We start from the raw sequence: 57671 nt of genomic DNA, 5'->3' as shown, positions 1-57671 counted from the left end.
AAGCGCAGTGTCGAACGTGCAGCGCCGGCCCTGCCGGACGTGCCCGTCGACGGTGACCCGGACGAGCTGCTGGGTGCATCGCAGGCGGCGGCTCTGCTGGGATTCAAGAGCGTGAACTCCTTCAGCAGCAGTCTGGGCCAGGGCAACCTGCCCCTGCTGAAGACCGTGGACGCCACGTCCGAGAAGGGCGGGCGCCGCCGGTGGACCCGCCGGCGCATCCTCGAGCAAGCCGCGCAGCGCACAGCCAGGTAATACAACCGGCCGGTGGCCGTCTCGGCCCACCGCCCCCTATAGACGCGGCATCCGGTTATGGGTTGTTGGTCCCTTGCGGACCGGGTGTCGCACGATGGCCGGCATGGCGTGGCTCGCCACCACACCCCGCAGCAGCTTCGGCTGCTGCGGACCGGCCATCGCCGAACTTCCGCTGCTGCTACCGCCCTCCGCGTGTACCCGTCGAACGAGGTGCTCTGCGCTGGCAACAGCGTTCGACGCATCGGCCCGATGCTCCAGTTGCTCTGCGATCCTGGAGCCAGGAGACGAAAGGGGCCGCGTTCATGCAGTGGAAAACCCATGGCGAACGGCAGATCTATACGAACCACTGGGTGAACCTGTGTCTGGTCGACGTCCAGCAGCCGGACGGACGCCGTTGGGAGCACCATGTGGTACGTCTGCGGCATCTGGCTGTAGCAGCCGTGGTCAACGATCGCCGTGAGGTGCTGATGATGTGGCGGCACCGCTTCATCACGGATGCGTGGGCGTGGGAGCTGCCGATGGGGCTGATCGAGGACGGGGAGAGCCCTGAACAGGCCGCGGCTCGGGAGGTTCTCGAGGAGACGGGTTGGCGTCCGGGGCCGCTCAAGCCGTTGATCTATGCCGAGCCGGCCAACGGGATCACGGACTCGCAGCATCACCTCTTCCGCGCCGACGGTGCGACGTACGTCGGTGAGCCGACGGAGAAGAACGAGTCGGATCGGGTCGAGTGGATCCCGCTGGCTGACGTGCGGGGCATGATCGACCGCCGAGAGATCGTGAGCAGTGGGTCGCTCGTCGGGTTGTTGTATGTGCTCATGGACGAGGCGATCCGCTGAGGTGCCGTTCGCCTCACAAGGTGAGCAGTTCTCGCAGGCGCGCTTCGAATACGGCAGCTGCGGGTTCTCTTCTGTGCGGCTCCAACTGGTCGTAGAACTCCCGGAGGTGGCCCGTCACTCGCTGGGATGCGACTGCTGAAGCCTTGTCCAGGGCTTGTGTGGCGGTGCGGCAGGCCTGGTCCAGCTTTCCTTGCTGAAGCTGGGTGCGTGCCAGCCAGAACGCGTGGAATGCGTGGCCTCGCTGGTTGGCGCTGTTTTCCCTGCGGAGGGCGTCGGCGATCAGCGGCTCGGCTGTGGCTGCCTCGCCGAGGCGGCCGTGTGCGATGCCTGTGTCCACGATCAGTTTGGGCTCGTCGAAGTAGGCCACCCAGGGCGGATCGGCGTCGCCCGGCTGGATGCGCTCGAATTGGTGGTGTGCCTCGGTGATCGCGGCATGCGTGGCGGTCCGGTTGCCGAGCGCGGCTTGGGCGAACGCTTCCCTCATGGCCAGCATCGACCGTACGCGTGGGGTGGTCCCTGGAGTTGTATGGGTCTCGTCCTGGGCGGCGCTGACGTAGGCGAGGGCGTCTGCGGGTTTGTCCTGGTAGGTGGCCTGCAGGCTCATGCACGCCAGCACGTTGGCCATGAACTGCCGGTCGTTGATCTGTTTGGCCAACTGCAGGGCCTCACCGAAGTACGAGCGGGCCTGGCTGTACTGGCGGGCGTCGAAGTGCGTCCAGCCCGTGAGGCGTGCCAACTCGGCCGCCACCGCGTACAGCTCCTTCTGGACAGGCTCCGAGCGGGTCTCTTTCAGGAGGTCGATGACGTAGCGGAGTTGGCCGACCACCGCAGGCCGTAACGCTTCGCCGCCATGCTGGTCGTCTCGACGCCAGTAATCCTCGATCGAAGCGCGCAGCGCCTGGAGAGTGGAGGGGCTTGGGCTGGTGCGGGTGGCCTGCGCGAGAAAGCTCTCCACCTCCGCCCCCGGGAGGACGGCTGGAGGTTCGGCCTCGAGTACCGGCTCTTGCGCAGCGGACGGTTGGCGCTCAGCCGTGGCCAGAGCCACGGGTGTCTCCCAGGAACGTCGTGCCAGTCCGAGCATGTGGCCGGGGATCCGCAGTCCGTCGGCCACTCGCTCGATGACATCGATGTGCACCAACTGACGTCTGCCTGCCATCACTTCGCCGACCCGGCTGGGCGTCAGGTCGCACCGGCGGGCGATCACCGAGGGGTAGATCCCCGCGTGGATCTTGATCAGGCGGAATACGCGCGCGAAATCACGGACACGGCATGCGTCGAGCATCTCCGGGTCGGTGAGCAACCTGGTCGGGAGCTCCGGCGGTCGGGACGGCTCGGTCATGGCGATGCTCCCATGGCTGAAGGCTACCCAACGTCGCTTACTGTCACTTACGGGTGAGGTTACCCACGTTGGGTACCCAGTCGGACCTTTCTGCCGGGATCCCGCGATCGCAATGCTCTGAGCATGGCGAACGAACAGATGACTGCTGCTGCCGACGAGGTGTCGCCCGGCGGTTCGGGACCGGTGCGCGCTCACCGTGAAGGGATGCAGGCCCCGGCCTACACGGTCGAGCGGCCCAGCGCGGTCCTCCCGGCCGTGCACACCGACGCTCTGGAGCCCAACGCCGAGAGCAGCGCGCAACACGATCGCCTCCACCCCCGCTGGGGACGAGAGGCGACGGCCGTCACCACCGAACACTCTCACGCCCAGCACACCGGGGACACCTGCGAGCCGGTGGACATCGCCAAGGTGATCGGCGCAGCACATCGGGCGGAACAACTCGCCACCACAGACCCCACATCCAGTCCGGCCCGGGCCGTTGCCGCCGAGCTGAACGGCTACCTGCCGGCCCTGCTCGCAGCGGCGGAATACCGGCTGAGCCGCATGAGGAGCGGCACCCCGGCCGCCTCGCGGGCGCGTGACGTCCTAGCCGACACCGTCAGGCACGCCAGATCGGTGTACCTGGCCGAAGAAGGCGGCGAACTGACCAACCCCACTGCACGACTCCACCTCCTGGCCGGGGCGTGCCGGCTACTGCACCACAACCTCGAAACCAGCTGGTAGCCCATCGACGCTCCTCCCCGCCTGTCTCCCCCTCGCCGTTCAGCGTGTCCGGGGGCTCAAACGGGGCGGCCCCGCACCCGACCGCGCATCCTCACCGCGGCCTCCCAAGGGCGCGGGGCCGCCCTCCCCCTACCACCCCCACATCCAAGGACACCCCTTGTGGCGAAAGCACCGAAAGCGACACGGCTCACCCGATTCGAGCGATGGCGAGCCCGCCGGCCCAACCGCTCCCGCGTCATCGAGACCGCCGTCATCCCCCTGCTGATCGGTGGCGTCGTGATCGCGTTCGCCGCCTTGCTCTGGCAGCTCGCCACCGGAAACTAGGAATGTACGAGGCCCTGACCGGCGTGGAAATGTGCCTGGCCTGCGACCAGCCGGTCCGAGACCGTGAGGACTCGACGCCCTATGGGCACGTCAGTGCCTCCGGTGGAGCCGCCTGCGCGGGCCGCGTCCACACCCGGTGCGCCCACGTGCTGCGCCACCGATCACGAAAACCCGCGCCCCGGGGAACACAGGCCAGAACCTCCGGGCGCGCTGCGGGGGCAAGGCCCTGCCCACACCCGCCCTCCTCAGGCCTCCACGCCCCGGGCAGATCGAGCCCGGGGTGGCACCTCGCCGCACCCTTCACACACCCTCACGTCGATAGGAACCGTCCGATGAGCGCCAGCACAGCCAGCGCAGCCAACCCGGCCACGAGCCGGCTCGTGCCCTACATCACCAGCCGCGCCGGCGAACGCCCCGACCTGCTGCTGTCCCTGCGCATCCAGCACGGCCCCGACGGGCACCTGCAGCTGGGCTACTGGAACGAGCTGAAGGCGGACCGTGACCTGCGGGGGGTGCTGTGGGGCCGCTGCTCCCAGACGATCGGCGCTGACGGCCTGCCCACCGGGCGGCCGAGATGGCGGATGGTCCATCCCTCCCGCCAACGCGAGTGCATGCAGCAGCTGCGGTGCCAGGTGTGCGCCCACAGTGCCCGTCCCCGCCACGGCGTGATCTTCCTCGCCGGACCAGGCGAGGTGCGGCCGCAGGAGGCGGTGGTGCGTACCGCGCAACCCCCCGTATGCCCCCAACACGCCCGTACAGCGGCGGAGCACTGCCCCCACCTCGACGGCCGGCCGACCGTGTTCCTCGCACAGAGCGCACCGCTGTACGGAGTGATCGGCACCCCCTACCAGTACAGCGACGACGGGCTGCAGGCGTTATCCGCCACCGACGAGGCGCTCCCCTACGGGCATCCCGACCTGCGCTGGTTCCTCGCCTCACAGATGGTGCGCAGGCTCCGTGCCTACACCGTCATCACCCTCGACGACCTCTGACTGCCCTGAGCCGCGCGGCTCCCCGAGTCCCCGTCCCCTGCCTCAACGCTCCCCCGCCGTAAGGCAGGGGGCGGGCCCCCACCCTGGTGCCGGGCCGCCATCCCCTCCCCCATCCGGCCGGCACCAGGACCCCGCCACAGCCACCATCGGTGCGTCAGACACCGACACCCGGCCTGGCGCCCGTTCCCGGACGGGTGGCTTGGCCGCGCGCCGGTTCCCGGCGGTGTCACAGGCGTGGATGCTGGGAACGCCTTGGTCCTGTGAACGTGCTGCCTGCGCATATGGTCCCGCCCTGGTTCCCTTCGGGCGCACCTTCAAGGGATATCTCCGCACCAGTCGAACAGACGCCCATCCGCCTGCCTGGACGCATACAGGGCCCGACCGCCCGGACCGTACCGCCCTATCTCCGTGCGCAAGGCGACAACTTCAGCCAGATCATGCGCAGACCAGCCCGTGACATCCAAGAGCAGACCGTCCAGCGGGCCCGCCACCAACTCCCCGTATACACGCCCGTGCCGTGGCCCGGCGTACTCGTGATCGGCCCCGTAAACCCGACCCCGCATGAACTCCAGCTCATCCATGCTCACCAGGGTTGCAGCCGCCACCGACAGCCCCCTGCCGTTACTCAAGCCGTTGTACACGACATCGCGCATCACAATCCGTCCCCCACGGAACGCGACGCGATAGAGGTCCGAAGCCCGCCCGGCTTCGGGCCTCTGCTTATACCCGAGACGCACGTCCTGCCCTGGCGACCGCGCGGCATCCGGCTCACTCGGCGAGTGCCATGCCGCTCATGGATACCTGCCTGCCAGCGCAATCGTGTGCCTGGCATAGGAAGGCTGGGTAAGGCGTCGACGATCAATGAAAGGCTGGACCTTCGCAATGATCAACGGCACGCTGGGGAACAGGTCCACCACATCGTCGCACTGGACCAAACCTCGCCTGACCAGGAGTGCAACTAGCTCTAGCTTCTGCAGCAGATCCTCGAGAGCCTCTTCGTCATCGCCAGTCAAGGCTGTCGCATCCATGATCCCACCATCCCGGATCCGTCGCCGCATCCGCCGTAAGTCTGGCGCCTGATACTCCTGGTGAAGGACGACGAGTGACTGTATAGCGCGAGCGTGCCTGGCCTCTCGCACCTGTGCCGCAGCATAGCCGCAGGCAACGGTTACGATCACCGCGCTGAAAGCGCTGCTCACCGCAGCTGTCGCATCCCAGGCAGACATATCCCTCCCCGAATCGGCCGTCAGAACCATGAGTTACCCAGACCCTTCGCCTTACTGAGCTGACGGCGTGGTCGTCAGGTTCTCCGCCGCGGGTCTTTTCCAGGTCAAGAGTGTTTAGCTGGGCTTTACTACAGGGCACCGGAAGCTGCTGCGTGATCGCGCAGGGTTCGCAGGCTGATGCGTACCCCCGCCTCGTCTTCGATGTGCCATTCGTTCATGCCTTGGCAGCTCTTGGTACCGCGGGCGACAGCGCCGGCTTCGTCCACCCGGCCGTAGGGGGTGCCTCCGGTTGCGGTGAGGATGATGCCGCCGTCTTCGTCGATGGTGGCCCAGTGATCGGTGGATCGGTAAGTGAGCACGATGCGTGTTCCGGGCGTGAGAATGTGGGCTGCGACCATCCTGGCGACATCCGTGCGGCGACGCCCTGGAGCTGGCCTGCGCGGCGCAGCTACTGGACATGCCTGGGCAGCTGGCTCGTCGGAGCCGTTGTGCTCACTGGGCAAGACGACGGGCATGCCGAGACGCTCGGGGTTCCAGATGTGTTCGAACAGGCGCAGATACAGCTCCTGGCGGGTCTGGACTACGGAGGTCATCGTCTCCCGAGGTCCGAACGACCTGAGGACTTTGTCGATCTTGTGGGTCTTAATGAAGTCGCGCAGCAGCGGGTTTCGTTGGTCATACCCGGGGGCGATGATGCCCAGCAGGACATTGCTGCGGGCGTAGTAGACGGCCTTGTCGTTGAGGGGGAGGTCGTTGATGCTGGAGTTTTCACGCCCCATCAGCAGGCCGAGGCCGCCCAGTTGGTTGCGGCGGCTGCGGAAGACGACAGCGTCGGGTATCTCCTTGTCCACGCGGTGGTGGTGGTTCGCCCACAGGTGTTCGATGTGGAACCGGTCCCGGTCGAAGTAGGCGAGCACGTCGTGCGGCCGCTGGCAGGCTTCTTCGACGTAGGCGGTGGCCCGGGCCAGCAAGTACCGGATCTGATGGGCGTTGTTGCCCCGCAGCCCCAGAGTGACCGCGTCGCGTATCGCGCCTCCGTCTTGTGTGACGAGGTTGCTCAGCACAGAGGCGACGTCGGCCACGGTGTCGCACCTACGCAGGAGTGGGACGAGCGTGTGGTGGACCAGGTCGTCGGCGTCGGCCGACTGAACGGGCAGGTCCTGCAGGACCCTGAGGGCGTACCAGCGGTCCATGTAGGCGGCAACGAGGCGTCCTTTGTCTTTGGCGTCGGAGGGTCGGTCGTCGGGATCGATGGCAGCGAGGATGGCGACCGTCTGGCAGGTGAGTCCGTTGCGTTCGTTGAAGAGCACCGTCTCCAGGCGGTCGCCGTCCTTCTTGAGTTCGCGGCCCGCTGCCAGGAAGGGCCGGAACAGCCTGGCCGACTTCAGCAGGTCCTGGACGAAGCGCAAGAAGTTGTCGGGACGCTTGGGTACCAGCCCCAGGTGTGCGGCGTTTTGGCGGACCCACACATTGAGGTTGCTGTCGATCTGCCGGCGGTCGTCGTCCTGGCCCGCGCGTGCGCAGCGGGCCAGGAGGAAGGCTTTGATGTAGCGGGAGGCGGCCGTGGTGTCCTCGCGGTCGGTGGCCAGTTCCCGGAGCATCTCCTGCCATTGGGTGTTCAGCTGGTCTTCATTTTCTCCGACGTGGGACAGCAGGTGACTCTTGAGGAGGTCCACGGCGGTGAGGCGGGCCCCGCGGTCGTTCATCGTCTCGAACATGCGGTAGCCGTGATCGGAGTTGGCCGCCCGGATCCCTACCAGGACCACCCGGTCCAGCAGCCACTCGGTGAACTGGTGAAAGTTCTCCGCGTCGAGATCTTCCACGAGCTGGGATTCGATCTGCTGGCTGCGTGCCCACAGATTGCGGCGGGATAGCGAGTCACCGGCACCCGTTTCGTACTTACGGGACTCGGCGACAGCCCGCAGGACGGGTTCGTGATCGGTGATGCCGACCGAGAAGTGCTCTCCGTCGGTCGTGATCACCCGGTTGAGCCGGTCGACCGCCCTGAAGTCCCCTCGTTCCTGTGCCGATAGCCGCAGTTGCAGGAAGAGCAGATGCAGCGTGACGAACCGTTGCTGTCCGTCGACGAGGTAGCGCCGGTTCTTCGATGGCTCGTAGTAGACGAACGGTCCCATGAAGTACTGCGGAGCGGTGTGCGGCCGGCGCAGGTACGCCGGATTCGTTGACCAGTGCTTGAACGATCCGCACAGGTCCCTCAGCAGAGTGCGGACTTCCTCTTCCCCCCAGGTGTAATCACGCTGGTAGTAGTCGATCTCATAGGCCACCTCACGGAACAGCTCCTTCAGGCTGAAGCCTTGGGACCTGATCTCGTCCGAACCCATGACACCACTCCCCACCTGCCCGGCGTATCCCCTTATGCTCGCAACTCCCCCCAGCGCCGTACAGACTGCGTGCGTGCAGGCACTGCTGGGTCGCCCGCCGGAAGAGCCGACGAGAGAGGGTCAGCGCATGGACAAGTTCGCCTGCCTGGTGCGCTCCGGGCGAGCTGCGGGGCCGCTAAGGGCCCGTAAGGAATCAACACGTTGCTTCGCGGTCTCCTTGTCGTTGGTGTGGTATGCGCATACCGAGCGAAGTTCGTGACCAACTTGCCCTGAGGTTCGGGGCGTTGTTCCCTCATCTCAATGAGCGGCAGCAGCGGCTGGCACTGGCCGCCGAGGCCCGGCTGCTGGGGCATGGTGGGGTTCGGGCCGTCGCGCGTGCCGCAGGGGTGAGCGAGACGACGGTGCGGAAGGGCGTCTTCGAGCTGGAGGGCGGTGAGGACCCGCTGCCCGATGGCCGGGTTCGCCGGGACGGCGGCGGTCGCAAGAGCGCCGAGGAGCTTGACCCGCTGCTCGTTCCAGCTCTGTTGGCGCTGGTCGAGCCGGATGAGCGGGGCGATCCTATGTCGCCGCTGCGCTGGACCACTAAATCGCTGCGGTCTCTGGCCGGGGAGCTGGCCCGGCAGGGCCATGCCGCCTCGGCGCCGACCGTGGGCAGGTTGTTGCGGGAGAACGGTTTCAGTCTGCAGGCCAACGCCAAGACCCTCGAGGGTGCTCAGCACCCTGACCGGGACGCGCAGTTCCGGTACATCAACGACCAGGCCAAGGACCATCAGGCGGACGGTCAGCCGGTGGTCAGCGTGGACACGAAAAAGAAGGAAGTCGTCGGGGAGTTCAAGAATGCCGGACGTGAATGGCGGCCGGCCGGTGATCCAGTGCGGGTTGACGTCCATGACTTCCCCGGTGATGCCTTGGGCAAGGCCCTGCCCTATGGCATCTACGACCTGGCGGCTGACACCGGCTGGGTGAACGTCGGCACGGATCACGACACCGCGGCCTTCGCAGTCGAGTCGATCCGCCGCTGGTGGAACGGGCAAGGACGCCTCGACTACCCCCATGCCAGACGTCTGCTGATCACGGCCGATGCCGGTGGCTCCAACGGCTACCGCACCCGCGCCTGGAAGACCGAACTCGCGGCTTTCGCCGCCGAGACCGGTCTGTCCGCCACCGTCTGTCACATGCCTCCGGGCACATCGAAATGGAACCGGATCGAGCACCGGCTGTTCTCCGCGATCACGATGAACTGGCGCGGCCGCCCGCTGACCAGCCACGACGTCATCGTGAAATGCATCGCCGCGACCACCACCCGCACCGGTCTCACCGTCCACGCCGAACTGGACCCCGGCAGCTACCCCACCGGTGTGAAGGTCAGCGACGCCGAGCTGAACGCAGTGCCGGTTACCGGACATGCCTTCCATGGCGAATGGAACTACACCGTGCACCCCCACCCCGCCAGCCCGGCCACCCCCACCGGACCAACGCCCGAGCCGGCGGCGGTCTTCGACCGTGGTGCTCTGGCACACCCCGCACTGACCGGCATGACCCGCACCGCACTGACCGAGCTGACCAAGACGCTGACCCCCGACTGGCAGAAGCTGCAGAAACAGGACGCCACCACACGACGCGACGGCGGTGAACGACGCCGGGCCCCGGGCGGCGGCCGCAAAGCCAAACTCGACCTGGCCGACCGGGTCCTGGTCACCGTGCTGCAACAAAACCTCGCCCTGCCACCCACTGTGCTGGCAGACCTCTTCTCCGTCAGCAAGGACACCATCCGCCACACCACCAGCGAGATCCGGCGCCTGATGGACCAGCACGCACACACACCCCGGCCCCCAGCAGCACACCTCAACACCCTGGCAGGGCTCCTCGTCCATGCCACCGCACACGGCGCGACCCTCACGACGAAGACCAAACCAACGCGTTGATTCTTTACGGGCCCTAAGGGCGTGCAGAAGAACAACACGCTGATGTCCGATTCGCGTGCGCCGTCATGTGGTACGCGGCTCGCTGAGCTGCAGGATCTGCCTGACCGCCGTCATGGACGCCATTCTCTACAGTGACGGCTGGCGCCGCATCCTTCCTAGTCGCGGATGCCTACCACAACGATCGGCCCCAGAACCGGAATCAGCGTGTTCTTCTGCACGCCCTAAGCCGGAATCGCCGCCGTCCTGATCTGCTACCGCAGACTTGCGAAGGTCATCAACTCGACGTGATCCGTAAAGTACGGCCCTATATGACGCGGCCCACCGCGATGGACCGCGCCGCGCACACACCGTCGAGGAACTCATGACTGACTATCTGGCTGCCGCGATGGCGATGCTCGGCCCGGCCCAGAACCGCTATGCGGACCCAGCTGCCTGGGACCGTCTCCACGCAGAGCTCGGCATACAACTGCCTCCCGACTACAGGGTCCTTGTGGACGCGTTCGCCCCCCTTCAGATCAACGGACACCTGTACCTCTCCCACCCTGCGACAGAGCGGTGGAACCTGGGCCGAGACATCCGGAGCAAGATCAAGGCGTGGTCCGAGGTGCCGTGGGACGACCTCGATCTCGACGCAGATGAGGACCCCCGCCAGCTCTTCGGACTCGACGAGCTGAGCTTTGGCACCCGCAACGGGCTGTGGCCGATCGCGAGCACCGACCGAGGAGAGACCATCTTCCTGCTCGCTGCCACCGATGCCCCAAGGCTCCTGGTGAACTATGACGAAACCTGGGCAGAGCACCACATGAGCTTCGCGGAATGGCTCTACCGCTACCTCATCGGCGAAGACATGACCGGACCCAACAGCTCAGCCTTTTACCCCGGCCCCGTGCAGTTGCAGCGCCTCCCTATGCCTGCCGACGAACACCCCGAACCTTGGTACGGCCCAGACCGCGGCATGTGAGAAACCAGCGCTCTCTAGTCACAGCGACAGCCCTAATGAAATCACCTCTTCGCTCGCGCCTTTACGGATCTGGTGCGGCATCGCCGTGGCACGATGCTCGGTCTCTGGATCCGGGAGGCAGAGCAATCCAGCCTCGGACGGATCAGATCGTTCGTCAGCTTCATGCGGCAGGACTTCGAAGCGGTGGCGGCCGGTCTGACCCTGCCATACAGCTCAGGAGTCGTTGAAGGTCATGGCTGCCGCGTGAAGCTGCTCAAAAGGAGCATGTACGGACGCGCCTCGTTCGCATTGCTACGTGCATGCGTTCTCGCAAGGCCATGATCCATAACTCAAGCTCAGGTGGGATCTACTACCTTGCCGGCCCGGCGGATCGACGGCCCAAGAACTTTATCGACCTCCGTTGATACGGAGTTGAGGAGTACCTCACCGAACAGGCAGAGGGACTCTTCCCAAGGATGCCCGAAGCTGCCCATGCGGAAGTCTTCCGAAAGGTAGATGTAGTAGTCACCGTCGGGGTACGGGCTCAGTGGCCAAGCCGGTTGCCCAGGGCCGCCAACCTCCTGCGGGGTAAAGCGGTACGACGTGTGCTGCCAGTCGAGCGCGAACAGCGTGCCCTGCGGGCCGATGCAGGAGGCCAGGCCCTGCTGGACCACCTCGACCAGGCGGTCCAGACGCTCGTAGTCAGGTTTGTCGGGAAGTGTAGCCAGGCTCCAGGTGACCGACGCGGCGGGCTCCTTGATGGCCGGCCATTTGAGCGAACTCACACTCGGCTGGAAGCTGAACTCCTCGTAGAAGCGGTCCCAGACGCGTCGGTACTCAGCCTCTGGCAGGGCGGCCACGGATTCTTCCATCATCGGTCGATCCTATCGACTCGCCTGGAGTGAGCTCACTGCTGGAACGGTCACGAAAGCGCGGACAGAACCGACTTCAGAGATTCCCGTCATCAGCGCTCCGCACCTCCGTCGAATGGGCCGGAAGGGCTTGCAGAAGAACACGCTGATTCCGGTTCTGGGGCAAGACACCCGACGGTGTCCGCCAGCAGATCTGGGCACACCTCCTGGTCCACCACGCACTGCGCGAACTCATGCTGAGAACGGCTGCCACCCGTGGCCTGGACCCTGATCGGGTCTCTTTCACCGAGACCCTGCGCTCTGCCCGGCGCAGCGTGACCGTCACGCCGGGCAGATTTCCCCCTGACCTCCTGGTCAGAGCACTGGTGATGCTCGAGCAGGACCTCCTGGAACGACTCCTGCCTGTCAGGCTCCGCAGCCAGCCCCGCGTCGTGAAACGCAAGATGTCCAACTACCACCTCAGACGAGCCGAGCATCGTGCCTGGCCGCAGCCGACCCGCACCGGCATGCAAGCCGTCCTCGTCATAAGACCCCAACCGACGAACCCGTAAATGCAACGGCATTGCCCTTAGCCCAGGACTGCGGTGGGGCCTTTTCATTGGAGGCTGCGGCCCGCCTCAGGCTGCTGACGGCAGAGCCGTCCGGTCAACGGTCAAGCGCGGGCAGTTCGACCGGGTGCGCCTGGTCGACGAACCGACCACCCAGCGCTTTGACAGCCAATGAGCACAGAACGGCCGCCACCGATTCCTGCTGACGCCTGGCTGCTGTGACCGACGCACTCGGCAGTCGACCGACAATCACCGTGCTGACCGATGAGCAGGTCGTGTCGGGAAGCCGGCCGATGGTGTACGAGTACCGGCCGTCCGCGCCTGAGTGATCAGTGGGGCATGGGATGGTCGTCGCGGAAACTTCCCGTGCCGAGCCTTACAGCGACGGCTACCACCGTCCTTGCCATGAGGAGGGACTGTCAGACAGCAGTGCCGGGGGAATTCTCCGGGTGGCTGGCAGTCGTCAGCTATAGCGGCGCCTTATCAGCTATCTCGCGCAGAAGATCTTTATATTCCGAGTGGCCACTCACATAGCGGCAATTCCCGCTCGTCGAGTTGACGACAACTCCGGGGCTTCCGCCAAATTTCGGTCTTCCATCCGGAGCCGATGGATTCACGGTTATTTGGAACAGATAGAGACCAGAGTTTGAGATTCCTCGAAAGTGAAACCCCCAGCTCGATCCATCAAGCTCAGGAAAAGTGCGAGATCCGAATTCTTGCGCAGCAAGTAGGGCGGCTTCCAATGTGACCACTGTGCACCACCTCTGTGTCTATGAATTCCAGGGATCGATCCTGCTCGGGAATCCTCTTGAGCCCGCTCAGGTACGGCTCTCCAGGGGAGGCCGCCGGTGAGGATTCACAAGGTCCCGATTCTCCTAAGCTCGACCAGGTGACGGTCAACAGCTGCAACCTCTTCTCGAGAGAGCACAGGAGCAACCCACTGACCGGAATCACCGTGAGAAATGAATTCTTCTGGCAGCTCTATCCCGTAGTGCTCCACATAGTCAGCCGTGTCGAGCCTCCAGAAGAACCGACCATCACTCATGATGGCGGTGCCGCCGGACCGGGAGAACTTGTTACCCAGAACGTCCTCAGAGAACCCCATCAGTGCAATGATGGGCGTGCCGGAGCGAAGGTATTGTGCGATCTTTCTCCGTTCCTTTTTCAGGATCACATCCACCTTCTGCCGGAGCTCGTCAGCATGTTCCAAAAAGGCGGACTGACTCGCGATCCTGCCGAATATCCCCAAGGGAGCAACGTTCGTCATGCGAAATTTCCAGACAGTAGGCACGACTCCTTCGGTGGAGAGGAAGGCACCTTCCTCTCCACCGAAGGATAGAGTGACATCACGACATTTCTGATTGCATCTTACCGGCTACTGCATCCCCCAGGGTACCGGGGCGCCGTGAGGTCCGTCCGGCCACTCCCTAACGGTACCCAAGGCGGGGTCCAGGTCCACCTGATGCTTGCTCGCACCGGTTATTTTCACACCCATGACTTCCTCGAGCTCCGCGGCGGAACCGCAGGCGGAATGGCAAGTGACGATCTGAATGGGACCTCCGTTGTAATGTGGATTCTCACGGACTAGCTGGGCTATCTGCTCGGGATGGGTGATGTAGTCGTCCACCCGAAAATTACCCATCTCATCCCCGTGAACAATCACGTCGTGGCCCCTGGCGCCGGTCGATCTCAGAAAATTCTGGCCCCACCCATTCGCATTCCGGAATCGCGCCTTCCCAGTCGTCGACGCAGCGGTCGGCCCAGGTGTATTCGCTGCCGCGGTCACTGTGGACCACGCAGCCGGGCTCCAGATTCCCTCGGCCGTAGGCCATGTCGAGGGCGTCCACAACGAGTTCCGCGCGGTGGTGATCGGCCATGGCATAGCCGACGACCTCGCGGGTGGCCAAGTCCAGCCAGCAGGCGTGGTAGAGCCAGCCCTCGGCGGTGGGCAGGTAGGTGATGTCGCCGACCAGCTTGATCCCGGGCCGCTCGGCGTGGAAGTCGCGGCCGATCAGGTCAGGGGCCGGCTTCGCCTTCTTGTCGGGCCGGGTCAACGAGCGGTGCTTGCGCCGGGTGACGCCTCGGATGTCGCGCTCGCGCATCACGCGGGCGATGCGCTTGCGGTTCACCCGCCGCCCCAGACGCCGCAGTTCGGCGTGGATGCGTGGGACACCGTAAGTGCAGCGGGAGGCGACGTGCAGCACCGTGATCTCGTGCGCGAGCGCGTCGTCGGCGACCTGCCGGGCATGGCGGGCGGCCTCGCCATCGCGCCACGCGTAGTAGGAGGAGCGGGCGACGTCCAGCACCCGGCACAGCAAAACGATCGGGTAGTTCGCCTTCTCCGCGTGGATGAACCGGCACAACTCGCTCACCGGTCGTTCTCCTTCACGAAGAAGGCGGTCGCTTTTTTAAGGATCTCAATCGTCTGCTGCTGCTCGCGGTTCTCCCGCCGCAGCCGGTGGAGCTCCTCGCGCTCGGCACTGCTCAATCCGCCGGGAGTGCCCTCGCCCCGGTCCGCCTTCGCCTTGCGGTACCAGCCACGCAGAGACTCGGAGCTGATGCCGAGTTCCCGGGCGACCGCCGTGACCGTCTTGCCCGAGGAGTCGACGAGCGCGATCGCGTCCCGCTTGAACTCTTCGGTGTACCGCTTCGTGTACTTGCTTCCCACCTGGTGCTACTTCCTCTGGAACCTCAGGTCCCAGTCTCCAGGTGTCCACGATCAAGGGGAAGGTTCACTGTGTCTGATCGGCGACTCGGGGACCGGCAAGTCGCACCTGCTGATCGCGCTGGGCACCGAGGCCGCGATGGCCGGCTTCCGGGTCAAGTACGTCCGCGCGACCAAACTCGTCAACGAGCTCGTCGAGGCCGCCGACGAAAAGCTGCTGACCAAAACGATCGCCCGCTACGGACGCGTGGATCTTCTCTGTATTGACGAGCTGGGCTACATGGAGCTGGACCGGCGTGGCGCCGAGCTGCTGTTCCAGGTTCTGACCGAGCGCGAGGAAAAGAACAGTATGGCCATCGCCTCCAACGAGTCCTTCTCTGCGTGGACCAAGACGTTCACCGACCCGAGGCTCTGCGCGGCCATAGTGGACCGCCTCACCTTCGGCGGCAACATCATCGAGACCGGAACCGAGTCCTACCGCCTCGCCCACACCAAAGCCCGCGCCGAACAAGCTCAGTAGCAGCGGGGAACGGCACGGTGGGCCCCACTCCGTGTCCGTTCCCCGCCCGGCCTCACGCAAGGCGGGTCGTGACTACTCTCCGGTGGCTCCGTCGATCCGCTCGCGGAGCAGGTCAGCGTGACCGATATGCCGCGCGTATTCCTCGATCATGTGGGTGAGGACATAACGGAGGGTGAACACCTCGTCGCGCCACTGCACGGTGGCGTCCAGGGACTCGGCCGTTTTCCACGATCGCGCAGGATCGCGCGCACGCCGCCTGCCAGACCTTGAACGCCTCGTCGGGCTCGGCCGAGTCAATGTCGAACTCGGCGAACGTGCCATTCACCGTCCCCGGCCAGTAAGCCCGGACATCTTCGCCGTTCCACACCACCTGGAACCAGCTCCGCTCGACCTCGGCCACATGCCGGACCAGCCCGAGCAGAGACAGACCCGACGGCGGAACCGCCCTTTCCTTCAGCTGCATGGCGGTCAGCCCTGCGCACTTCATCATCAGGGTCTCGCGCTGATGCTGCAGGAAGCCGGTCAGCGAGGCACGCTCACCGGCTGTCCGCGAAGGTTCGGTCCGCTGGTGATCACTCATCCGGGCATCCTGCCAGGGGCCCAGCTGCCGAAGCTCGCCCTTTTCGCGCGATAGGGCCAATCGGCTCCTTCACGACGAACCCCCCGCCGGACGATCTACACCCCAGACTGCCGCCTGCCACCAGCACGAGCACCCCGAAACGGGGCCACACCACCCCGCTGACCAGCCACTTCAAGATGGCGCAGCCTCAGGGAACCTCTCCCCTACCGATCAGCTGATGTTGCTACCCGTCAGGGCGTCCAGTAGGGCGATGGCCTCACGGCGGCTCAACAGGTCATGGAAGCGTTCGTTGCGGAAGGTTCGCAGGCACGCGTAGCAGCTGCTCTCGGGGCCGCATTCGCAGGCTTCCACCCGAGTAAGCGCCGCGTCGAGGACCGGTTCGAGTCAGACCAGCCAGCAAGTATGCGGTGCAACGCCTTAGCGTTGCGCAGAACGGACTTCTGCGCGTCCGTTGGGCGGGCGGACGTTCCTGGTCGTCGTCGGCACACCGGACTTGGACAGCGCGCATCGCATCTTCAGCGTCATGAACTCGCGCGGCCTGGACCTCTCGCCCACGGACATCTTCAAGTCGCTCATTATTGGCGACCTGGACGAACGGACCGCTCAGGAGTGCGCCCGCAAGTGGGAGGACGCGGAGGAGGCCCTGGGCCGGGACGACTTCGCCGACCTCTTCCTTCACATCCGGATGGTGTTCGCCACGCGGCGAGGGGAGCGCGAGTTGCTGAAAGAGTTCCCCGAGCAGGTGCTCAGCCACTATCTGCCCGGTAGGGCCAAGTCGTTCGTCAACGATGTCGTCGTGCCATACGCAGATGCTTACGTACAGATCCGCGACGCCAGTTACTCCGCAGCGTCGGGAGCCGAGCAGGTGAACGCCTGGTTCAAGCGCCTGCAGCAGATCGACAACAACGACTGGCGGCCCGCTGCCCTATGGGCCCTGCGCACCCACGGAAAGGACCCCGCCTGGCTCGACGCCTTCTTCAACGCCCTAGAGCGGCTTGCGGCCAGTATGTTCATCCGCCGCGTCTACACCACTCCCCGCGTGACCCGGTACGCCGACCTGCTGCGCGAACTCAACGCCGGCAGAGAGCTGGATGCACCGTCGTTCATCCTGACCGACACTGAGAAGACCGAGACGCTCGATCGCCTGGACGCAGACCTGTACCTCGTTGCAAGGACCCGCAAATACGTACTGCTGCGGTTGGACGAGATGCTTGCCAGTAAGCCCGGAGTCTCCTACGACCACCCGCTGATCACCGTCGAGCACATACTGCCGCAAAACCCCAAGCGCGGCTCGGACTGGCTGCGGCACTTCACCGACGACCAGCGCCAGCAGTGGACGCACCGCCGGCCGAAAAGAAGGCCAAGTACTTCACCGGCAAGCATGGCGTCTCCACCTTCGCGCTGACCAGCCAGGTACTGCAGCATCAGCAGTGGACCCCGGAACTGCTACACAAGCGACAGCAACGGCTCCTGGGCCTGCTAGCCGACGAATGGGATTTGTAAGGCGGCCGGCTGAGCCGTCGCCGGCCAGGCAGGGCTTCGGCGTAGTCAGCCCTGGTCCGGTTTGTGACGGTTCGCTGACCGGTGGGCGTCCCCGAGGCAGGACAGGCACGGATTTCCAAGATCATGGAGTTCTCTACGCCCCGTGACCTGCCTGGAAGACCGTGCCTGCCGACGCATCATTGCCGATTCCGCCTGCCCTTAACCAACTCCGCGAGCAGCCCGGCGTCGGGCCCGGGGAGGTGGCGGGCCTGCTGGAACGGCTGGCCGAGGTGCCGGACCCACGGAACCCTCGCGGTGTGCGGCACGCGTTCGCCGTTGTCCTCGCCCTGGCCGCGTGCGCAGTGCTGGCGGGGGCGACTTCGCTGCTGGCGGTCGGCGAGTGGATCGCGGACGCGCCGCCCCAGGTGCTGAAACGGTTCGGTGTGCGCCCCGATCCGGTGCTGCCCAGGCGGCTGGTGCCAGCCGAGACGACGGTGCGCCGCCTGCTCGCGCGCGTCGACGGCGACGCCCTGGACCGGGCGGTGGGCGGCTGGCTCGCCGACCGCTGCCCCGCTGGCTCCGGGTTGCGCGGACTGTCCGTGGACGGCAAGTCCCTGCGCGGCGCGGCCAGGGCGAGGGGACGGAAGATCCACCTTCTTGCGGCGGTGGAGCACAACACCGGCCTGGTCCTGGCCCAGCTCGATGTCGGCGAGAAAACCGGCGAGATCACCTGCTTCCAGCCGCTGCTGGACACCGTCGCCGACCTGGCCGGGACGGTCGTCACCAGCGACGCACTGCATACCCAGCGCGAGCACGCCTGCTACCTTCTGGGCCGCCGGGCCCACTACATCGCGATCGTCAAGGGCAATCAGAAGAAAATGCGCAAGCAGCTGAAGTCCCTTCCCTGGAAGGGCGTCCCGCTCCAGGGCCGCACGCGCGGTAGCGGCCACGGCCGCGCGGAGATCCGCCGAATCAAGGTCGCCACCGTGAACAACCTGCTCTTTCCCGGCGCTTGCCAGGCCGTCCAGATCAAGCGCCGCCGCACCGACCGCAAGACCGGTAAGACCACCATCACCACCGTCTACGCGGTGACCAGCCTGACCGCCGAGCAGGCCGCCCCCGCCCGGCTCGCACAGCTGGTCCGGGACCACTGGAAGATTGAGGCCCTGCACCACGTCCGCGACACCACCTTCGCCGAGGACGCGTCCCAACTGCGGACAGGCAATGCACCCCGGGCGATGGCGACCTGGCGCAATCTCGCCATCGGCGCCATGCGCCTGGACGGCGTCAAGAACATGGCCGCCAGCCTCCGCCGCAACGCACGCAACGCCTGCCGACCCCTCGCGTTCCTCGGCCTCGCATGATCACAAACCGGACGTCATCCAGTCTTTGCCGAAGCCTTGGGTCCGACGGTTGAGGTTCATCTACTCTGTCGTCATGGCGTGCAGGGTATGTGGACTCGGTGGGCACAACAATCGCACATGTCCGGGTGAACACCCCACGTGTCCGAACTGTGGTAAACCGACAGCCAACATGAGCGACTACTCCGAGCGACACGACAGCGATTACTGCTCTCCGTTTACCTCCTCCGATTGCTGGGGTGACGCGCGGTGACAGGGCTTGTCTGTACAGGGTGTGACGATCCCGTCGAGAACGCGACTGACTGGGACGACGAGTCTCAGATGTGCAGCGCTTGTTATGAAGTCAGCGGCGGCCCCACGTACTGCTGCGGCGTTATGTACGACGATGGCGAAGACACCTGTAGGAGTTGCGGCGACCCGCTTTAAGACCGTTGTGCTCCAACGTTGCGTCGCGGGCCTGCGCCAAACCGGACGCAACGCGACTACGCCGAGGCCCTGCCTCGGGGGTGGGTTCCTGATGTCCGTCGAAGGCGTCCAGGAGGGCTGCGTTGCCCCGCGTGCTCCCCGGCGGTCCGCTCAGGCCGGCCTTATGGTCGCCGAAGTAGCGGACGTGGCCGTTGTCGAGATCGAAGACGTCGTGCCAGGGTGTCTGCTCGGTGCCCGCCTTCCACGGGCTGGAGCGGATCAGCACGGCGGGACGGCGTTCACCGTCCGCGGTCTTCACGTGGGCCATCGCGTTGATACCGGCCTCGAGCAGGGCGCGTCTGTGTCCCGGAGTGTGCGTTGCGAAGTAGAAGTTCGGGTAGCCGTCGAGGGTTTGTACCGTCGGGTCCTTGTCGACGGGATAACGCAGAATCTCCCCCACCCGTATCGTCCCACCCATACGGCCCCCTCCGTCTCCCCGCGCCCGACCTGTGCCGCAACCCTACGGTTACGCACTCACAGCGGATCACCGTGAGGGCCCCACCCATCGCACCGGACCTCGTCTCGGAGCCGATGGTCCGCTTCGGGCACCGGGACTGGCTCGAAGTCCGGCTCGGCATCGGGCAGAACGCGACGGTGCACGTTTTGGCACCGATGGACACCACCTGGCGACCCTGTCGCCACCACGCCCGACACGCCCCCTCGGCGGGCACTTGATCCTCCCCCTCGCTCATGTCCGTTCGTTCCGTGAGGCCGGGGATCTGGGCGGGACCGACGAGCCGGCGCTCACGCGAACATCCGGATACGTCTCAACGGACTTGTCCGCCCGCTCATTAGGGACGGCACGCCCGGCGGTACTCGTGTATGGCTTTGCCGATGGCCGCACCAAGGCCGACAAGGACGGCGTTACCGATCTGTCGGGCGATCTGGATCTTCGTCCCGTGCCACTTGAAGGTCCCGGGGAAGCGTCTCTGATTGGCTTAGGGAAACCGTGTGATGCTCAGTGTCTTGGGCCAATCGCTCTCGTGCCCCGGTGCCGTACGACCGAAGTCGCCAGCCCGCATGACACGTCTCTCCGGACGCTGATCGGCAAGACCGTGAGGCCACACCGAGGAGGGTGCCCGACGTCGCCTGGGCGCCGGGGCGTGACCGTCACACTCTGCCACAGGATCACTACGATTAGTTAATCCAACTGGTAAGCCTGCGTGATCATCGCTCGGGATCCTCGGAGATGGTTGGATTCTGAATCAGAGGTGCCCTTGCTCCAGGAGGTCACGGATGGCGTCCTCCGCACGACGGAGTACCAGGCGTCCATCACCGTCGGAGAAGGCAAGAACCCGACTGCCCGGGTCCAGTCCAGCCTCGGCCAAGAGGCCGAGAGGGAGCTGCACACCTCCCGTCTCGTCCACGACGATCTCTGCAGGTTCGCGAATCATGACGCCAGTCTGACATTCGCGGGCGCCTCTTACCTCGCCAGGTTGCCGGAGGTGACGGCTCTGGAGTGGTGTGGCCGCTGTGAGCCGTTGGGCCAGCGGTTACCGACCGAGGCGTGATTCGACGCAACGGATTGCGACTGCTCCGTACCTGTGAGGAACAGTGCAGGATGGGGGTGTGGAACCCTTGAAGACAACGGAGCAGGTGCGGAAGCGAATGAGTCTGCAGCGCAGCCGCAACACACAGGTCGAGGTTGTGCTGCGTCGCAGACTCCACGCGTCCGGTCTTCGGTTCCGTATTCATCGGCGGCCCGTCAAAGGTCTCAAGCGCGAGGCCGACATTGTCTTCGGGCCTGTGAGAGTGGCCGTGTTCGTCGACGGCTGTTTTTGGCACGGTTGTCCGGAGCATGCGACGTGGCCGAAGAACAACCCGGACTTCTGGCGCAACAAGATCGAGGGCAACCGGGCCAGGGACGCCGACACCGATGCTCGGCTTGCTGCGGAGGGGTGGTTGGCCGTTCGCGTGTGGGAGCACGAGGATCCCGTGACGGCGGCCGAGCGGATCCGGGCAGTGGTGCTGGATCGACGAACAGGAGGGAAAACGTCAGGTCAGCCGGTGCATGCCGCTGGGTCGATCTGATCGGCGCAAAAAGCGATCCTTCTTTTGTTCACCGTCCGGCACGATGCTGCGGGCAGACGGCCCAGCTCTTGCTCACCATGCGTCGGCAGCCGGTCTGTCTGAGGAAGCCCTGCGCTCACGCAGCGGGGCGTGGTCACGGAACTCCTCGAACAACCTGACCAGCGTGTCGACGGAGTCGCGTGGGGTGCACCCGTCATCGGGGCCGTCGGGAAGGCGGTCCCAGGGAACGGCGGGTGCCGAGTCGGCTGCCGCGATCCAGGCGAGCAGCCCCTCCTGGTCGGGCAGATCGTCGGGGGCGATCACGTCGTACAGGAGCGTGCTGCCTGCGGCGTTGACCGCGGTGGACAGGGCGTTCGTGCGATCTCCCAGGCGGGAGACGCCCGCATCCCTCAGTTCTTTGATGATCCGGGCCAGCGCCAATGCGGTGGGGCGGTGCGTGATGACGTCCAGGCGCATCATCCCGTGGAGTACGTCCTGTACCTCGCAGACGATCTCGGCGGGGCGGTAGTCCTCACCGTCGCGGAAGAGTTCGGCTGCCCACCACAGGCGAGCGAAAGCGTGGAGGTCCTTGCGTCCGACGAAGCGGGTGGGCTGAGCTGCGCCGTCCCCTCGCCGGCCGGTGGAGCGGTGCCGCCAGATCACGTAGTCGGGCGCAACCACCATGGCGAGGAACGCCCACAGGCGTGGGTCTGCGGCCTCGGATCGCGTCATGCGCACGGTGGCGTGCAGACGGGGCGCCAGCCAGGCGTCGGCCTGTGGGGGGTGCGTGTCAAAACGTCGCATCGCCTCGTCGAGGATCTCGCGCACCGGTGCGGTGTCCCAGCGGCAGGAGGCGTCCGGCAGTGCGGCGCAGCCCCGTGTCAGCGCCACACGTGCGGGTTGCTCGCGACCGGTGAGCACTCCCAGGGTCAGATGGGCCGTGGCCAGCGTGGTCGGCAGCAGTGCGAGTCGTTGCGGGAGCTGCACGTTGGTGCTCATCGGCTGTCCTCCTCGGCCTGGGTGCGCGCCAGGGCGCGGATGGTCATGGTGAGGCTCTTGGGCAACTGGGCGCGACGCCCGGCCGCGTAGTGGATCCGGGACTGCAGTTCGGCCCAGCCCGCCGCGTCCTGCCGGCGGCGGTGCACCTCGAACAGGGCGTCGGTCGCAGGCAGGCCGGGCATCACGTCAGGGAGCATGGCGCGCAGCAGGGACTCCCGCCAGCCACCCGGTATCTGGGGGGTGCCGTCCTCGTCCGTGTCCAGGTCGGTCACGGCCGCGTGAAACATCGCGGTCCATGTCTCCTGTGCGATTTGGGCCGAGACCAGGCGAGCGGCGGCGCGCTCCGTTTCACTGCCCGAGTCCCGCAGGATCGCGGCGATGCCCTCGAACGACTCGTTGAGGTAGACGGTGGGCGGTTCTCCGGTGGCGGTGACCAGCCAGGGTGAGTCCTTGAAGGGACGCAGCCACTCCTCGGGGCCGTCCCGGAAGTCGACCGGGACGATCTCGATCTCCCGTTGGCGAACCGGCTCACGGGAGGTGAGGTCGATGACCCAAAAGTCGTCGCTCTGGCCGATCACGCGGCCTGCCACTTTGTCGACGGTGGCGACGAGGTGGGCCCGCAGGATCGCGCGTTCGTGGTGGAGCGTGCGCAGGACGGGGACGGTTCCCTGCCAGCATTGGGAGCCTTGGTCCCAGGTCAGGCGACGCACGATGCGAGCGTCGGTGGCGGCCTCGGTGAGTACTGCCACGCAGGTGACATCTTTCCAGGGCCCCCCGGCAAGTTCCCGATCGGGTGCGAAGACGCGTACCTCCAGGCTGCCCTCGCTCCAGTCACCGTGACCTATCTCGTGCAGAGCGACGGCTCGCTGGCTCGCCGAGAGCAACGAGGCGTTGACCGGCCGTCCGTCCAGGCGTATCCGCGTGACGTCGAGACTGATCGAACCGAAAAGCGTCGGGTAGGGGTAGAGCGTGGCACTCATGCGGGTGCGGCCCCTCTGCTGGTGGTCTGCAGGTCGATCATGATGCCGGCCAGCATGGAGGACACGGGGTGGCTGTCGGGCGCGGTGGTGCCGGTGAAGGCGGCGTGGCGTACACCGGCGTCGATCAGGACGACGTCGTCGACGATGCGGCAGTTCTCCGAGGCCGTCAGTGCGGCCCATGCCAACACCGGTCTGCTGCCGGAGCGGACGTCGAACTTGGCGACGGGGGTTATCGACCACGGGTCGTCACGTTGCGGAAGGCGCAGTCTGATGCGCAGATTCCACGCTCCGCTCTCGTCGACCTCGCCCTCCAGGGCGGCTACGGTCGGGTGGCTTTCGGCGCGTCGTGCCCGCCCTGTTGCCGGCGCATCCAGTCTCAGCAGGCCGCGCAGGAGTTCGGGGCCTTCGTTCTTGGGGGCGGCGGGACCGTGTCCGATGAGCTCGCGAAGCCGCGCGTCCGTCGCGACGCGGAAGTCCTTCAGGCGGGTCAGGGAACCGCGCGCGTAGGTACTGGCGAGTTCTTCGGTCTTGCCCCAGCGGTCATGCTCGGGTGGCTCGGCTGCGCGCAGGAATGCCTCCGCGCGCGCTGCTTCTTCGCTCTCCTCTCCGGTCGCCAGACCTGCGAGCAGAACCGCTTGGAAGGGCTCGGCTCCCATGCCGATGTCCTGTGGGCGTCGCGTGGTGATGGTCATCCTGCTTCCCCGCATGCACACGATCCTGCTGTGCTGCTGATCGGCGCCGTCGGCGGGGGTGACGAGCAGTACTGCCTCGTGGATCGCTGCACCCCCGGAGCGTGCCTGGGTCCGCAGCGGTGGCACCGTCAAGGGCACGCGTGTGCTGATCACTTCGTCCAGCCCGGTGAGCTGTGGCACGGTCTCCCGGTTCATGTGTGCGCGCAGGGCGCGGGTCAGTGCCGGGTGGCGGGTTCGCGGATCGACTCGTTGTTCCGGGATGAGCACGGTGTCGTTGATGAGGGTGACCACCGACGCCTCCAGGAGCGCCGGTATGTCCCGACCGCTGGTCATGGCGGCCCAGAAGTTGTCGGCGAGCGCGTCGACCAGCTTGTCGTGCAGCGCCTGGTGCGGTGTCTGGTGCGCATCCGCCTCAATACCTGCGTCGTGGGCACCGAGCACCAGGAAGGAGGTGCCGGGAGCTGTTCCGTCGCGGGTCAGCTTGAGCGTCGAGACTGTTTCCTCATCGGCCCACCAGGAGCGGGAGACGCCTTCGTATTCCACCTCGGGGTCCGGTTCGCCCAGCCATGCCGGTCCTGCACAGGCGTGGCCGTCCACCTCACGCCAGGGCAGGTCGAGCCGGCCGATGACCCGCCGTTCCGTGCGACCCTCGTGGGGGGTGGACAGGGTGCTGTTCATGAGCACCATGCCGAGCCGGCTGGCGGCCCACAGGGTCGCCTTGCCCAGTCCGTAGGAGCCGCCCGCCTTGCTGCTGTTCTTGTGGCTGTCCAGTTGCCGACGGACCACGGCCGCGTAGCGGCCGTCGCCGTACTCGGGTCCGGTCAGTCCGGAGGCGTTGTAGTCGTCCACGCGCAGCAGGAGCAGGGTGCCGGTTTCGTCGAGGTCGCGCAGACCGGCTGCCAGGGCTTTGCCCGCCTTCTGCCCGGAGGCGACGGCGGCACGGTAGTGGCTTTGGAGTTCCTGCCAGCGGATTGCGTCGAGGAAGGAACGCAGGTGCTCGCCGTTCAACTCTTGCAGAGTGAAGCGGACTCGAACCGGCTGTGTCGCGTCCAAACGTTCGTCCAGGCTGTTCTGGGTCACCTCACGGGCGAGGACTGCCAGGTCGGCGTCGAAGGCGAAGGCTGCGGCGTTGCCGAACTCTCGTCCGCCGTCGGCGTGGGCCGGGCGGTGGTACCAGGCGATCGGACGCACGGTGTCCGCGTCGGTCGTGCGGTCCAGGACCGTGGCGATGTCCGTACCGAGTTCCAGGGCGAGCTTTTTCATCATCTCGGGCCGAGGTTGTGCACGACCGGCGATCCATGCGGAGACCGCGGCCCGGGTCACACCAAGCCGGTTGGCGAGGTCCACCTGCTTGAGGTTCTGGCGCTTCAGCTGTCGAGCGAGCCACGGACCGAAGTCCTCGCCGTCCTGCACGAGTTGATCTCCCTACGCACGGATCCACCCTGCTTCTGTAGGTCTGGACCCTAGCCTGACCAGCATCTTTTTACAAGTTGATGCGCGTCTATCGTCCCTTGACGCAGGTCGGTTCGGATGCGCCAGCAGCATCGGATGCATCAAACGATGCGGGAATTCGGGTTCTACTCCTGCGGGCAGGGCGGCCATTTCATTCGGCTTTGTCGGCATTCGTCCCGTAATCCGCGATTTGAGGGGTTCCACCGCGTGATCGACATCGACCGACGATGCGTCAAACCCCTTGCGTGACAGTTGAGATGCTGACTAACCTTGCTGAACAAGGGGGGCGACAGCCCAAGGGTTCAAGATTTCCACCCACTGTCGGTTACGGGACACCCATGTCTCGAGGCCGTCGGTGGTGCATCAGTGCATCCAATTTCGCGCATGCAGCACTCTTTTCGCGGCAGATGTTGTGTTTTTTTCCTGCCGCGAGCGAAGCCTCATTTATTTCGGTTGTCCCGGCTCACGTCGGGGTGGGGGATTTTGTGGAATCCGAAAGATGGGCCTCGATCACCGAGTTCATCGAGGCGTACGACTCGGCTCAGACTCCTGAGCTCAAGGCAAAATACCTGGACGACGAGGGCATCACGCACAGCCAGCTCGCCTATTGGCGGCTTCGGCTGACGCGCACCCGATTCCCGCAGCCTGTGCCCGAGGACGGTCCCGTCGGTGTTGCGCAGCAACCCCCGCGCGAGGCCGGGACGCGCACGGTGTCGTCACGACACGTCCGTCGGCGCAACCACCGGCGCCCGCCTCGCCGCGACAGCTGAGGGGTCACCCCCGGCGCACTCTCCTCTCCGTGGCCCGGCCGGTGCGTCCGTGCCCGGGCCCCGCAGGCCACTGCGGCAGATCCTGTCTGCGCACAGCGCGTCACTCACCTCCTCTCTCGTCCTGAAAGAAGCAGACACACACGTGACCGAGCCTTCTCCATCCCAGACTTTCGTTTCCTCCGATGCCTCGCCCGTCATCGCCAAGGTGCTGGAGCAGTCCGCGCGAGTCCTGGAGACCTACCGGGTCGACCCCGGGCTGGTCCAGGAGCACGCGAACAACGAGCAGCGCATCACGCAAGGCGGCTACGGCGACCGCCAACTCTTCGAACTCGTCCAGAACGGCGCTGACGAGATCGCCAACGAGCCCGGCGGAAAGCTTCAGGTTGTCCTGACCGACGACTACCTCTACTGCGCAAACCAGGGATCCCCGGTGACGCCGGAAGGCGCCGAGACGATTCTTCGGATGAGTGTCTCGCGCAAGCGCAACAAGCAGATCGGCCGTTTCGGCGTGGGCGTCAAGTCCGTCCTGTCCGTCAGCGACGCCCCCCAGTTCTTCAGTCGGACCGGCTGCTTCGGGTTCGATCGTGAGTGGTCCGCCCAGGAGATAGCCGGGGCACTGGGTGTCGACGGAATCGACCCCGCGGAGATGCCCGTCCTGCGTATGGCGCGTCCCTTGGACGAGGAGCAGGAGGTGGAGAACGACCCGGTGTTGCGTGAGCTGCGGCGCTGGGCGACGACGGTGGTCCGTCTTCCTCTGCTGCCCGGCGCCGCGGAGCGCCTGGGCCACGACATGGCCGGTCACAGGCATGCGGACGGCCGTACCGTGGAGGGGTTCCCTGCCGGCTTCCAGCTTTTCTCCTCTCACGTGGGAGAGGTCACGCTGGAGGACAGGCGTCGCAGCCCGCTTTTTCGACGTGCCATCAAGGTCACGAGCGACGGTGTGCACCGCACGATCACGGAGGTGCGCACCGGGGCCAAGCAGGAGGTCCACCAGTGGAAGGTGTACTCGCTCGAGCATGCCCCCAGTGCCCAGGCCCGCGGCAGTGCGGGAGAGCTGCACGACCGGAGCGTCATCGACATTTCCTGGGCGGTACCGGAGTACACCCGCAACAAGGAGGGCCTGCTGACGGTCCCGCCGGGCCGCGGAGAGTTCTGGTCGTTCTTCCCGACCAAGTACCCCGTGTCGCTGACGGGATACCTCAATGCCGCCTGGAAGACCAACGAGGACCGGCAAAACCTCCTCGACGGCAGTGAGTTCAACCAGGAACTCATGCAGACGGCCGCGCACCTCGTCATCGACTCCCTTCCCCTGCTGGCACCGGCCGAGGACCCGGGAGCCTACCTGCCGCTGCTGCCGGGACGTACGAACGAGTTCATCAACTGGGCCGACGACTATCTGCTGCGCCAGGTGTGGCTGATCGCTGCCCGACGCCCGTCGCTCCCGGACCAGAACGGGGTGCTTCGCATCCCTCGCGACCTGCACATCCACCCCAAGAACCTGGACCAGGCATGGTTGCAGATCTGGGCCGAATACCCCGGCCGGCCCCGGGATTGGGTGCACCCGTCCGTCGACGCAACCGACCTGCGGCACGGCAAGATGGAGCACATCCTCGCCGTCGAGAGGCAGAAGAGCGAGGACGTGGTGACTTGGCTGGAGGCGTTGGTCGCCGACGGCACCCCCGAGGCTTCCTGTCACGCCATCCGGATCCTGTCCGCGATGGTCGACAAGGACCGTGCCGATCGCCGCGCCTCCGACTCCCCGCTGACGGCCGAGGCCCGCAAGGCGCGCATCGTCCTCACCGAGTCTCACGGCCTCGTCGCGCCCGTTTCCGGCAAGATTTTCCACCGCACGGATCAGGAGCAGGGCAGCGAGGACGTCTACGTCCACCGCCGGATCTCCTCTCGTCCGGAGATGGCACGGCACCTGCACACCATCGGGATCCGTATCTCCGATGCACAGGGCCGCTTCGAGGGGCTGCTGGATCAGGGCTTCGCCCGCTACACGCCCGATGCGTGGACGAATTTCTGGGTGCTGATGCGCAGCGCCGGGGGCAACGCCCAGGTCGGACGCATCCGGGCGAAGGTCGCCGACCCGCTCGCCACCATCAGGGTGCGCACCGTGAGCGGATCGTTCCGTGTCATGCGTGAGTGTCTGCTTCCGGGGCCGGTGGTGCCCGCCGACGGCAGCCGCGACCCCTCGGTTGCCGTGGACCTGCACTTCCACGCCGCCGACCAGGACGTCTTCCGGGAGCTGGGGCTGCACGACGCCCCCACGCTGGGCCACCGGCCCGAGAAGGAGGGCTGGTTTCAGGACTACCGGCAGGCGGTCCACGATGCCCACCTGCGCAGTCTCGCCGACACTGCTCCCCGTCCGAGCCTTGCGCGTCTTACGGTGGAAGGTGCCGCTCCGGCCGGGCCTTTGCATTTGCTGACGCTGCTGTCCGACGAAGGACGGGCTGCGTTCCTCGACGCTCTTCCCGAGGGGGGCGTCGTCGAGAGCTGGACGCGTCGCTACGGCACCCAGCCCGAAAAGCCCGTGGTCTCTCCCCTGCTGTGGTTCCTGAACCGGCACGGACGGGTGCGTACCGCTGCGGGCATCGTCGGCCTGCGCCAAGCGGTGGGTCCCCAGCTCAAGGAGTACGCGCGGGTTCTGCCCGTGGCGGAGATCAGTCCTGAGAAGGCCAGGCGGCTGCGCATGCCGACGACGCCTGAGAACGTTCCCGACAGGCACTGGACGAAGCTGCTCGAGACGGTGTTGACCAGCACGGATGACGCCTTCATCGGTCGGGCCTACGCCCTGCTGCTGCGCGTCGGCTTCGGCTTCCCCGAGGGGGTTCAGACCCGCTGCCGCATCGGTGCCGATTGGGGCACGCGGCCGGACACCGAGATCGCCGTCGCGACCCATGAGGCGGATTTCCGAGAGCTGGTCAGGGAGCAGTTGCCTGCCCTGCTCATCGCGGACCGGGCCGACGCGGCCGCGGCGCGTCAGATGCACGAGACCTGGGGGATGTTGAAGGTCGCGGATGTGATCACCAAGAACATCCGCAAGGTGGCGGCAGGTCGGGCCACGCTCCTGGTCGACGAGTTCCCGCCGCTGCGTCAGCGGGTGGGTAATCCCGCACTCAGCCGCAAGGTGCAGCGCTGCACCGAGCTGGAGCAGACCCTGCGTACTCCCCTGGGGAGCAGGCTGATCCCGATGACCATCGCGCGCCAGGGCAGCACGCTGCTGGTGCTGGACAGCCTCACCCCGCTGGAGGTTCTCGAGGCCGCCGACAGCGAGTTCGGCTGGGGGCTCGACGCCAAGGGCTGCCGGCAGCTGATCGAGCACCAAAAGCGGCAGGAACAGAACCAGGAGATCCGTGACCGGCTCCGTCGGGTTCGCGAGGCGGAGAGCATCATCGACAAGATCGCTGCCCTCATCGGGGAGGAGCAGCTGCGCGGAGAGCTCCCGCCGGGGCTGCTGGACAGCGAGATCAACGAGCAGGGCGGTGAGCCGGATGCCCGGCGCATCGCGGAGATGGCCTTCAACGCCCACGGCGAGTCGATCCTGCGCGTCCACCGCAAGGACTTGGCCGTCGACTACCCGGGCATCGCTCCGAACACCTTCACCGGCGACTCCAAGGCCTTGAAGTTCGTCACCGAGCACGGCTTCCCGGATTCCTTCGCGGGCGCCCGGGTGCCGGCGCTGGCCCCACGCATCGAGGTGGAGGGCCCGTCGGAGTTTCCGGCCCTGCACGACTATCAGGAGGAGCTGGCCCGGGCCCTGCACGGGATGCTTGACAGTGCCACGCCTCAGCGCGCCATGCTGACCATGCCGACCGGCGCGGGCAAGACCCGTGTCACCTCCGAAGGGGTGATCCGCTGGATTCGCCAGCAGGGGACACTGCCCGGTCCGGTGCTGTGGATCGCGCAGACGGAGGAGTTGTGCGAGCAGGCCGTGCAGAGCTGGCGCTACGTGTGGTCCAAGGTCGGGGCGGAGATCCCGCTGGTCATCAGCCGGTTGTGGTCCAGCAATGAGGCCGCTCCCGTGTACGATCGCCCGCACCTCGTCGTCGCCACCGACGCCAAGCTCCAGGTGTGTCTGGCAACCGAGGACTACGCCTGGTTGCGGCGCGCGGCGCTGGTGATCGTCGATGAGGCACACGTGGCCATCTCGCCCAGGTACACCACCCTCCTTGAGCTGTTGGGGCTGACGCACAACCTGACCAGCCGCCACCTCATCGGGCTCACCGCCACCCCCTTCCGCAACAACGTGGAGCTCAGCCGCCGCCTGGTGCAGCGTTTCGGCACCCGCCTCGACAATCCCGTCTTCGACGGCGACCAGGTCAAGGCCATCAAACAGCTCCAGGAGCTGGGCGTGCTGGCCCAGGTCGAGCACGAGGAGCTGGCCGGTGCGACCATCCAGCTGAATGCGGACGAGCTGAGCCGGTCCGAGCAGTTCGGTGGTCTGCTGCCCAAGGGCGCGGAGCAGCGTCTGGCCGACGACCACGAGCGCAACCAACGGATCGTGGACCGGATCGCCGCGATGGATGCCGACTGGCCGGTGCTCGTCTTCGCCACGTCCGTGGCGCACGCGAAGTTCCTCGCCGCCAAGCTCGGCGACCGCGACGTCCGTGCCGCGGCGATCGACTCGGCGACGCCGATCGCAGAGCGCCGCAAGACCATCGAGGACTTCCGCAAAGGCAAGATCAAGGTGCTGACCAACTACGGCGTTCTCAGTCAGGGCTTCGACGCCCCGGCCACCCGCGCCGTGGTGGTCACGCGACCCACCTACAGCCCGAACATCTATCAGCAGATGATCGGCCGCGGTCTGCGCGGTCCGCGCAACGGAGGCAAGGAGACCTGCCTGATCCTCAACGTGCGCGACAACATCGACAACTATCGGGAGGAGTTGGCCTTCACCAAGTTCGACTACCTGTGGGGCGAGAATCAGTGACGTCTGATCGGTTTGAGGAACATGTGCTGACGGCCGCCCAGCAGACCGTCGTTGACCAGCCATGGGATGCCCGCGTGCTGGTCACCGCGGGCGCCGGCGCGGGCAAGACCCACACCGTGGTGCGACGCTTGGACGTGCTGGTGGAGCGGGAGGAGCTGGAGGCCGGCGAGATCCTGGTGCTGACGTTCTCGCGGGCCGCCGTCCGGGAGCTGCGCGAGCGCATCGACCGTCATGCGATGGCGGCGCGGCGGGTGAGGGCCCAGACCTTCGACTCCTGGGCCGTCGGTCTGCTTCGGCAGGCCTACCCGGACACCGACTGGTCGGTGGTGTCCTTCGACGCACGGATCGTGGCGGCTGCCGAGGCGATCGCGCAGGGGGCGCTGGAGGTCAGCGAACACGGGGTGCCCGGACACGTGGTCATCGACGAGGTCCAGGACCTGGTGGGGGTGCGCCGTGAGATGGTCGAGGCGCTGCTGGACCGCTGCGCGGACAACTGCGGCTTCACCGTGGTGGGCGACTCGGCTCAGGCCGTGTACGGGTTCCAGGTCTCCGACCCCGACCAGCGCGCGTCGGAGACCAACTACTTCTTCGACTGGCTGCGGGCCAGCTTCGCCGACGACCTGGTCGAGCTGCACCTGGGCGACAATTTCCGTGCGCGCAGCGACCAGGCGCGGGTGGCCTTGCCTCTGGGTCCGCATCTGAGGCAGCTGCCTCGCAACCCTGCTGAGGCGGCTGCCGCGGCCGAGCGGATCCATGCCGAGCTGCGCGCCCGGCTGCTGGAGGCACCGTACTTCGGCGACCTCGCGGACGACTTCGCCCTGGAGTCGCTTCGCTGGTTCGACGGGAGTACCGCCATCCTGTGTCGGGACAACGGCCAAGTGCTGTGCGTCTCACAGTTGTTGGCCGACGCAGGGGTGCCGCATCGACTGCAGCGCTCCACCCGCGACCGTCCCGCCCCGCCGTGGCTGACCACGCTGTTGACCGGCACCGAGGCATCCCAGGTGACGCAGGAACGGTTCGTGGAGTTGCTGCAAAGCCAGGACTCGATGCTCCCCAAGGACCTGGGAGCGCAGGACCTGTGGGCGTCCGTGCGCCGGGTCGCGCGCGGACCACGCGCGACCTTGGACATGCGGGCCCTGCATCAGGCCCTCGCCGAGGGCAGACTCCCGGACGAACTCACCGCTGCCGAGCCCACACCGTTGGTGGTCTCCAGCGTGCACCGGGCCAAGGGGCTGGAGTTCGATCGCGTGCTGGTCATCGAACCTCCCGCACTGGCCGCGCCACGCCGCGTCGCAAAGAAGAAGTACGACTACGACCCGGCAGCCGAGGCCCGACTCCTGTACGTGGCGATGACCCGTCCCCGGGACGACCTGTACCGGCTGGAGGCGCCCTCGACGTGGCTGTACCGCAAGGAGCGGCGGCTGGACCGCTGGTATCTCGGCGGTCGCAGCACATGGGCGCGCAACGGCCTGGAAGCATTGGGCGCAGACGTCTGTCACGACGCGCCGCCGGGGACGCTGGGGGTCGATGAGGATCCCGTTCGGCTCCAGGAGTACCTGCGTGCGGCGGTCCGAGCCGGGGACGCTGTTCAGCTGCGCCTGCTCCACCAGCTGCCCGCCGGCGAGGATCAGTCGCCGCCCTATGCCGTGCTGCACGACGGCCGTCCGATCGGGCAGGTCTCCGAGCAGTTCCGTCGTGACCTGTGCCGGCTGCTGCGGCGCAGCGGCGACTCACTCGACCACCCGTGGCCTGCGCGGGTCACCGGCCTGCGGGTGGACTGCATCGAGAGTGTGGCCGGTTCCACGGCAGCCACGGAGCGTGCCGGGCTCGGCAGCCACGGCGTGTGGCTCGCCGTTCGGGTCTGCGGCATGGGTCGATTCGACTGGGAGGCCGACTTCTCATTCGACACGGGTTTTCCGGAGGAGAGCGACAGGTGAGCACACCGGACTACACGGCCCATTACGAGTTGCGCGACAAGCTGCTCGACGCGCTGCGCACCGACCTTTTGGGCCCGGTCGGTGGCGAGCACGAGGTCCTCAAGGACGACGCGCCCATCACCGTCTACCCGGTGGGGGTGCTCTTCCCGCAGGCGGAGACCGACGAGGCGCGGGCCGAGACGAGGGACGCCGAGGCGGAACTCGACGGGCAGGACGAGGCGGCGTTGCCGGCACGCACCGAGGGTGAGGAACCACTGCCCGAGCTGGGTGTTGCCCTCGCCAACGTGCGCCGGCCCTCGTCGATGGGCCTGACGTTCGCCGTGGATCCGGCGGTCTGCCCGGAGATCGTTCTCCGCGTGCGGGCCGCGATATACCTTCCCGAGGACGCCGACGGCAACCCGATCGCGGCGCGACGCACCGAAATACGCAGCACCGACGAGCAGCGCGAGCATTGGCGGCGAGCCCCCTTGCGCATGGAGCCGGACCGGGTCGACGTGAGGGTTCCCGGCTGGAGAGACGCCGTGGAGCTGCACCCTGGCCTGGATCTTCATGTCCTGGTCCGCCCCGCGGACAGCGCCCACGGCACGGTCACGGTGACGGCCACGGTCGTCAACAGCCTGACCGTGGGCACATACGATCTGCGCGACGCTCACTGCTTCTACCAGCCCGTGTTGGAGGTCACCGCCGCGCACGAGGGACGTGCTCCCTTCGTCGAGCGCCCGGCCCCGCTGGGTGCCGTGGACCCCGAACAGGCCCTCAGCCGGCTGCTCCACCGCCACGCGCCCACCTTCGCCACCGGGCATGGCTGTGCGGCGCACTGGGACTGGACTGCGCCGCCCATCGGTGCCGTTCAAACCGCCCGGGCCGCCGTGGCCTCGGTTCGCACTGAGTTTGTGCCCTCACACGAGGTGCTGCTCACCGACTCCAATCCGACCATCGACGATGGGGCCCTGACCATGTACGGGCTGGGCACCGCACCCACCGCCCAGGTCGTCGGCGCATTGCGGTCGTTGCTAAAGGGCTATAAAGAGTGGATCGGATGGCAGGAGTCCGCGGCCCGGAGCCTGGAGTCCACCGACCACGGTCCTGTGGCACGCGAGCAGATCGAGCGGTGCCGCCAGGCTCTGCGACGGATGCATCGGGGAGTGGACCTGCTGGAGGACCGGGGGCATCCGGAGATTCTGCGCGCCTTCCGACTCGCCAATCTGGCCATGGCGGAACAGCGGGCACGCACCTCTTGGATCAAGGAGGGCCGGCAGGGTGCGCCGGTGATCGAGGCAGGCACGTGGCGGCCCTTCCAGATCGGTTTCATGCTCCAGTGTCTGCAGGGAATCGTCGACCCGCACCATGCGGACCGGGACATCGCCGATCTGCTCTGGTTCCCGACGGGAGGCGGCAAGACCGAGGCATACCTGGGCCTGATCGCCTTCACGACATTCCTGCGACGGCTGCAAGACGGACGCCTGGGCGGAGGGGTGACCGTGCTCATGCGCTACACCCTGCGTCTGCTGACACTCCAGCAGTTCGAGCGTGCGGCCGCGCTGATCTGCGCCATGGAACGACTGCGCGCCGCCGAGCCTGACGTCCTGGGCACCGAGGAGATCTCCATCGGCATGTGGGTCGGCAGGTCGGCCACCCCCAACACCCTCGAGGCCGCCGATGGGAAACTCAAGGAACTTCACGCCAGCCCCGGCAAACAGGTGCAGAAGGAGAACCCGGTCCAGCTCCACGCCTGCCCGTGGTGCGGCACCCGCCTCGACGCCCGCGACTACGAGGTCGACCTGGACCGCCGGCGCATGCACATTCGCTGCCCCGACCACTCCTGCGCCTACCACCGGGGCCTTCCGGTCCATCTGATCGACGAGGCCGTGTACGACGCCCGCCCGACCTTGATCATCGCCACGGTCGACAAGTTCGCCTCCATGCCGTGGCGAGAGGCGACGGCGGCGCTGTTCAACCGCGATCGGGAAGACGGCACGCGCCCGCCCGAGCTCATCGTCCAGGACGAGTTGCACCTGATCTCGGGCCCTTTGGGAACCCTGACCGGTCTGTACGAGACGGCCGTGGATGTACTCGCCAAGTACCCGAAGGTGATCGCCTCGACCGCCACCATCCGTCGTGCCGACGACCAGGGACGTCACCTCTTCTCTCGTCGAGTCAGTCAATTCCCACCCGGAGGCCTGGACGCGCGCGATTCGTGGTTCGCCGTCGAGACACCCCGCGACCGCAAGGCGGCTCGCCGCTATGTCGGCCTGCTCACCTCCAGCACAAGCCAGGCCACCCTCCTGGTGCGCACGTACGCGGCACTGCTGCACTACGCAGCCGTGATCGACGCGAAACCGGAGGTACGGGACGCCTACTGGACCCTGGTCGGGTACTTCAACAGCCTCCGTCTGCTGTCCGCTGCCGAATTGCAAGTACTGGACGACGTCCAGGACCGCCTCGAATATCTGGCCGCCCGTGAGGCCTGGCCGGAGCCCCGCTCGATCGACGGGCTCACCGAGCTCAGCAGCCGCGCCAGCGCCAGCGACATCCCCAAGCGGCTCAAGGAGGTGGAGCGCCATCTTCCGATGAGCGACGTGCTCGACGCGCTGCTCGCCACCAACATGATCTCAGTGGGGGTCGACGTGGACCGCCTCGGTTTGATGGCGGTCATGGGTCAGCCGCAGACCACGGCCGAGTACATCCAGGCGACCAGCCGTGTGGGCCGCCGCCATCCCGGCCTGGTGGCGGTGATGCTGAACTCCTCGCGCTCGCGGGACCGTTCGCACTACGAGAGGTTCCTGCACTTCCATTCGGCGCTATACCGTGAGGTGGAGTCCACCAGCGTCACACCGTTCTCGGCCCGTTCCCGGGACCGGGGGCTGCATGCCGTCATCGTGGCCCTGGCGCGGATCCTGCTGCCGGCGGCCCGAGGCAATGCCTCGGCCGGACGCATCGCGGACTTCTGGGACGACCTCAACAGCACCGTCCGCTCAGCGGTTCTGGACCGGGTGAAGGCCGTGGACAACCGGGAACACGAGGCCACGGCCCGCGCCTTCGATGAGTTCGTCGACTGGTGGCGCCAGGAGGCCGAAGAATCGCCGAACCTGGTCTACGAGGCCCGTCGCAGCAGCAGCATTCCCGCGTTGCTGTCCACGTTCGACGACGACCCCCAGGGCGACTTCGCCTGGCGCACCCTGTGGAGCCTGCGCGACGTCGACGCCACTTCCACCTTCTTTTTGGAGTCCCCTCGATGACCCCGCCTCCGCCACGCATGCGTCGCCGCACGCCGGGCGCCGCACCGGTACGCCGCGCACGCAAGCTCGGAGAGATCCGCCGCGCCCAGCTGATCACCACCTACGGCGTCGGTGCCATGATCGCAGTCGACAACGAATCCTTCATCGTGTCCGGACTGGATTCCTGGGACATCTCACAGGCCCCCAAGGTGTGGGAGCGACGGCTGTCCCGTTCTTTGGGCGTGAAGTACTTCCGCCTTCCTCCGGCACCCGACCCGGACGAGGCACAGGACGGTGTGCGCGCAGTCCGCTTCCCCGTCTTCTATTCGTGCCCCACCTGCAAATCGCTTCAGCCCTTCGCTGGCTTCAACTCCCCAGCGGGCAAGGCCGAGTGCTCCGACTGCGAGGAGGCTCTGGTCCCGTCCCGCTTTGTGGTCGCCTGCGACCACGGCCACCTGAGCGACTTCCCGTACTGGCAGTGGGTCCATCGCGGCAACGAACACGCCGCCGGCGGGCGATGCGGAGGCGAGCTGCGGCTGCGGGCCGAGGGCTCGACCGCGTCACTGAGGGCAGTACTGATCGGCTGCACCTGCGGGGCGAAGGAGGTGTCCATGGAAGGTGCCTTCCGCAGACAAGCGCTCAAGAAGCTCGGGATCCGCTGCAGTGGCAAGCGCCCCTGGCTCAGCGGTGCCCCGGCCGAGTTCTGCGACCGCCTGCCCAGGACCTTGCAGCGTGGTTCCTCCTCCGTGTGGTTCCCGATCGTCCACTCGGCTCTGTCCATCCCGCCGTGGAGCGAAGCCCTCAACAAGATCGTCACCCCCTACTACGACCGACTCAAGGACGAGACGCCCGAAGGCATCCGAGCGATTCTTCGCTTCGAGAAGCTGCTGGACAAATACCCGCAGTTCTCTCCCGACCAGTTCATCGACCGGATCGCCGAGCTGCGCCGCCTGGAGGAGGCGCCGCAGACGGAACAGGTCGACCCACTCGACGCGCGAAAGGAGATCTACCAGCAGGAGTACACGACGTTGCACCACACCCATCCCGAACAAGACGGCGAGCACCTGCAGGACTTCGTCTGCGAGCCGCCGAGCGAGGGTATCGAGCCGCTGAAGGACTCCGGGCTCGGCAACGTCATGCTGGTCAAACGCCTTCGCGAGGTCCGCGCGCTGCACACGTTCACCCGCGTCGACGAGCCCAGTCCGGCCGACGACATGCTGCGCCGCTCGCCCCTGTCCGGTCGACCCCTGGAGTGGCTTCCCGCGATCGAGGTGAGCGGTGAAGGGGTGTTCCTGCGGCTGGACGACGAGCGGCTTCGCCGGTGGGAGCGAAGCGAGCAACCGACGCTGCGCGCGGAACGCATCCGCGACAATCACAACGCGCTCCTGCGGGAACGCGCCGCCCAGGGCGCGACGTCGATTCCGACCTCGCCCGCCTCGCCCCGGTTCCTCCTGGTGCATACGCTCGCCCACATCCTGATCAACGAGTGGAGCCTGGACGGCGGGTACCCCGCGGCGGCACTACGCGAGCGGCTCTACATCGGAAAAGACATGGCCGGCCTGCTCATCTACACCGCCACCAGCGACTCCGCCGGCAGCCTGGGCGGCATCGTCGCCCAGGGCGACCCCGAGCGGTTGCGTGAGGCCCTGGCCTCGGCGCTTGCCCGCGCGGCGTGGTGCTCCAACGACCCGCTGTGCATGGAGTCGACGGCCAGCGGCACGGACAACCTCAATCTGGCCGCCTGCCACGCGTGCGTGCTGCTGCCGGAGACGAGTTGCGAGATGAACAACGCTCTCCTGGACCGCGCTGTCTTGATCGGAACGCATGGGGGTACGGTCCCCGGATACTTCAGCCAGCAATGAGGCCTTGATCGCTGCCACCGCGCGGTGGCGGAACGGCCGTTCCGCCACCGCGCAGGCAGGCGTAAATCGCGGAGGCAATGGCCCGACCGAGCGGAATCGGCACGGCGTTCCCGATCTGTCGAGCGATCTCCACCTTGGTGCCACACCACCTGAAGTCCTCGGGGAACCCCTGGATACGGGCGGCCTCGTAATGCGTGATGGGACGGTTCCTCGTGGGGTGCAGGTAGCGCCCCTTCTCCGGCTTGTAAAATTCGGTGCGAATGGTGACGGACGGCTCGCCCAGGCGGAGTCGCCCCATCACGTCCCCGGTTCCCTTGTCGTGGTTGTCCCAGCTCTCTGTCGACAGGTACTCCACAGGAGTGCTCACATCTGCGAGCTCATGTTCCTCGAGAATGCGAATCCTGCCGGACTCTGTCATGGTGAACCACTTGCCACGGAGGTCATTTCGATTGCCGCGGCGCGGGATGGCTCGATACCGGGCACGGGACAGGAGTTCCGGATTGCGGCGGATGTGGAGGTCACGCGTAGTGAAGACGCCGCGAACATCGTTGCCGATCTCCGGGAACGGCACCGAGCCCGCAGGAAGTTCGGTTCCGCGCAATCGCAACTTGGCCGACTCCTCAAACACGCTGTCGACGGGAAGCCATGAGTCTGTGGAGAGACCATCGCGGAAGAGTGTCTCCTGGCCGGACATCTCTGAACGCCGCCCAACGGACCTGGCATTCGACGTGTACGACCGGGGAGGATAACTGAGCGCGGCCCCCTCCTTCAGCAAATCCTCGCGCACACCCATAACGATCGCACGACGTCGCGCCTGAACCGCACCATAGTCCGCGGCATTAAGCAGGTAGCGGCTTACCGGCCGCTCCGCACCTCCGTCGGTGACCGGCCCCCAGGGGTCCACGATGTGGTAATTCTCCAGACTCCCGCCCGGCTTCACGGCCCCAAGCAGATCCTGGAATTCATCCGACTTGAGAAAACGGTCCACATTTTCGATGACGAAGACCTTCGGTCGGATCCGCGCGACGATGCGAACGTACTCCTCCCAGAGCCGATTGCGCTCCAGCCCCGTCTTCTTCCGGTTCAGCGCCGAGAATCCCTGGCAGGGCGGGCCTCCGACGACCACGTCGGCGTGCAGATCCTCGTCGGTCGGACCCCATTCCTCGATGTCTCCGACATGGACGCGGGCGTGCGGCCCCGTCGGCTCCTCGCGCAAGCTGCCGAAGTTCGCGGCGTAGGTCGCGGCGGCCGACCTGTCGTGTTCCACGGCCGCGATACTGCGAAATACCGGACCGCTCCCCTTCACGCCCTGGGGCCGGAACTCGTGGAACCCTCGCGTGAAGCCCCCGCAGCCGGCGAAGAGGTCGACAACCGTGATGGGGTCGGGGGTTCCGTAGCTGATCATGGACCGATTTTAGCTGTGCAGGGTGGCTGCGATGGCATGTCCCACCGCAGTCGCAAGGGGCGGGGGCATGGCATGGCCGATCTGCCGGTAGACCGAGGTCTTGCCGCCGAAGAAGACCCAGTCCTCGGGGATGGACTGGATCATCGCCGCCTGACGTACGTTGAGTCGGGGCAGGCCTCCGATCGGGAAGTCCGCAGGCGGGAAGTCGTCGCCGAGGCTGTTGCCGTTGACGCCCAGGGAGGCCCATGCCTTCTTGCTACCGGTGGGGCCGAGGTCGGCGCCACCGCGACGGTCGGAGCCGCCGACGAGCGCAGGGGCCGGGCGATCGGCGTGCTCGGCCCAGCGCTGCGCACCGGGCCAGCCGCCAACAGCCATGGAGGGGCCGAGGGTTTCGCCCACGGTGGGTGCAGGACGGCCGCTGGGCTCGGGCCATGCGAAGGCACCGTGGTACGGAGCGGCAAGGGCGACGAGGAATCCGCTGCGGCGGATTTGGGGGACGTCGAAGTCGGCGGCGTTGAGCACCTTCCAGAAAGGCCGGTAACCGGCGTGCGTCAGCTCGTCCTCGATCCAGGAGCGGTCGTCGGCGAAGTCGTCGCTTTCCACAAGGTCGGCGACGTTCTCGAGCAACAGGGCCTTGGGTCTGACCGCGGTCAACAGCCAGATCGCGGCCTTGAGCAGCCCGCGTTCCGCCGTGTCCTCGGGGCGCCGCACGGCCGCTGCGGACTTGACCCGGGGAAGGCCGCCGCTGAGCAGGTCGACGTCATAGGTCTGAGGGTGCTCTGCGGGATCGAAGTCGAGCAGGTCGATGCAGCGCACGTCCCAGCGGCGCCGGTTGAGTCGGACCGTCCGGCAGGCGTGCTCCTTGGTGTCCATCAGCATGATCGGGTCGAAACCGGCCCGTTCCAGCCCGAGCGCTTGGGCGCCCGCGCCGGCGCAGATCTCAAGCGAAGTGTGTCTGTGCGCTTCCACCCATTCCCCCACCGGTGCACCCGACGGCGGTGGTGCATCGTCCGCACGCACCACCGCATCCATCAGAAGCGTAGAACCCCCCACTGACAGGCATAGGGATGCTAGGCGTCCTGATTTGTGATGATTGCGTCCCCTTCCCGAGAAGAGTCGATTGTCGTGAAACGCACCACCTTGTTGTCTTTGCCGTGCGCCGTGATCGGCGCGACAAAGGCGAAAGCGAGCACGAGTTTGCCCGGATCGAGCGTGCCGTCAACGCTGATGTCTGAGGTGTGCTTCCCCTCGACCACCGGGAACAACGCCAGTACTCCTCGCCGCCTGGCGGCGAGCGCATCCGTCGCCTCATCACCGCAGGACGGCAACGCTCCTGCGATCCTGAGCAGGGCCGGCCGGTGCCTGGGCTCGCTGATCGCTCCGAACAACGGTCCGCGGCGTCGATCGCGACCGAACCACGAGAAGGAGCGCGCCTTGCTGCCAAGCAGCAGTCTCTTGTTGCCCCCTGCGTGCTGTGGGGCGACGACCAGCCAGTCCTCGACCTGGGCCAGGGTGCCGCCGATCTCCTCCAGGTACCTTCGGTGCGGGGCGAACTGCTGTTCCGCTCCCCACTCCACCGTCCGGAGCACCTCCATCAGGTCGCCGTGTGCGACGAGTGCGGTGCGCGCGGGGAAGCGGAAGGTGACCGCCTCGCCGGTCTCACGCGTCACAGTGTGCGTGAAGGGCGTCGTTTCGTCCGAGAGGCGATCCAGGATCGGAGCCCACAGCTCGTTGTTGCGCTTGAGCGGCGCCGCCTTGCTCGGGTAGGCGGTGGGCTCCTCCCACTGACCTGGGGTGCGGACCTCGACCAGACGTGCATTGAACATCTTGTTGGGGCTGGTCGGCTTGAGCCACGGCAGGTGTTGCGAGACGAGTGGTGGAACCTGGGCGGGTGTTATCTGAGCTTCACCGTCGATCGGCCTGGCGTACTGCTCGAGCTGGGCGCGGAATGCTTCCTCGTCACGGCAGATGGCCTCGAACGCCTGGTAAAGGTCGATCTCCTTGGCCCCGCTCGTCTCCTCCCGGCCGACGTAGAGGCGGACGAGGTCGCGGTAGCCGCGGCGGAAGCCGAACCACCGGCCCATCTGCATGAGTGTGGATGCGTTGGTGGCGCGACGGCGGTAGTAGGAAACGGTCAGGCCTTCGACGGTGAAGCCCCGGGCGAGTTTCTGACCGCCGATGAGGATCTTCCAGATCGATCGCTTGTCGAAGTCGGCCTCGCCGGTCTCGATGTCCTTGTCGCCGTTGACGACGATGATGGGCTTGTCATCGCCTCCGATGCGCATGTATGCGGCACCGACGAAGGGCATCAGCTCGTCGAAGCTCGCGGGCACTGCCTCGCCCTCGGCGCGGGCGTGGGAGACCGGAGCGATGTCGGTGTCGAAGAGTGCGCGCAGCCGGGCGTGGCCGGCGGCACCGGTGTAGCCGCTCTCGTACCACAGCCGGGTGGCCAGCGCGAGAAGCTCACGGTGGTCGTGGGTCCGCACAGACTCGTGGATGAGCATGGTGTGGTGCTGGAAGTAGCGGTCACCGAGGCCGTTGGCTTCGCGGTACAGCTTCATGGCGGCAGTGAGCACGAACATGTCGATCGCCTGACGCAGACAGCTGTCGTCCTCCTCATCGTTCAGAACGATGTCGCGCACGTGGGCCTTCTCATTGGAGTTGGCGACGGTGCGCTGCTGCGGCAGAGGGTTCGAGTCGAGGTCGTGGAAGTCCTGGACGCCCATGTACCCGGCCGGGCGCGGCAGGGAGATGATGAAGTCCTTCGGGAAGATGTCCTCGGCGTCACTGGGATCGATGAAGACGTTGGCGAAAGGCGTCGCCGTGTATCCGACGTACTGGGCACGCGGCAACATCCGGAGCAGCTCGGAGATCTTCTCGTTGATCGCTGTGCGTTCTGCGTCGGGCTTGCTGAGGTTGCTGGTGTTGACCGAGGCCTCGTCCGACTCGTCGTCGATGATCAGCACCGGGATCTCACCGAGCGGCGTCTTGATCTTGTTGAGGTCCTTGACCAGCTTGGCGAGCACGGTCTTGTTCTTCTTGACCACCATGAGCCGCGCCGAACTGCGGTGCAGGTTGCGAGCCTCGTACAAGGGCAACGCCGGTTCCTGCTTCTCGAATTCAAGCGCGACGATGCCCTGCAGCAGGCTCTTGTAGTCGTTGTCCCGGGTCGTCATTCGGACGATGTCGACACCGCCCAGGGTGGAGGGCAGGGCACCGTGGGTGAGGAACTTGCCCTGGATCCATGCCGGGTCGTCGGCGTAGTCGGATTCGTGGTCGGGAGCCCCGCGCAGTATGTTCTCCCGGCCCACCAGTTCCATGTCCAGCCTGCGCTGGGTCTGGGCGCGCAGCAGATTCAACGTGCCTCCCAGGACGATGACGAGCCTGTAGCCGGCGTCGACGGCCTTGGCGATGACACCGGTGAAGTTGGCGGTCTTGCCGGACTGGACATAGCCGACGACCAGGCCTTTGGACTGATACGCGGCTTCGTCGGTGGGATCGGCCAGCAGTTCCACCACCCGGTCGGAGGCCTCGTCCAGCCCGGCCACTGCGGCCTCGTTCCAGCCCTTGGCGGCCAGCAGCCGAGCGTAGGCGGGCCAGTACCAACTGCGGCCGGTGAGCGACTGGCGGCTGTACCAGTCCCGGCGAGTCTCGCGGATGACGACCGGCGCGGCTTCCTTGGCCACGGGGATCAAATTGTTGATCACCTTGCTCGTGTCGGCATCCAGGCCGAGCAGTTTCAGCACCTCCGCACGGCGCTGGTCGGTTCGTGCGCCGGTGTCGCTCCAGTGCGGGGCGTCGACGAAGTCCCACTCCGTGAGCTGCTTGCGCCACAGTTCAAGCAGCTGATCGCCAGGGCGGGCCGCAAGAAGGAAGTCGAGGAAATCCCGATCCGGAACCTCGATGGGCTCGTCGAGTTCCTCACCATAGAAGTCCAAGGCGCGCTGGAGTCGCTTGGGGCGTCCCCCGGCCATTCCGGCCAGGGCGTCCCGGTGCAGGGCCAGACGGGTGGCGTCGTCGATCATCGGTTCCTCGTCAAGGACTGGAAGATGGAGGTGGATCAGGGGAGGCGGAGAACAATCAACGGTGCAGGCGGTTGTGGTGCGGGCGGCAGTCCGGTCAGGTCGATGCGGTAACTCAGGTTGTCGATCCGGGCGCGCAGTGTCGGCGACATCCCGTCCAACAAGGGGTCGTCGATCCTGGGCAGCCGAGCGTCCACCGGCAGGACGAGCGGGGCGGAGCGCAATGACCATCGCTCCTCGTCTGTCGCGGCGGGGTCCCACCCGTAGCCGGCCAAGTGGTCGTCGAGCACTACAAGCTGTTGCGGCGCGTGCGTACGCACCTGATCACGCACGGCGGTGACGCAGTCGGCGAGTGAGCGGCCGGATGCACCCCCACGGGTGACCTGGAGCGAGACAAGCCACAGAGGACGGTGCGGCTTGGGGGTCAGCTGACCTGCGCCGTGGATGACGTGACGTCGCTGCTCCAAGGCCGTGGTCTTGACTTCGATGTCATACGCGGGCAACGCGAAGTCGTGTTCCTCGGCACTGCCGCCGACCCACGCAGTGACCGCGTCGGCCCAGCCGATGCCCGGAAGGGCGCCGATGGCATGGAGGACAGCAAGTTCACCGATCAGACCGATGCGTTTCTCCGTGTCCAGCACCCGTCGACGGTTCAGCAGGGCACTCCAGGCCCGAACCGTCTCGGCAAAGGCCTCCTCCAGACTGTGATGGTGCTCGACGATGCGGTGGGCCACCGCACACAGCAAGTCGTGGAAATCGCGCGCAAGGGAAGGATCGACGCTACGGATCCTGGCCATGCGCAGCCCCTCGACCGCAACCTGGTCGATGCGGATCATCGGAAGGGCGGATCGCGGCGGTCGCTGATGCGCGCCCAGTTCCACGTGCAGGGCAATGTCCTGGGCGGCAACGACATAATCCACGCGGGGCCTGGCAAGCCCGTTCAGGCGCACGGTGGTGGCCAAACCGCGATCGAGGTAGTACTCGATGTCGCCCCAGGCGACCTCAGGGTCGGGCCGGGTGTGCCGTTCAGTCATCCTCCACCAACCGGTCCAGTTCGGAACGGGCCGCGGCCACCAGGATGGACTGCCACAGCTGCAGGGTGTCCTTCTCCCTCGGACCGCTGTGTGCCTTCTGGAAGACCTGTTGGAGCATCAGGTACAAGAGCGACTTGATCATCGGTGCGTCGTTGAGCCCGCCCCGGCGCCCGCCCAGGATCGCCGTCCGATACATCGAGTTCAGGCGGATGACGTGGTTCTCACGGTCCAGATCGAAAAACTCTCCCCCCTCCAGCTTCTGCCAACGGATCTCGACCGGGTCCTCGTACTCCCGGAAAGGCAATTCTTCCTTGATCACCTGCCGAATCTCAGGGGGGATGCCTTTGCCGGGCGGGATCACCGGCTCGCGCGTGGGGCCGCTACGCCGGCGGGCCTCACGATAGGCGTCCTGCGCAGCGGCGAGGTATTCGAGGAAGGACGTGCCGTCTGCGTCCTGCGCTTGCTCGAGCGAGCTGGCGAAGTCGGGGGAGGTTTCCACACCGGACTTCTTCACCGTCAGCCTGAACGCGTCGCCCAGGTTGGGGGGTAGGTCGATGGCGACACGGGCGAGCGAGAGGTGTTGCTCGGCCTGGCGGAACTTGTTCCAGCCGCCCGCTTGAACCAGACGATCGTTGCGGTAGAAGTAGAAGCCCTGGCGCTCCAGCACCGACCCGATGGCCTTGTATCCGTCGAGGTTCGATCGAGGCGTCCAGATGTGGGCCCGCAGTGCGACATCCCCCTGGCCAGCGATGGGAGCCGTGAACCGACGCGGGTAGGTCGGGTCTCCGCTGACCGGGTACCCGAAGGGATCCACCGGCTGCACGCCGAAGTCCAGGTACACCGTGCCGGTGCGCACATCCTCGACCGCGATGGTTATGTTGAAATCCTCGCGGGCCAGAAAACGGTGCAAATGAAGCCCCAGGTGCAGGCCCAGCCGGGCGATGATCCGATTGAGGTAGCGATCGGTCTGACCTCCACCGCCATGCCGAGGGAAGTCCTTGACGCCGTCCCACCGCACGACCGTTCCCTGCCAGGTGATCGGCCGGTCGTAGTAGCGGTCGAGCAGAGTCTGGGCGTAGCCAGGATCCACAATGTCGCAGCGGTGGTCACTCTTGGCACGCTCCATCGCCCACCGCCGCCCCACCGGGCGGGTGCGCCGGGTCTTGCTGACCACGGTCACACTGTCCGCCTGCGACAAGGACGCGGACTTCAGACCGGTGCCGAACATGCCCAGGGCCTTCGCCCCGTAGTCCTGACGGCCACCGACAGTCATGGCGACGTCCAACCCCTCCTCGTCCATCCCCCAGCCGTCATCGACGACCAGGAGACTGACGAGCCGGTCCCCGTCGCGCAAGAAGTGGATCACGACATCCCTGGCACCGGCATCGACCGAGTTGTCCACGAGGTCGGCAACGGCCACCTCGAAGTCATATCCCTGGCTGCTCAGCGCCTCCCAGGAACGGGCATCCGGCACAAGGATCTTGCTGCCGGTAGTCGGGACATCGAACCGCCAGTCGGTCATGGCCTGCCTCGAGCTTGGACGAGCCCACGCAACAGTTCCTACAGACTCGTCGGTCATTTCTGTTCATGCCGACCGTAGCGGGCAGCACCGACACACGTGCTCGGAGCGGCAGCCAACGATCCAGGGAAGTGACGGAGCCTGACCCTGTCCCCCACACCATCAAAACGACAGCCCGGACCGGATCACGAACTCCTCCGGCAACAACACAACAACCGGACGACCCTTCCGAGAATCAATGGACGAGCACCGCATCCCCCGGGTGCCGACCCCCCGCAGATGCCGGGCTACACAGATTATCCATGTCCGCTACACATAAGCGACACCGTTGCCACAATCGTGACCTTGCCTGACAGACAATCAAGAGGACATCAACACGCAGAAGCCGAGTTCGTCCTCTCAGGCGCCGACCTCCTCTACTGGCGGCGCAAGCGCGAGCAGTGGCGGCTGCTGGCCGAGCGCTCCCCCGACGACGCCACCGCCGACTACCTCCACCGCTACTTCGAGCCCATTGCCCGTGCCCTCGACAGCCTGGAGAAGGCCCTGGCCGGCCTCGGCCTCATCGACGACGCCCTCGCCCTGGACTTGCGCAAACCCCAGAACTACTTCCACCGCGTGTGGTCCACCGCCTTCCGGGCCGCCGACCTCGCCGACGCTGGCATCGAGGAGAAGAGCGAGTACAGCGATACGTGCTCAGCCGAGGACACCGACCCCGAACAGGACGTCGTATGACCACCGCCCCCCCGCACCGCGCACGACCGCAGCCCTGGCGGCCCGTCGCCAGAAGACCGGTGCCGCCCTTCAGCGCGTTCACGACGCCATCGCTCGATTGCGGCGTGAGAAGGCCCAGGTCAGCGTCGCCGCCGTCGCCCGCCGCGCGGACGTCTCGCGCACCTTCCTCTATGACAACCCCGATGCCCGGGCCGCCTCGCTTCGTCGATGACGGAGGCCGGCGAACGACGATCGGGGATGCTCGTCGAACAGGACGACGAACGCGAGGCAACCTGGCGCGAACGCGCGCTGAACGCAGAGGATGCTCTCAAGGCCGCCCACGCTGAAATCCGCACCCAGCGCACCAGCATCGGCGAACTCCTCGGTCAGATCCGCGACTTGGAGGCAGAGTAGACCGAGGCGGCCATCCAGCGGATCACCACCGAGAACACCACCCTCAAGCAACGGGTCCGGCAGCTCGCCGCCGACAGCCGCCACCTCAACGAACCTCCAGGCCGTCCGTTCCAACCTTCGCTTCCAAGACCGCCGCATCGCGGACCTCGAAGCCCGGCTCGCCGAAACAGGGGCAGGGGCAGGAACGTGATCCTGCCCCGGTGAACACGGCTTCGGGGGACAATGAGCTGATGCCATCCTGAAAACTGCAGGTCGCTGGGGGTGTTGTGGGTCGGTGATGGGGTGCTCGGGCTGGTCGGGCTGGTCGGGCTGGTCGGGGACGTGATCGCGGGAGAGCGATCGTCGGTCAGCGGGAGACCTCGGCGTTCGTCAGTACGAGCAAAGCGCGCAGGAGCTGGGTGCTGTGCCGGACGCTCATGCGGAGCTTGGTGAAGGGCGCGCGCCGCTGGCCCGGGCCAGCCGAGCGGCTGTCTTCCGCTGGCTGAACATGTACAACACCTGGCGCAGGCATTCGGCCAACGGCCAGCTCAGTCCCGTCGCCTACGAGAAGCGCCAATCGGCTACCATGACACTCGCCGCATAAGCACACAAACCCGTGTCTACCATCCGGGGTGAAGCCCCCTACACGCTCCAGCCGTACACGACCAACCATCTGAAGTGCTCCAACTGTGAAACGATCGTGAATAGGGATCAGGTCTCTTGACCTCCCGACAGACTTCGACGCCGCACTCGGCGGACGGATGACACGCACTCTCCAGGTGGCGAGCAGGATGACGGCGTCCATCAGGCGCCAGCGAGAGAAGGGAATGCACGTGGCTGATTCGGACAACTGGTGCGACGCCCTGTACTTCCCGTACGGTCGGCGCCAATTGGGAGGGGTGCGCTGCCGTCTGGAGCCCGAGCACGGCGGAGATCATTGGTGCGAGGCCGAGGACGAAATGGACTCATAGCCCCGAGTCCACGCTGATTTAAGCTCCACCCCAACCAAGCCGGGCGGCCACCTCGAAGGTGAGTTGCCTGACTGAGGACGCCGCCGAATTCAACATATCGGGAGACAAAGATGGATCGGGCAGAACTAAAGGCCGAAATCGACGAGCTGATGCGCCAGTATCACGACGGCGAAATTGACGGCGAGACCTACTCGCGGGCGATGATGGAGTTGACCACCTCCGCACAGGAATGACATCCCGGCCCTCAATCGTTCATGACCGCTATCGGTTGATCTTGTGCCCGCGATGTCGCTTCTGTCTTCCTGTCGGGCGTTGCCGGGTAGAGGTGCGCGTCGGCTGTCGCGCCGGATTCCACGGGGCCACAGGTGCCGCGGGGGCCTCCTCTCGGCGCTGGTGGGGCGAGGGTGGTGGAACGCGGTGACGATCTGCTCGGCCCAGTGCCAGCTTGCGGGGATCTTCAGTCTTCGGCGGCGCTGGCCGTGCACGATCACGGCGGGCACGTGCAGGAGGCGGTAACGCAGGGTCTTCGGAGTAGCTTTGGCCAAGCCGCCTGTGCAGGCGAGGAGTTAGAGCCAGCAGCGCAGGTCCGCTGCGATTGCGGTGACGGTGAGCCACGCCTGGTTGACGCGCACCCAACGCGAGGGGAAGCGGTTCAGGCTCTCGGCCTTGCTGTCGCAGATCTTGGTTTCCACCCGGGCGTGGCTGCGGTCCCGGCAGTCAAGCCAGGCGGCCTGGCCCACCGCGGCCACGATCTTTATGATCGCGTGGTAGTCCGCACGCAGCGCGCTGGTGCCCATCGCGACCTCGCGGTGCGGGACCAGCAGCATCCCGCCCGCCCCCGGCGCGATCGTGACCCGCTCGAACTCCTCGGCCATGGCCGGGTCGTCGGCCTGTCCGGCGCGCTGAGCGTCGGCGAACTGCCCGAACACCGCCTCTGCCGCCTCCAGTTACGCGACCTCCACGTTCAGGTCGGCGAGCTCCTTCCGCAGCCGCTCGGCACGGTCGGCGAGCACCAGTCGCCACTGCATCACCCACGTCAACACGTCCACCACCAGCAAATCCTCCCGTCCAGCCCTGCTTCGGAGCGTAGGAGGCCACGGGGTCCCGGCGCCCCGATTCGCTCGAACCGGACACAGACAGACGATCTCATGCTACCGATCACGCCCACGACCAGTCCGAGTCTCCGCACCCGCCTCACGCCAGGCCCATGACTAGCAACTTCAGGATGGAAATAGCTCAATGGAGCAGCCGTCCGGACGGACGGCTGCTCCATTGTTCCCCGAAGCCGACGAAGGACTACACATTGACCATGCAGTTCCCGGATCCTGGGCGCGTCATCGAGACCGAGATCCGGATCAAGGCCCGAAAGATCCTCAAAGCCATGTCCACCGATGCCCTCACGGTGTGGGAAGAGGCCATGGAAGAGATCAAGGAAGATGCACTAGGCGAAGGCATTGTGTTGTCCACCCAGGCATTCAAAGGAAAGTTTGACACCGACGACGAAGTCTGGCTCGGCCCCCGGGAGCTGAACCTTGACCGATACATGTGCGAAGAGGGCCTGGGCGTGCTGACGATGGTCGAGTACGCCATCGCAGGGACTGCCACCCGGTGCGAGGTGGTCACGTGCCGTCAGTTCGGTGATGTGGTCCACCGCATGGTCGTCGGGGAAATCGTGGTGGGCGGCACGCCCGCCAATCCCAGCCGTCCGGCGATCCCCCAAGAACGGCTGGAACTACCCTAAAAGCAAATGCACTTCAGCGGAGCTGATTACCTTCGTGCCGGATGAGGGCAGGGCGAGGACGAGCCATGGGCGCGGGCATCCTTCATCGACGAGATCGTCACTGTGCAGCGGCAGCTGGAGGCCTGCACCACCGGCTCTGTCCAGGTGTTCGACCGGTCACCGGTCTGTACCCACACTCGCCACCTATCTGAGCCGGCCGGTGTCCCGGGCGTTGGCCGCAGAACTCAAACGGATCACCTCTTTCGGGATCTATGAGCGGCAGGTGCTCTTCGTTCGCAATCTGGGCTTCTGCGAGCCCACCGCGGCCCGGCGGATCAGTTTTCAGGAATCGTTGGTCTTCGAGAAGATCCACGAACAGAGCTACCGCGATTTCGGCTACGAGCTCATCGCCATCCCTGCCGACGATCTGTCCAACCGCGTTGCCGTGGTCGACTCAGTGATCTCCCGGGCCGCCTCGTGAACGACTCCTGGTGTCATCGCCACGGCGGGGTCATCTCACTGCACCGTCCACCGGCCCGTCCAGCCACCCGGCCCGACTCCATCACCACCACGTGGAGAACATGCACGTCTGTTCGGCCGTCGTGCGGGTTACGCCTGCGTGGGGCTCTGGGCGTGCTCGCCGTACGCGTTCGCCCTGTGGGTGCCCTACTCCGAGGCCACCTTCACCGCCTTCCTCATGTGGACGCTGATCGCGGTGGTGGCGCGCCGCTGGTTGTGGGCGGGCGTCCTGTGCGCGCTGGCCGGCACTGTGCGGCCGACCTCGGCCGTACTGGTGGCAGTGGTAGCCGTCAGCGCGATCCGAGCCATGACGCTGCGCCGGGCCGGCTGGCGGCCATGGGCAGCGATGGGCCTTGCGCCGCTCGGACTCATCTTCAGCTGGCTTTACCTGGGCAGCCGCATAGGCCGGCTCGACGGCTGGTTCATCGCGGAGAAGGCCTGGGACCAGCAATTCGACTTCGGCCTGGGCAGTCTGCGGTTCCTGCAGAAACTGATCACCTATCAGAGTATGGACATCCGCTATCCGCTGGTGCTGACGGTGATCCTCGTCGTAGCTGTAGGCGTGGTCGCCCTGGCACTGGACCGCCAGGTGCCATGGCCACTGGTACTGGCGCTCGCCGGAGCCTGGGAGCTGATGTTCGGCACACCGGGCGCACCCTTGTCCAAGCCCCGCTTCATCCTGCCGTTCCTGCCGATCATGCTCCTGCTGGTCATGCGGCCGGTCGCCCGACTGCCCCGCACCGTCCAGGGCTGCCTCTACGGAAGCGGAGCGATCTTCGCCGGCTGGTACGCATTCGGACTGCTGGTTCTCTTCAAACACCCGCCCTGAGCCGTGTTCGACAGATACGGGTCTTAAGCACCCAGCGCAGCCGCGCCACATCTTGGCAGCGGCAGGCGGGCATGCTCGACGTGGTGGGGTCTGCCGCCGCCGTCTCGGCCTCCATGCGTCTGTTCAAAGTGCTGGTTGCGGCGGCGGTGCCCCCTGTGCTGCTGATCGGTCACGGGTTCGGCCCACACGGTTTCGGGGGTGGCGTCGCCGGTTGGCTGAAGCGGCGCTCGCTCCACGCCACGTCCGGGATCGAGGCACAGGCGGAGGAAACCACGGACGTCCTCCTCGGTGCGCAGGTCATTCATCGAGCTGCTCCTTCCGGTTGACAGCCGAGGCAAGCAGGGCAGGGCCCGGTAGGGCGCTGCATCCGGTGTCGGCTGCGGCAGCCTCGAGTACCCAGAACAGGCCGATTCTGTGCTCGCCGGGACTACGAGCGGCGGCATGTGCCGCGACTGCACGATCTGCCCCGCGGACATGGTCGGTCCAGGCCGGTGAGGCGTTGGGCGGCCCGCAGTGTGCCAGACGCTGATCGCCCAGCATGTCGAACGGGTGGGCGACCGGCCCTGACGTATAGCTGAGCACTCAGCGCCGATCTGCCACTACGAGCCAGATACCGACGGGGACATCATCATGAAGCCGGTTCCGGAAAGGCGACCGGGCTCTTGAGCCCCGCCTTGTTTACCGCTCTCACCCCGAAGAACACGTTGTCCTTGGACAGGTCCACTCCTTGTCGCGTCACGTCTCCGACCGGGATGACGTGGGTCCATTCGGGAGCCGTGGTCTCGCGCCAGACGATCTCGTAGCCGGCCAGGTCCGGCTCGGTGCCCCGGGTCCACACCAGGTCCGTGGAGTTCGTCAGCGTTGAGGTGATGATCTTCGCGCCCCGTGGCGTGCCGGGAGCCTGGGCCAGGGACCACAAGGTCGCAGCGTTGACCCGGGCCACACGAGCGATATATCGGAAGTCGCAGAACTCGGGCAGGTCGCCGAACTGCTTGCCCGTCTCGTCGACGCGTACGTCCTGGTGCTGGTGGGCGAAGTCCTCGGCCGGTTCCGTGAAGCGCGCCGCCGGGTAACTCCGTTCGAGGAACGGGATGTGGTCGCCGCCCCGAAGGTAACGGTCCCGGCGGTAGATAACGCGGACGTGCATGCCGGTCACATCGTTGTCGGCCACGTCGCGTACGAACCGAGACAGTTGACGGGTCGCGGAGTCGTTCTCGCCACCCACTGATCGGCGTATCGCGGCCTGCTCGGGCGTTTCGGAGGACGGGACGCCCTCCGCGAAGAGGCGGACGGTGTACGGATCCCTCGTGCCGTCGTCCGCGGTGGAGCTGCCGACGATGTCATTGGTGAACATGCCCTGCACGTCGACGCCGGCCGCCTTGAACTGTTGGGCCATGTGCGTCGCCCCGTACAACCCCTGCTCCTCCCCTGCCACCGCCGCGAAGACGATCGTCGACGCCGGCCGCCGCTTCGCCATCACGCGGGCCAGCTCCAAAACCACGGCCACACCGGATGCGTCGTCGTCCGCTCCCGGCGCATCCGAGGTGGCGTCCATGACATCCGTGACGCGTGAGTCGTAATGGCCGGAGACGACGTACACGCGCTCCGGGGTCACCGAGCCCCGCAGGGTGGCGATCACGTTCGTGATGCGGGTTGCAGTGGGGATGCGGGACGCCGGTTCCTGGATGTACGACTGGAGTTCCGCCGTCATGCGGCCGGCGGAAGCCGCGGCGTACGAGCGGAGCTCGGCGAGCAGCCAGTCGCGGGCAGCGCCGATGCCGCGTGCGGGGTCGTCTTGGATGGAAAGGGTGTGCCGAGTACCAAAGGAGACGAGCTTTCGGACTGTCGCCTCGATGCGGACCGGATCGATCTCCTGAAGCAGTGCGCGCAGTTCACGGGTTGGAGGCTGGGCCGTCACGGGTGGGCGGTCGCCCTTTCCTGGTGCTTGCACCGCCTCGGCCGTTCCCGTCGCTACCAGCGCCGACGCACCGCTCGCGGCCGACGCGGTCAGGACTGTTCTCCTGCTGAAAATGGGACGCATGTGTCCTCCCGGGGCAGGCTATGCCGACTGGCCCATGGTTGTGGACACGCCAAGTATGAGCAAGATAGATGCGGGGTGGCGATTCAACTGTAAGCACGGCCCGAGGAACAATGCCCGGTGCCCTTCGTGGACGCTTCTGTCGTCATGCATCCGAACCTACCCGGGAGCACTGACAGTTGAGAGCTCTTGATCATTATGGGCGGCATCACGCCGAAAGCTACCCGATTCCTCCCTGGCCTGAAGGCCGGCGCATCCTCGGAGGTCCCAGGTGACCGGTGAGCTGGGCACGAGTTCGCTGCTGCTCCCAGTGGCCGGGTTGCTGGGCGAAGGGCTGCAGCCCGGGGGCTGGCGCCGTGGGCGGTGGCGTGCGGCTCGTCATGCGCTGGTGCCTTCCAGCCGGCGAGTTGCGGCGGTGGCGCAGGTGGCGCAGCGGCCGTCGCTGTCGGGGTGGGCGCGCCGGGGCGTGGGGCCGGTGCAGCAGCTGCACAGCGGCCACTTCAGGCAGGCGGGGCAGAGGTTCTTGCCTGGGGCGCATCCGGGCAAGCCGCAGCCGGTGCATTCGGCGAGCGCCCGGTAGGCCAGCGCCTCGCGTACCGGGCGGTGGTCGGCGAGGGCGGTCTGGGAGGGCCGGGCCGCGGGGGCGGTATCCGGGCATGCGGCCGGGGGCGGGTAGGCGTGGGCGGCGTTCAGTCGGGCGGCGACGATCGCGTCGACGGAGCTGCGGATCCGGCCCGGCAGCGGTCGGCTGGCAACGATGCGGCGCACCTGCTCGGGGCTCCAGCCCGTCTCCAGCATGGCGGTCACGACCTGGCCCTGGTCCCGCAATGCGGGTCCAGTCAGCAGCAGTTCAGGATGCTCAACGCCGATCGACAGCAGCAGTCGGGCGCCCGCAGAGGGCTCCCCCGGTGGCGTGTGACGGGATGGGCTTTGCCTGCCGTCGGGCGGTGTTTGTGTGGCGTCGTCGTTATCGCGCCTGTGCGCGTGAGGGACGGATGGACGGACGGGGTTGGTGTTCTGGCGGGTGGTCTTCTTTCTGTTGGTGTTCTTTGTGAGCGGGTCAGCCTGCGCAGGTTCAGCCTGCGCAGGCTTTTCCGGCTCTGGCTCCGACCTGCGATTGTCCTTGCCGGTGGCCGGCGGTGTGGTGGAAGGCGGTGGTGCCGGGCCGGGGCGGCGGGCGGGGGGTTCGGGCATGTCCGTGATGAAGTAGGAGGCGGCGCCGAGCGTGCCGTCCGCGCGTCGTTCACGCTCGCGGACCAAATATCCATGCCGCTCCAACTCCTTGAGCGCGACGGTGACGGCGTCCTTCCCCTCCGGGCCCTGCCGGGCCAGTTCGGCAACGCTGACCCGCCAGCCGTCCCGGTGGGTGGAGATGAGCCCGAAGACCCCTTTGGCGCGATAGGAGATCTTCGGGTCGCGGAAGAGGCCGTTGCGGATTTGGGTGAACCGATCCGCCGCCATCGCCCCGCGGCGAATCCCCGCGCCGTAACCGCCCATCACGCCCTCGCCCGCACGAACCGCGCGCGGCGGCGAGGGCGGCGAGCGGACTGCGCAAACAGGAGGCGGCCGGCGTCGGCGGGTGCGGAAACGGGCGTGGGTTTCATAACGTCAGCTCACGCGGCACCCCCGACCAGACCGTCGGCCACAATCCCCGACCAGCGGTCACAATCGGGCAACAGGTCCGCTGTACTGCCGTGGTCCACCTCGTGGCCGGACCGACCATGTGCGCTTGCGTGCCCGCTCGTCACCAGCGAGATGTCCTGAGCGACGATCCCGATCCGAGAAGACGCCCGCAGGGCTGCCGTCGATCGGGCTCATGGTCGGGTCGACCATGCTGTGCTCGGCGCGCCTGTGCGCGGTCAAGAAAGTGGCTCGCTGCCCATGGCGGTGCGCAGATCGTGAGATGCGGCTACGCACCACTCCCCTGGCGGCCGACACCGCCGCCGGAAGGTGCACCACCACCTTGCTCCGGGCCCCTTCTCTGCCTTTTGGAGAGCCGGTCGATGTCGTACGTGGTGACGATCCCGCCAAGCCGACCGTCGTCCATGACCAGGATGGGCAGTCCGCCCCCGGAACCGAGGCGCTCCAGGACCGCGGTCAAAAGCTCGTCCGGTGCGGCGATCGTGCACTGTGAGAGCGGGGTGGCCACCTCTCGTACCCGCAGCGCCTCCCGACGCCCGGATGGCACGGCAGCCAGTCGGCGCAGCCGCACGACACCGCTGGGGCGGCCCTCGAAGTCCAGCAGCGGCAGAACCGAATGCCCTACCTGAGCCGCCGCCTCGGCCAGGAAGCGATCCACGGTGAGCCAGTCGGGACCGGTGACCACCGGACGGGTCATCGCCTGGGCCACCCGTACCCCGCGCAGGGCCGTGGCCAACTGGGCCCACCGTCGTTCGGCCGCGGCAGTGGACGCCACGAACAGGCCGATGACCATCAGCCACAATCCGCCCGACATCCCCTTCACGAACGTCCACCATCCCACCGCGGCCAGCACCATGCCGACGACTTGCCCGCCGCGACCGGCCGCCCGCTGGGCACGATCCCGGTCCCCCGTACGCCACCACAGCGCCGCCTGGAGCACCCGGCCCCCGTCCAGTGGCGCGCCGGGCAGCAGGTTGAAGACACCCAGCAGCAGGTTCGTGCCGCCCAGCCAGCCCAGCACGGCAACCGGTATCCGCCAATGGAGTACCGCGTCCACCCCGGCCGCGCCTCCGAGGGCGGCCCCGCCGAGCAGCAGGCTGGCGAGCGGCCCGCTGACAGCGACCGCGAACGCCGCCCGTGCCGTCGTCGGCCGGTCCATCCGGGTCATCCCGCCCAGCGCCCACAGCGTCACGTCCTGCACGGATATCCCAGCTCGGCGGGCCGTCAGCGCATGCGCCGCCTCATGCACCACCAGGCTCACGAGCAACAGCACAGCACCGACGACTGCGGCAACCGCGTACACCACCGGGGCCATGCCCGGCGCGTAGGTGGGCAGTGTCCGCTTGGCCAGGCCGTACGCGAAGAGCAGCATGATCAGCGGCACGCTCCAGTGCGCCCGCAGCTCCAGACCCCGCACCCTCCCGATCCGGATCGAACCCTTCATCGCCCTCACCGCCGAAAGGAGACACAGGGGGTAGGCCCGAACGCGGTTCGGGCCCCCTTTCCATGGTCCGTCCCGGCGGCCCCGCGGCCAAAAGCCGTCCTACGACACCAGGCCGACGCGGCCCTGAACCGTGCCAGGGATCCTCGGCAGCGCTGCGATCGCTGCACAGGCAGAACGGGTGCCGGGGACCTACGGTGGTGTGATGAGCGGGGCGGGCAACCGAACGGCGCTGCGGAGGAGACTGCGATGGAGGAGCACTTCGTCTGGGTGACGACGCGCCGCCTTCAGCCGGGCACACTGGAGGAGTTCGAGCGTGCATGGCGCCCGGCCGCCTACGCGCAGGGCATGCGCCGCGCCTTCGCGTACTGGTCCGAGGACGGACAGGAGATCACCGGGGTGTCGTTCTGGGACTCCCAAGAGGCGTGCGACTCCTGGCGGGCCTCCGAGCCGGAGGCCCAGCGGCGTACGGCCATGGCCCCGTATGTCGTCGAGGAGCGGGAGGGCTTCTACCGCGGCCGCGAACTCGCCCTCCCCCAGCGGTAGCCTCGGGCCGGCGGTGCCCCTGTAAGGCGCCGCGATCCGGTTGCCCTTCCCCTCACACGCACCCCGCGCCCCGCAGCCCGGCGCGGCGCTGCCGTCCATCCGTCGAAAACGGCCTTTACGTCCGCGCCGCACCTCCATCGGCGCACGCGGCGCACGGATATCGCCCGCTGCATCGGTGGGAGACGGGGCCGCGGGCTGAACGCTCCCGCAGGCGCTCTGAGCGTTGCAGACTGCGGGGGCGGCCGTCGAGGCGCCGGGCCCCGCGGACCCGACCGCCCGCACGGTCATCCTGCCGCCCCTTGAGCCGCCGGCCCGGCCGCGGCGCGCCAGCACCGCACCACCGACTCCCCGACCAGCTCGACGCTCACCTCGCTAGTGGCTCGTCACGCAGCCTTGGCCGGGTAATCGGCCCGCTGCTCGTGAGCCAGCAGACTGTCTCCGAGACCTGATCTTGGAGGTGGTTGTGGGACGCCCGCCGAGTGTGTTCGTCCGGCCGGTGAGTATGGAGGAAGGCCGCCGGCTGCAGCGGATCAGTCGCACCGCGAAGGACCCGGTGAAACTCCGCCGGGCGATCGTGGTGCTGATGTCCGCGCAGGGCCAGACGGTCAAGGACATCACCACGCTGATGCAGGTC

At 66.7% G+C, this 57671-nt stretch carries 47 protein-coding genes and 3 pseudogenes (1 of these 50 running past the window's edge); 26 read left to right on the top strand and 24 right to left on the bottom strand.

The features are described from left to right. On the top strand, positions 1-252 hold the 3' portion of the coding sequence (locus ADL25_RS34255; protein WP_059131793.1) for a hypothetical protein. It extends 441 nt beyond the left edge of the window; only the last 252 of its 693 coding nucleotides appear in the window; the start codon falls outside the window, past its left edge; the stop codon is at positions 250-252. Between the two features lie 302 nt (positions 253-554). Continuing rightward, complete coding sequence (locus tag ADL25_RS34250; RefSeq protein ID WP_059131792.1) at positions 555-1088, top strand: NUDIX hydrolase; 534 nt, start codon at positions 555-557, stop codon at positions 1086-1088. A gap of 13 nt (positions 1089-1101) precedes the next feature. Here ADL25_RS34250 and ADL25_RS34245 read toward each other — a convergent pair whose 3' ends face one another. After that, a complete protein-coding gene (locus ADL25_RS34245) occupies positions 1102-2427 on the bottom strand; it encodes a helix-turn-helix domain-containing protein (RefSeq protein ID WP_059131791.1) in 1326 nt (441 codons plus the stop codon). A 123-nt stretch (positions 2428-2550) separates the two neighbouring features. On the opposite strand from ADL25_RS34245, the gene ADL25_RS34240 reads away from it, so the two are divergent. From ADL25_RS34240 to ADL25_RS34235, 3 genes are all read left to right on the top strand, one after another. Continuing rightward, the gene (locus ADL25_RS34240) at positions 2551-3150 is read left to right on the top strand and encodes a hypothetical protein (protein WP_059131790.1); all 600 of its coding nucleotides are present in this window, start codon (positions 2551-2553) and stop codon (positions 3148-3150) included. A 159-nt stretch (positions 3151-3309) separates the two neighbouring features. Continuing rightward, a complete protein-coding gene (locus ADL25_RS49305) occupies positions 3310-3474 on the top strand; it encodes a hypothetical protein (RefSeq protein WP_159045063.1) in 165 nt (54 codons plus the stop codon). Between the two features lie 332 nt (positions 3475-3806). Then, the gene (locus ADL25_RS34235) at positions 3807-4466 is read left to right on the top strand and encodes a hypothetical protein (RefSeq protein ID WP_059131789.1); all 660 of its coding nucleotides are present in this window, start codon (positions 3807-3809) and stop codon (positions 4464-4466) included. A 314-nt stretch (positions 4467-4780) separates the two neighbouring features. Here the strand turns inward: ADL25_RS34235 and ADL25_RS50975 are convergent, their stop codons facing one another. The 3 genes from ADL25_RS50975 to ADL25_RS34220 all read right to left on the bottom strand — a co-directional run bounded on the left by ADL25_RS50975 (position 4781) and on the right by ADL25_RS34220 (position 8034). Beyond that, positions 4781-5047 carry a hypothetical protein gene (locus ADL25_RS50975; RefSeq protein ID WP_059131804.1) on the bottom strand — a complete coding sequence of 89 codons (267 nt, stop codon included), beginning with the start codon at positions 5045-5047 and terminating at the stop codon, positions 4781-4783. 210 nt (positions 5048-5257) lie between these two features. After that, the gene (locus tag ADL25_RS52335; RefSeq protein WP_420711392.1) at positions 5258-5692 is read right to left on the bottom strand and encodes a DUF4760 domain-containing protein; all 435 of its coding nucleotides are present in this window, start codon (positions 5690-5692) and stop codon (positions 5258-5260) included. A 128-nt stretch (positions 5693-5820) separates the two neighbouring features. Then, positions 5821-8034 (bottom strand): DUF262 domain-containing protein, encoded by a 2214-nt coding sequence (locus ADL25_RS34220; RefSeq protein WP_059131787.1) that lies wholly within the window; start codon positions 8032-8034, stop codon positions 5821-5823. Positions 8035-8267: 233 nt separating this feature from the next. Here ADL25_RS34220 and ADL25_RS34215 point away from each other — a divergent pair, with 233 nt between their 5' ends. From ADL25_RS34215 to ADL25_RS46870, 3 genes are all read left to right on the top strand, one after another. Further along, positions 8268-9959: an ISAzo13 family transposase gene (locus ADL25_RS34215; protein ID WP_059131786.1), complete on the top strand. Its 1692-nt coding sequence runs from the start codon at positions 8268-8270 to the stop codon at positions 9957-9959. A 361-nt stretch (positions 9960-10320) separates the two neighbouring features. Further along, entirely contained in the window at positions 10321-10920 is a 600-nt protein-coding gene (locus tag ADL25_RS34210) for a hypothetical protein (protein WP_059131785.1), read from the top strand. Positions 10921-10992: 72 nt separating this feature from the next. Continuing rightward, on the top strand, positions 10993-11241 hold the full coding sequence (locus ADL25_RS46870) for a transposase (RefSeq protein WP_324614086.1): 249 nt from the start codon (positions 10993-10995) through the stop codon (positions 11239-11241). 14 nt (positions 11242-11255) lie between these two features. Here ADL25_RS46870 and ADL25_RS34205 read toward each other — a convergent pair whose 3' ends face one another. The 4 genes from ADL25_RS34205 to ADL25_RS34185 form a co-directional block, all read right to left on the bottom strand. Further along, positions 11256-11774, bottom strand: a complete 519-nt coding sequence (locus tag ADL25_RS34205) for a DUF2716 domain-containing protein (protein WP_059131784.1) — start codon at positions 11772-11774, stop codon at positions 11256-11258. Positions 11775-13175: 1401 nt separating this feature from the next. After that, on the bottom strand, positions 13176-13586 hold the full coding sequence (locus ADL25_RS34195; protein ID WP_059131782.1) for a hypothetical protein: 411 nt from the start codon (positions 13584-13586) through the stop codon (positions 13176-13178). A 376-nt stretch (positions 13587-13962) separates the two neighbouring features. Beyond that, on the bottom strand, positions 13963-14691 hold the full coding sequence (locus ADL25_RS34190) for an IS3 family transposase (RefSeq protein ID WP_079050753.1): 729 nt from the start codon (positions 14689-14691) through the stop codon (positions 13963-13965). Continuing rightward, positions 14688-14987 carry a transposase gene (locus tag ADL25_RS34185; protein WP_059131803.1) on the bottom strand — a complete coding sequence of 100 codons (300 nt, stop codon included), beginning with the start codon at positions 14985-14987 and terminating at the stop codon, positions 14688-14690. The genes ADL25_RS34190 and ADL25_RS34185 overlap by 4 nt, the downstream gene beginning before the upstream one ends. Here ADL25_RS34185 and ADL25_RS34180 point away from each other — a divergent pair. Continuing rightward, positions 14971-15504: an ATP-binding protein gene (locus ADL25_RS34180; protein ID WP_159045061.1), complete on the top strand. Its 534-nt coding sequence runs from the start codon at positions 14971-14973 to the stop codon at positions 15502-15504. The genes ADL25_RS34185 and ADL25_RS34180 overlap by 17 nt on opposite strands. Positions 15505-15576: 72 nt before the next feature. On the opposite strand, the pseudogene ADL25_RS52330 reads toward ADL25_RS34180, so the two are convergent. Continuing rightward, positions 15577-16084 (bottom strand): annotated as a pseudogene (locus ADL25_RS52330) (DinB family protein). 523 nt (positions 16085-16607) lie between these two features. Here ADL25_RS52330 and ADL25_RS34170 point away from each other — a divergent pair. Together ADL25_RS34170 and ADL25_RS34165 are read left to right on the top strand one after the other, a co-directional pair. Next, positions 16608-17489: an HNH endonuclease family protein gene (locus ADL25_RS34170; protein ID WP_199839256.1), complete on the top strand. Its 882-nt coding sequence runs from the start codon at positions 16608-16610 to the stop codon at positions 17487-17489. A gap of 259 nt (positions 17490-17748) precedes the next feature. Next, positions 17749-18771, top strand: a pseudogene (locus ADL25_RS34165) (ISAs1 family transposase); the annotation flags it as partial. 529 nt (positions 18772-19300) lie between these two features. On the opposite strand, the gene ADL25_RS49295 reads toward ADL25_RS34165, so the two are convergent. From ADL25_RS49295 to ADL25_RS46855, 3 genes and pseudogenes are all read right to left on the bottom strand, one after another. Further along, entirely contained in the window at positions 19301-19810 is a 510-nt protein-coding gene (locus tag ADL25_RS49295; RefSeq protein WP_059131780.1) for a hypothetical protein, read from the bottom strand. A 373-nt stretch (positions 19811-20183) separates the two neighbouring features. After that, positions 20184-20303: pseudogene (locus tag ADL25_RS48490) on the bottom strand (DNA (cytosine-5-)-methyltransferase); the annotation flags it as partial. Between the two features lie 294 nt (positions 20304-20597). Continuing rightward, entirely contained in the window at positions 20598-20786 is a 189-nt protein-coding gene (locus ADL25_RS46855; protein ID WP_079050750.1) for a hypothetical protein, read from the bottom strand. 160 nt (positions 20787-20946) lie between these two features. Between ADL25_RS46855 and ADL25_RS46850 the strand changes: the two genes are divergently transcribed. Continuing rightward, positions 20947-21423 (top strand): very short patch repair endonuclease, encoded by a 477-nt coding sequence (locus tag ADL25_RS46850; protein ID WP_324614085.1) that lies wholly within the window; start codon positions 20947-20949, stop codon positions 21421-21423. Positions 21424-21495: 72 nt separating this feature from the next. Here the strand turns inward: ADL25_RS46850 and ADL25_RS34150 are convergent, their stop codons facing one another. Genes ADL25_RS34150 through ADL25_RS34140 form a run of 3 tightly spaced genes read right to left on the bottom strand, consistent with a single transcriptional unit; the run spans position 21496 to position 25486 of the window. Continuing rightward, complete coding sequence (locus ADL25_RS34150; RefSeq protein WP_059131778.1) at positions 21496-22401, bottom strand: DUF6339 family protein; 906 nt, start codon at positions 22399-22401, stop codon at positions 21496-21498. Continuing rightward, the gene (locus ADL25_RS34145; RefSeq protein ID WP_059131777.1) at positions 22398-23381 is read right to left on the bottom strand and encodes a hypothetical protein; all 984 of its coding nucleotides are present in this window, start codon (positions 23379-23381) and stop codon (positions 22398-22400) included. Before ADL25_RS34145 ends, ADL25_RS34150 begins: the two co-directional genes overlap by 4 nt. Continuing rightward, entirely contained in the window at positions 23378-25486 is a 2109-nt protein-coding gene (locus ADL25_RS34140; protein ID WP_059131776.1) for a helix-turn-helix domain-containing protein, read from the bottom strand. Before ADL25_RS34140 ends, ADL25_RS34145 begins: the two co-directional genes overlap by 4 nt. Before the next feature lie 524 nt (positions 25487-26010). Between ADL25_RS34140 and ADL25_RS49290 the strand changes: the two genes are divergently transcribed. The 5 genes from ADL25_RS49290 to drmB all read left to right on the top strand — a co-directional run bounded on the left by ADL25_RS49290 (position 26011) and on the right by drmB (position 38248). Further along, positions 26011-26295 (top strand): hypothetical protein, encoded by a 285-nt coding sequence (locus tag ADL25_RS49290; RefSeq protein ID WP_159045060.1) that lies wholly within the window; start codon positions 26011-26013, stop codon positions 26293-26295. A 142-nt stretch (positions 26296-26437) separates the two neighbouring features. Next, entirely contained in the window at positions 26438-31231 is a 4794-nt protein-coding gene (locus tag ADL25_RS34135; protein ID WP_059131775.1) for a DEAD/DEAH box helicase, read from the top strand. Then, on the top strand, positions 31228-33168 hold the full coding sequence (locus ADL25_RS34130; protein ID WP_059131774.1) for a UvrD-helicase domain-containing protein: 1941 nt from the start codon (positions 31228-31230) through the stop codon (positions 33166-33168). Before ADL25_RS34135 ends, ADL25_RS34130 begins: the two co-directional genes overlap by 4 nt. Then, on the top strand, positions 33165-36407 hold the full coding sequence (locus ADL25_RS34125; RefSeq protein ID WP_059131773.1) for a helicase-related protein: 3243 nt from the start codon (positions 33165-33167) through the stop codon (positions 36405-36407). Before ADL25_RS34130 ends, ADL25_RS34125 begins: the two co-directional genes overlap by 4 nt. After that, on the top strand, positions 36404-38248 hold the full coding sequence (gene drmB, locus ADL25_RS34120; protein ID WP_059131772.1) for a DUF1998 domain-containing protein: 1845 nt from the start codon (positions 36404-36406) through the stop codon (positions 38246-38248). Before ADL25_RS34125 ends, drmB begins: the two co-directional genes overlap by 4 nt. On the opposite strand, the gene ADL25_RS34115 is transcribed toward drmB, so the two are convergent. The 5 genes from ADL25_RS34115 to ADL25_RS34095 all read right to left on the bottom strand — a co-directional run bounded on the left by ADL25_RS34115 (position 38235) and on the right by ADL25_RS34095 (position 46231). Continuing rightward, positions 38235-39653 (bottom strand): DNA cytosine methyltransferase, encoded by a 1419-nt coding sequence (locus ADL25_RS34115; RefSeq protein WP_059131771.1) that lies wholly within the window; start codon positions 39651-39653, stop codon positions 38235-38237. The genes drmB and ADL25_RS34115 overlap by 14 nt on opposite strands. A 9-nt stretch (positions 39654-39662) precedes the next feature. Then, positions 39663-40622 (bottom strand): DNA cytosine methyltransferase, encoded by a 960-nt coding sequence (locus ADL25_RS34110; RefSeq protein ID WP_059131801.1) that lies wholly within the window; start codon positions 40620-40622, stop codon positions 39663-39665. 101 nt (positions 40623-40723) lie between these two features. After that, positions 40724-43678: a Z1 domain-containing protein gene (locus tag ADL25_RS34105; RefSeq protein ID WP_059131770.1), complete on the bottom strand. Its 2955-nt coding sequence runs from the start codon at positions 43676-43678 to the stop codon at positions 40724-40726. 35 nt (positions 43679-43713) lie between these two features. Beyond that, positions 43714-44709 (bottom strand): PD-(D/E)XK motif protein, encoded by a 996-nt coding sequence (locus tag ADL25_RS34100; protein WP_063805793.1) that lies wholly within the window; start codon positions 44707-44709, stop codon positions 43714-43716. Further along, the gene (locus ADL25_RS34095) at positions 44702-46231 is read right to left on the bottom strand and encodes an ATP-binding protein (protein ID WP_059131769.1); all 1530 of its coding nucleotides are present in this window, start codon (positions 46229-46231) and stop codon (positions 44702-44704) included. The genes ADL25_RS34100 and ADL25_RS34095 overlap by 8 nt, the downstream gene beginning before the upstream one ends. Before the next feature lie 342 nt (positions 46232-46573). Here ADL25_RS34095 and ADL25_RS34090 point away from each other — a divergent pair, with 342 nt between their 5' ends. The 4 genes from ADL25_RS34090 to ADL25_RS51665 all read left to right on the top strand — a co-directional run bounded on the left by ADL25_RS34090 (position 46574) and on the right by ADL25_RS51665 (position 48536). Then, on the top strand, positions 46574-46960 hold the full coding sequence (locus tag ADL25_RS34090; protein WP_234381151.1) for a hypothetical protein: 387 nt from the start codon (positions 46574-46576) through the stop codon (positions 46958-46960). Continuing rightward, positions 46884-47171, top strand: a complete 288-nt coding sequence (locus tag ADL25_RS51670) for a DUF6262 family protein (RefSeq protein WP_267889293.1) — start codon at positions 46884-46886, stop codon at positions 47169-47171. The genes ADL25_RS34090 and ADL25_RS51670 overlap by 77 nt, the downstream gene beginning before the upstream one ends. Then, positions 47168-47353, top strand: coding sequence for a hypothetical protein (locus ADL25_RS50960; RefSeq protein WP_234381149.1), 186 nt, complete (start codon positions 47168-47170; stop codon positions 47351-47353). The genes ADL25_RS51670 and ADL25_RS50960 overlap by 4 nt, the downstream gene beginning before the upstream one ends. A gap of 1060 nt (positions 47354-48413) precedes the next feature. Next, positions 48414-48536 carry a hypothetical protein gene (locus ADL25_RS51665; RefSeq protein ID WP_267889292.1) on the top strand — a complete coding sequence of 41 codons (123 nt, stop codon included), beginning with the start codon at positions 48414-48416 and terminating at the stop codon, positions 48534-48536. A gap of 333 nt (positions 48537-48869) precedes the next feature. Here the strand turns inward: ADL25_RS51665 and ADL25_RS34075 are convergent, their stop codons facing one another. Beyond that, on the bottom strand, positions 48870-49232 hold the full coding sequence (locus ADL25_RS34075; protein WP_059131767.1) for a hypothetical protein: 363 nt from the start codon (positions 49230-49232) through the stop codon (positions 48870-48872). A 374-nt stretch (positions 49233-49606) separates the two neighbouring features. Here ADL25_RS34075 and ADL25_RS34070 point away from each other — a divergent pair, with 374 nt between their 5' ends. From ADL25_RS34070 to ADL25_RS34055, 4 genes are all read left to right on the top strand, one after another. Further along, positions 49607-50044 carry a hypothetical protein gene (locus tag ADL25_RS34070; protein ID WP_234381148.1) on the top strand — a complete coding sequence of 146 codons (438 nt, stop codon included), beginning with the start codon at positions 49607-49609 and terminating at the stop codon, positions 50042-50044. A gap of 211 nt (positions 50045-50255) precedes the next feature. Next, on the top strand, positions 50256-50504 hold the full coding sequence (locus ADL25_RS50955) for a hypothetical protein (protein ID WP_234381147.1): 249 nt from the start codon (positions 50256-50258) through the stop codon (positions 50502-50504). A 138-nt stretch (positions 50505-50642) separates the two neighbouring features. Beyond that, positions 50643-51371: a hypothetical protein gene (locus ADL25_RS34060; protein WP_059131765.1), complete on the top strand. Its 729-nt coding sequence runs from the start codon at positions 50643-50645 to the stop codon at positions 51369-51371. 71 nt (positions 51372-51442) lie between these two features. Next, the gene (locus ADL25_RS34055; RefSeq protein WP_059131764.1) at positions 51443-51697 is read left to right on the top strand and encodes a hypothetical protein; all 255 of its coding nucleotides are present in this window, start codon (positions 51443-51445) and stop codon (positions 51695-51697) included. Positions 51698-51999: 302 nt separating this feature from the next. On the opposite strand, the gene ADL25_RS34050 is transcribed toward ADL25_RS34055, so the two are convergent. From ADL25_RS34050 to ADL25_RS34040, 3 genes are all read right to left on the bottom strand, one after another. Continuing rightward, positions 52000-53412 (bottom strand): M20/M25/M40 family metallo-hydrolase, encoded by a 1413-nt coding sequence (locus tag ADL25_RS34050; RefSeq protein ID WP_059131763.1) that lies wholly within the window; start codon positions 53410-53412, stop codon positions 52000-52002. A 375-nt stretch (positions 53413-53787) separates the two neighbouring features. Next, positions 53788-54906, bottom strand: a complete 1119-nt coding sequence (locus ADL25_RS34045) for a hypothetical protein (RefSeq protein ID WP_159045058.1) — start codon at positions 54904-54906, stop codon at positions 53788-53790. A gap of 412 nt (positions 54907-55318) precedes the next feature. Then, the gene (locus ADL25_RS34040; RefSeq protein WP_059131761.1) at positions 55319-56494 is read right to left on the bottom strand and encodes a site-2 protease family protein; all 1176 of its coding nucleotides are present in this window, start codon (positions 56492-56494) and stop codon (positions 55319-55321) included. A 246-nt stretch (positions 56495-56740) separates the two neighbouring features. Here ADL25_RS34040 and ADL25_RS34035 point away from each other — a divergent pair, with 246 nt between their 5' ends. Continuing rightward, the gene (locus tag ADL25_RS34035) at positions 56741-57037 is read left to right on the top strand and encodes a hypothetical protein (protein WP_059131760.1); all 297 of its coding nucleotides are present in this window, start codon (positions 56741-56743) and stop codon (positions 57035-57037) included. The last annotated feature ends 634 nt before the right edge of the window (positions 57038-57671 follow it).

The sequence above is a fragment of the Streptomyces sp. NRRL F-5122 genome, from assembly GCF_001507435.1.
Lineage (GTDB): Bacteria > Actinomycetota > Actinomycetes > Streptomycetales > Streptomycetaceae > Streptomyces > Streptomyces lannensis.
Note: the sequence above shows the minus strand (reverse complement) of the source record. Positions and strands in the feature narration are given on the sequence as shown.

Coding starts and splice junctions, on each gene's coding strand:
- ADL25_RS34235 (WP_059131789.1), top strand. CDS start 3,807: ATGAGCGCCAGCACAGCCAGCGCAGCCAACCCGGCCACGAGCCGGCTC.
- ADL25_RS34170 (WP_199839256.1), top strand. CDS start 16,608: ATGAACTCGCGCGGCCTGGACCTCTCGCCCACGGACATCTTCAAGTCG.
- ADL25_RS50960 (WP_234381149.1), top strand. CDS start 47,168: ATGACGGAGGCCGGCGAACGACGATCGGGGATGCTCGTCGAACAGGAC.
- ADL25_RS34100 (WP_063805793.1), bottom strand. CDS start 44,709: ATGACTGAACGGCACACCCGGCCCGACCCTGAGGTCGCCTGGGGCGAC.
- ADL25_RS34250 (WP_059131792.1), top strand. CDS start 555: ATGCAGTGGAAAACCCATGGCGAACGGCAGATCTATACGAACCACTGG.
- ADL25_RS34045 (WP_159045058.1), bottom strand. CDS start 54,906: ATGGGCGGTTACGGCGCGGGGATTCGCCGCGGGGCGATGGCGGCGGAT.
- ADL25_RS34035 (WP_059131760.1), top strand. CDS start 56,741: ATGGAGGAGCACTTCGTCTGGGTGACGACGCGCCGCCTTCAGCCGGGC.
- ADL25_RS34145 (WP_059131777.1), bottom strand. CDS start 23,381: ATGAGTGCCACGCTCTACCCCTACCCGACGCTTTTCGGTTCGATCAGT.
- ADL25_RS34095 (WP_059131769.1), bottom strand. CDS start 46,231: ATGACCGACTGGCGGTTCGATGTCCCGACTACCGGCAGCAAGATCCTT.
- ADL25_RS49295 (WP_059131780.1), bottom strand. CDS start 19,810: ATGGGTGGGACGATACGGGTGGGGGAGATTCTGCGTTATCCCGTCGAC.
- ADL25_RS52335 (WP_420711392.1), bottom strand. CDS start 5,692: ATGTCTGCCTGGGATGCGACAGCTGCGGTGAGCAGCGCTTTCAGCGCG.
- ADL25_RS34040 (WP_059131761.1), bottom strand. CDS start 56,494: ATGAAGGGTTCGATCCGGATCGGGAGGGTGCGGGGTCTGGAGCTGCGG.
- ADL25_RS34245 (WP_059131791.1), bottom strand. CDS start 2,427: ATGACCGAGCCGTCCCGACCGCCGGAGCTCCCGACCAGGTTGCTCACC.
- ADL25_RS34210 (WP_059131785.1), top strand. CDS start 10,321: ATGACTGACTATCTGGCTGCCGCGATGGCGATGCTCGGCCCGGCCCAG.
- ADL25_RS51665 (WP_267889292.1), top strand. CDS start 48,414: ATGGATCGGGCAGAACTAAAGGCCGAAATCGACGAGCTGATGCGCCAG.
- ADL25_RS34220 (WP_059131787.1), bottom strand. CDS start 8,034: ATGGGTTCGGACGAGATCAGGTCCCAAGGCTTCAGCCTGAAGGAGCTG.
- ADL25_RS34215 (WP_059131786.1), top strand. CDS start 8,268: ATGCGCATACCGAGCGAAGTTCGTGACCAACTTGCCCTGAGGTTCGGG.
- ADL25_RS34105 (WP_059131770.1), bottom strand. CDS start 43,678: ATGATCGACGACGCCACCCGTCTGGCCCTGCACCGGGACGCCCTGGCC.
- ADL25_RS34240 (WP_059131790.1), top strand. CDS start 2,551: ATGGCGAACGAACAGATGACTGCTGCTGCCGACGAGGTGTCGCCCGGC.
- ADL25_RS34205 (WP_059131784.1), bottom strand. CDS start 11,774: ATGATGGAAGAATCCGTGGCCGCCCTGCCAGAGGCTGAGTACCGACGC.
- ADL25_RS34195 (WP_059131782.1), bottom strand. CDS start 13,586: ATGACGAACGTTGCTCCCTTGGGGATATTCGGCAGGATCGCGAGTCAG.
- ADL25_RS34050 (WP_059131763.1), bottom strand. CDS start 53,412: ATGCGTCCCATTTTCAGCAGGAGAACAGTCCTGACCGCGTCGGCCGCG.
- drmB (WP_059131772.1), top strand. CDS start 36,404: ATGACCCCGCCTCCGCCACGCATGCGTCGCCGCACGCCGGGCGCCGCA.
- ADL25_RS34115 (WP_059131771.1), bottom strand. CDS start 39,653: ATGATCAGCTACGGAACCCCCGACCCCATCACGGTTGTCGACCTCTTC.
- ADL25_RS34150 (WP_059131778.1), bottom strand. CDS start 22,401: ATGAGCACCAACGTGCAGCTCCCGCAACGACTCGCACTGCTGCCGACC.
- ADL25_RS46855 (WP_079050750.1), bottom strand. CDS start 20,786: ATGATTCGCGAACCTGCAGAGATCGTCGTGGACGAGACGGGAGGTGTG.
- ADL25_RS50975 (WP_059131804.1), bottom strand. CDS start 5,047: ATGGATGAGCTGGAGTTCATGCGGGGTCGGGTTTACGGGGCCGATCAC.
- ADL25_RS34055 (WP_059131764.1), top strand. CDS start 51,443: ATGCTCGACGTGGTGGGGTCTGCCGCCGCCGTCTCGGCCTCCATGCGT.